This window comes from Serratia sp. NCCP-200, assembly GCF_059697885.1.
In genome coordinates this window covers 440,016-483,907 of sequence record NZ_BAAKUJ010000004.1, presented here as the reverse complement: position 1 = coordinate 483,907, position 43,892 = coordinate 440,016, and the positions used below count along the sequence as shown (strand labels likewise).

Genomic DNA, 43,892 nt, shown 5'->3' with positions numbered 1-43,892 from the left:
CCCACCTGACCCCATGCCGAACTCAGAAGTGAAACGCCGTAGCGCCGATGGTAGTGTGGGGTCTCCCCATGCGAGAGTAGGACACTGCCAGGCATCAAATTAGCGTGCTGATATGGCTCAGTTGGTAGAGCGCACCCTTGGTAAGGGTGAGGTCCCCAGTTCGACTCTGGGTATCAGCACCACTTTATTTAAGTGGTTTAGAAGTTCGGCAGAAAGAAAAGAATCAAAAGAATTTGCTTGGCGGCAATAGCGCGGTGGTCCCACCTGACCCCATGCCGAACTCAGAAGTGAAACGCCGTAGCGCCGATGGTAGTTTGGGGTCTCCCCATGCGAGAGTAGGACACTGCCAAGCATCAATTAAGCCGAGAGGCCATCCGCAAGGATGGCCTTTTTGCTTTTCTGCGGTTTGAAATTCCCCATGCTGGCTGACAGCCTGGCGATGAAACATTTTCACCTTCCCGTTGAATCCTCGACATGACGCTAAAAAAGCGTTATCTTCGGGCATCTAGAAGTCTAAACGTATAAACGGATGTGTGAGGGGTAAGCAATGCCGATTCGTGTTCCTGATGAGTTACCTGCGGTCAATTTCTTGCGTAATGAGAATGTGTTTGTTATGACATCCTCACGCGCAAAAACACAGGAAATCAGGCCGTTAAAGGTACTTATCCTCAACCTGATGCCGAAAAAGATCGAAACGGAAAACCAGTTTTTGCGTTTGCTTTCCAACTCGCCATTGCAGATCGATATTCAGCTACTGCGTATCGATAGCCGTGAATCGAAGAACACGCCTACGGAGCACCTGAATAATTTCTACTGTAACTTTGAAGATATCCAGAATGAGAACTTTGACGGGCTGATCGTCACTGGCGCTCCGCTGGGCCTGGTGGACTTCTGTGATGTTGCCTATTGGCCGCAGATCGAGCGAGTGATCGAGTGGGCCAAGGATCATGTGACTTCAACCCTGTTTGTCTGCTGGGCAGTGCAGGCCGCGCTAAACATCCTGTACGGCATTCCAAAGAAGACGCGTGAGGTGAAGCTCTCCGGAGTGTACCAGCATCGTACGCTGCACCAACATGCCTTGCTGACCCGAGGTTTTGATGAAACCTTCCTGGCTCCTCACTCCCGCTATGCTGATTTCCCAACCGAGATCCTGCGGCAGTACACCGATCTGGATATCCTGGCTGAATCAGAACTGGCTGGCGCCTATCTGTTCGCTACCAAGGATAAGCGCATGGCCTTTGTCACCGGGCATCCGGAATATGACACCCTGACGTTAGCGGGTGAGTATTGTCGTGATAACGATGCAGGCCTCAACCCGACCATACCGCTAAATTATTTCCCCGATGACAACCCCGAATTGCCCCCCGCAGCTTCATGGCGAAGCCATGGTCACCTGCTGTTTTCCAACTGGTTGAACTACTACGTTTACCAGATCACGCCGTTCGATCTGCGTCATATGAATCCTACCCTCGAGTGACATTTTTCTCTGCACCGGGTGGCTGAATCGAGGCCGCCCTGATTTACCCCGCCGTTTTCCCTGCCAAATCTGCAACGTTTTAGCATCGATAAATCATTTAAAAACAATACATTACCTGCACTCTTTGATCTAAATGGAACCGGTTTCCTGGTTTGCTATAAATGATAAATAATCTAATCAATTGATAATAAAAGGTTAATAAAATATTTATTAAAAAAATGGAAATCGTTTTTGATTTTTAATTTTTGTTGGTTATTCTAGGATCCTGCGGGATGACATCTGACCAGTTGGCGGTCTTTTTTTCACCCGATTTCCGACAACAATGCTTCGCCTGGCCTGCAATGGCGGCGTGGAATGATGGAAAGGATCAAGACAATGACGCAACAGATGGTAGGCACAGAATTAGCGTTTACACAGGCTTTCGGCTCTGCAGAGCGGCAGATACTGACGAATGAAGCGGTCGAGTTCCTGGCTGAACTGGTGGGGAAATTTACGCCGCAACGCAACAAACTGTTGGCGGCACGCGCCAGCTGGCAAGAGAAAATAGATCGCGGCGAGCTGCCTGGATTTATTTCGGAAACGGATTCCATTTGGCAGGGTGACTGGCAGATCCGCGGCGTTCCCGCTGACTTGCGCGACCGTCGGGTTGAGATTACCGGTCCGGTTGAACGCAAAATGGTGATCAATGCCCTCAATGCCAACGTCAAAGTGTTTATGGCCGACTTTGAAGACTCACTGGCACCCAGCTGGGACAAGGTTATCGATGGGCAGATCAACCTGCATGATGCGGTCAACGGCACCATCTCTTACACCAATGAAGCCGGCAAGATTTACCAGCTCAAACCCAACCCGGCGGTGTTGATTGCCCGCGTGCGTGGCCTGCATTTGCCGGAAAAACACGTGCAGTGGCAGGGGGAAGCGATCCCTGGCGGGTTGTTCGATTTTGCACTCTATTTCTTCCATAACTATCGTCAACTGCTGGCAAAAGGCAGTGGCCCGTATTTCTACCTGCCGAAAACCCAGTCCTGGCAGGAGGCTGCCTGGTGGAGCGAAGTCTTTAGCTTTACCGAGGATCGCTTCGAGTTGCCGCGCGGCACCATCAAGGCCACGGTATTGATTGAAACCCTGCCTGCGGTATTCCAGATGGACGAGATCCTGTATCACCTGCGCGATCATATCGTCGGGCTGAACTGTGGCCGTTGGGACTACATCTTCAGCTATATCAAAACGCTGAAGAACCATGGTGATCGGGTGTTGCCAGACCGTCAGTCCGTCACTATGACCCAGCCTTTCCTCAGTGCTTATTCACGCTTGCTGATCAAGACCTGCCACCGCCGCGGTGCTTTTGCGATGGGGGGGATGGCGGCATTTATCCCCAGCAAAGACGCCGAGCAAAACGCGGTGGTGTTAGGCAAGGTGCGCGCGGATAAAGAACTGGAAGCGACCAATGGCCATGACGGGACTTGGGTGGCACATCCAGGTTTGGCCGATACGGTGATGGAAGTGTTTAACCGCATCCTGGGGGAGCGGCAGAATCAACTAGAGGTGCTGCGTGAGAATGATGCACCAATCACGGCGGCGCAACTGCTGGAACCGTGTGACGGTGAGCGTACCGAAACCGGCATGCGCGCCAATATCCGCGTTGCGGTGCAATACATTGAAGCCTGGATCTCCGGCAATGGCTGCGTACCGATTTATGGCCTGATGGAAGATGCCGCCACCGCCGAGATTTCACGTACCTCAATTTGGCAGTGGATCCATCACGAGAAAAGCCTCAGCAATGGCCAACAGGTAACCAAGGCCCTGTTCCGCCAGATGCTGCAGGAAGAGATGCAGGTCGTTCGTAAAGAATTGGGTGAAGCGCGTTATCACGCAGGCCGTTTCGAGGAGGCGGCACAGCTGATGGAACGCATCACCACGCAAGATGAATTAATCGATTTCCTGACCTTACCCGGCTACGAATTACTGGCCTGAAACCGTTCCTGACCTTTAACCCTACAGTATTGAAAAGGATAAAAATATGACGACCTCTCGTACCCAACAGATCCAACAGCTGGAACAGGAATGGAAATCAGCACGCTGGGAGGGCATCACCCGCCCTTACAGTGCAGAAGACGTGATCAACCTGCGTGGCTCGGTCAATCCGGTTTGCACGTTGGCGCAAAACGGTGCGGCGAAACTCTGGGAATTGCTGCATGGCAAATCCCGCAAAGGGTACGTGAACAGCCTTGGGGCGCTGACCGGTGGCCAGGCGCTGCAACAGGCGAAAGCCGGCGTTGAAGCGATCTACCTGTCCGGTTGGCAAGTAGCGGCTGATGCCAATACCGCTGCCGCCATGTATCCCGATCAGTCACTGTACCCGGTCGACTCGGTCCCGACGGTGGTTGAGCGTATCAACAATACCTTCCGTCGGGCGGATCAGATCCAGTGGGCAAACCAGATTGAACCCGGCAGCAAAGGCTATACCGATTACTTCCTGCCGATCGTGGCGGATGCCGAAGCCGGATTTGGCGGCGTGCTAAACGCCTTTGAACTGATGAAGGCGATGATCGAAGCCGGTGCGGCAGGGGTACATTTTGAAGACCAACTGGCGGCGGTGAAGAAGTGTGGCCATATGGGCGGCAAGGTCTTGGTACCGACCCAGGAAGCTATCCAGAAGCTGGTTGCAGCGCGCTTGGCGGCTGACGTTCTCGGTGTCCCAACCCTGCTGATTGCCCGTACCGATGCCGATGCGGCGGATTTGTTGACCTCCGACTGCGATCCCTATGACAGCGCCTTTGTGTCCGGCGAACGCACCGCCGAAGGTTTCTACCGCACCCATGCCGGTATTGAGCAGGCCATCAGTCGTGGTTTGGCTTATGCCCCTTACGCCGATCTCGTGTGGTGCGAAACCTCAACGCCGGACCTGGAAGCTGCGCAACGCTTTGCCGATGCGATCCATGCCAAGTTCCCGGGCAAGCTGTTGGCCTATAACTGCTCACCGTCGTTCAACTGGAAGAAGAACCTGGACGATCAGACTATCGCCCGCTTCCAGGATGCACTGTCTGCCATGGGCTACAAATACCAGTTCATCACGCTGGCCGGTATCCACAGCATGTGGTTCAACATGTTCGATCTGGCACACGCTTACGCGCGTGGCGAAGGCATGAAGCACTATGTTGAAAAAGTGCAACAGCCTGAATTTGCCGCAGTCGAGCGCGGTTACACCTTTGCTTCGCATCAGCAGGAGGTGGGAACCGGCTACTTCGATAAGGTGACCACCATTATTCAGGGGGGCGCTTCCTCGGTAACGGCACTGACCGGTTCCACCGAAGAACAGCAGTTCTGATCCCCAAGGGGCCTGGCATGGCGCCAGGCTCTGGTTTCATTCCTGAATGGCAGAGGCAAAGATGGCGGAAAAACTGGAGCTGTTGATTGCACAGACGATCCTGCAGGGCTTTGATGCGCAATATGGCCGCTTTCTTGAAGTCACGGCCGGAGCGCAGCAGCGTTTTGAGCAGGCAGACTGGCCCGCCGTACAACAGGCGATGAAACGACGTATCCATCTTTACGATCACCACGTCGGTCTGGTGGTAGAGCAACTGAAATGCATCACCGGGCAGAAATATTACGATGAGGATTTCCCTAATAGGGTGAAGGCGGTTTATACCGAGCTGTTGCCCGACTACCCGCGTTTTGAGATTGCCGAAAGCTTCTTTAATTCGGTTTACTGTCGGCTGTTCAAACATCGGGATTTAACCCCGGACAAGCTGTTCGTTTTCAGCTCGCAGCCCGAACGGCGCTTTCGCGATATTCCCAGGCCGTTGGCACGTGATTTTACTCCCAATGGTGATTTGGCTGCCATGCTGCACAGCCTGTTGACCGACTTGCCGTTGCGCCTGCCGTGGGAAGACCTGCCACGTGATATTCGCTATATCACCCAAGCCTTACTACAGACCTTCAGCTCCCAACAGTTAGCTGGAGCGACGTTCCAAATCGGCAATGAGCTGTTCTACCGTAACAAGGCGGCCTGGTTGGTCGGTAAGCTGCGGGTGGCCGACGGGGTCTACCCGTTCCTGTTGCCGATCCACCACAGCGAGTCTGGCGCGTTGTTCATAGATACCTGCCTGACCAGCAAGGCCGAAGCCAGCATCGTGTTTGGCTTTGCCCGTTCCTACTTTATGGTGTATGCCCCGTTGCCAGCGGCGATGGTTGAGTGGCTGCGGGAGATCCTGCCGGGCAAGACCACCGCCGAACTGTATATGGCGATCGGCTGCCAGAAGCATGGTAAAACCGAATGCTACCGTGAATACCTGAATTTTATGGCGCAGTCGCAGGAGCAATTCATTATTGCGCCGGGCGTGAAAGGCATGGTGATGCTGGTGTTTACGCTGCCGTCGTTTGATCGGGTATTCAAAGTGATCAAAGACGAATTCGCGCCGCAGAAAGAGGTTACGCAGGCGCAGGTGATGGCCTGCTACCAACTGGTAAAAGAGCACGATCGCGTCGGGCGGATGGCCGATACCCAAGAATATGAGAATTTTGTGGTGGATAAGGCACGCATCAGCCCGCAACTGCTGGCGGAGTTGCAGCGCGAGGTGCCGGAAAAGCTGGAAGATCTCGGCGATCGGGTGGTCATCAAGCACTTGTATATGGAACGGCGGATGACGCCGTTAAATCTGTATCTTGAGCAGGCAGACGAACGGCAAATGCATGACGCCATTGAAGAATATGGTAATGCGATCAAACAGCTGGCTGCGGCCAATATCTTTCCTGGCGATATGCTGTTCAAAAACTTCGGCGTGACGCGCCATGGGCGCGTGGTGTTTTACGACTACGACGAGATTTGCTACATGACCGAGGTGAACTTCCGTAATATTCCACCGCCGCGCTACCCGGAAGATGAACTGGCCAGCGAACCCTGGTACAGCATTTCACCCAACGACGTTTTCCCCGAAGAGTTCCGCCATTTCCTGTGTGGCGACCGGCGTATCCGCAAGGTCTTTGAGGAGATGCACAGCGACCTGTTTGAAGCGGACTACTGGCGAGGGTTGCAGCAGCGCATTAAGGAGGGACACGTCGAGGATGTGTTTGCCTACCGTAAAAAGCGGCGTTTCAGCCAGCGGTTACCTTCGGGGTACGCGCAGGCTGGCTGATAGCAGGCCCAGCAGGCTGGGCCATGGTCAGGATTAAAACGTGATACAGCAGGCGCCCTGTTCGGCCCCGGAAAGCTGGCTGCGTAACGCGCCAAACAGTTCACGGCCACAGCCGTTCCTTTCGCCGCTCAGATCGGGTTGATAGGGAATGCGCTGGGCCAGCTCTGCTTCGGCGACCAGCAGTTGCAACTCGCCGGTGTGTCCATTCACCCGGATCATATCGCCGCTTTGTACTTTGGCCAGCATACCGCCGGTGTACGCCTCCGGGGTGACATGGATCGCCGAAGGAACCTTGCCGGAAGCGCCGGACAGGCGGCCATCGGTCACCAACGCCACCTTGAAGCCGCGATCCATCAATACCCCAAGCGGTGGCATCAGCTTATGCAGTTCAGGCATGCCATTGGCCTGTGGCCCCTGGAAACGCACGACCACCACGCAGTCCCGATCCAGTTTGCCTGCTTCGAAGGCGGGGACGATATCGTGCTGGCTTTCGAATACGACCGCCGGGGCTTCGATAATCTGATTTTCGGCAGGCACCGCCGACGTTTTCATCACCGCGCGGCCCAGATTACCGGCCAGCACCTTGGTACCGCCATGGTGCTCGAACGGTTTGGCTATGCTGACAATCACGTTAGCGTCCAACGAACTTGCGGCCCCGTCGCGCCAGGCCAACTGGCCATTGTCCAACCAAGGTTCCTGAGTGTAGCGCTCCAGGCCGAAACCGGCGACGGTATGCACATCCTGATGCAACAGGCCGTTGTTCAACAGCTCACGCACGACCAATTGCACACCGCCCGCCGCCTGGAACTGGTTGATATCCGCCGGGCCGTTGGGGTAGATGCGGCATAGCAGTGGCACTGCATCGGAAAGCTCAGAGAAGTCGTCCCAGTTGATGATGATGCCCGCTGCGCGAGCCATGGCTACCATATGCATCGTCAGGTTGGTGGAGCCCCCGGTGGCCAGGAGCGATACGATGCCGTTAACCACTACTTTTTCATCCACCAATTGGCCTATCGGTAGGTAATTACCGGCGGTTTCTGTCAGGCGGGTGACTTGGCGAGCGGCGGCATCATTGAGCGCATCGCGCAGCGGCGTGTCTGGGTGAATGAAAGAGGCACCGGGCAGATGCAGGCCCATCACCTCCATCACCATCTGATTGGTGTTGGCCGTGCCGTAGAAGGTGCAGGTGCCAACGCCATGATAAGAGGCGGCCTCGGCTTCCAGCAGCGCGTGGCGATCGGTTTTGCCCTCGGCATACAGCTGGCGCACGCGTACTTTCTCTTTATTTGGCAGGCCGCTGCTCATCGGCCCGGCAGGCACAAATACGGCAGGCAAATGGCCGAAGGACAAGGCGGACATTACCAGCCCTGGCACAATCTTGTCGCAGATACCCAGGAACAACGCGCCGTCGAACATGTTATGGGAGAGGCCGATGGCTGCGGACATGGCTATCACATCGCGGCTCATCAACGACAGCTCCATGCCGTCCTGACCTTGCGTCACGCCGTCGCACATTGCTGGCACACCACCTGCGACCTGGCCAACGGCGCCAACGCTGTGTAACGCCTGCTTTAGCCGCTGTGGATAGCTTTCATAAGGCTGGTGGGCAGAGAGCATATCGTTGTAAGCGGTGATGATGGCGATATCGCTGCGCACCATGTTTTTCAGGGCAGCTTTATCGTCGGGTTGGCAGGCGGCAAAGCCGTGGGCCAGGTTGCCACAGGCTAGCTGTGAGCGGTGTACCGTCTGCGTACGGGCTGAGCTAATACGTGCCAGATAGGCAGCTCGGCTCTCTTTTGAACGTTCAATGATGCGTTGTGTTACACGTGCCAGGGTGCTGTTAATCATACCATCCTCACAATGCAGCCCTAATGCGCGCGGCGAGGGCCAGTTATGTTGTTCAGAACATCTCGTTATGCACAGGCTTCTTGCGGCAGAAAGCTCTGGATATGTCGCACAGTGTCGGCAATCACCGCATCCAGTGGCTGATCGATATCTATGGCCTGGACGTCAATTTCATCTTGGCCCGGCTGCTCCAGCGTGGCGAACTGGGTCACCAGCATTTGGGGTTTGAAGAAATGCCCCTTGCGGGCAGCCAGCCGAGCCTCGATCACCGGGAAGTCGCCGTGCAGATAGATGAATGACAGATTGTCATTACCGGCACGCAGCCGATCGCGATAATGTTTTTTCAGTGCAGAGCAAACGATGATCGAGACCGCATTGGTACGCTGCATGGCGAAAGCCGCGTCGTTTAGGGCGGCCAACCATGGTGCGCGATCGTCGTCATTGAGCGGTTCGCCTGAGGCCATTTTCTGGATATTGCAGCGCGGATGGAGAAAGTCACCGTCCAGGAAGTTGGCGGATAGCCGTTGGGCTACGGCACTGGCGACGGCAGACTTGCCGCTGCCGGAAACGCCCATAATGACGTAAACACGATTCTGATTATTGATCATGGTTTGGTTCCCCCACCTGCGAGTCATAGTCTGCTGCGGCTATATTATTTAATGAATGATTGTTACCGGTAACATGTTATCGGTAACATTGTCGGAGGAAGCGCCAAAGGTTGCAATCGGCTTTCGGTGGCAAGATCGCTAATTGTGATCGAATTCATACTTTTCGCTGGAGGCGAAACAAAGTCTCTACAGCGCGATACAGAAAAATAACAGCGGGGATTTGCTCAGGGCTTAGGGCGCAATGCTGCGCCCGTCTAATCACCGTACGCCGCCGTACTCCAGGCTGATTTCTTTTGCCGCATGGATCACTAGCGCACCCAGTTCGGTAACGCGATCGTCGGTAATGCGTGATACCGGGCCGGAGATGGAGATGGCGGCAAAGGCTTCGCGGTGTTCATCAAAAATGCAGGCGGCCAGACAGCGTAGGCCCAGGGCATGCTCTTCATCGTCGAACGAGAACCCCTGCTTGCGGATCACCGCCAACCCTTCTTTCAGGTTATGTGGCGTGAGCGTGTGTGGGGTATAGGTGTGCATGCCTTTTTTATGCAGCAGCCGGGTTACCTCATCGTCCTGCATGCTGGCCAGAAAGGCTTTGCCTGCGCCAGAGGCGTGCATCGGCAGCTTGCCGCCAATCGGGGCTGACATGCGCATCAACGCGGTGCATTGTACCTGATCGATAATCACCGCCTGATCCTCGGCTTTGTCCATCACCGCCAGATTGACCGTTTCCCCCGACTCTTCCATCAGGCGGCGCAGCGTTGGGTGCACCATCGCCAGCAGGTTACGGCTTTGCAGGAAGCTGCTGCCCACCACAAACGCATGTGCTCCCATGGTCCACAGGCCAAGATCGCCCACCTGACGGACAAACCCCTGCTGTTGCATGGTCGTCAGCAGGCGATGGGTGGTGGAGTTGGGCAACCCGGCTTGCTGGGCCAGATCGGTCAGCGCTACGTTGCCCTGCGCTTCGGCAATATATTCCAATAGTTTCAGACCACGGGTCAGTGACTGGACCTGGCCGGTCGCCGTGCTGGTAGCGGGTGCGGCAGCGCGGGGTTTTTTACCGCGTTTGGCGGGAACGGGAGTGGCCATGATTCACCTTGTGCTTTCCGTATGATGGAATTCATTTTCGTTTTTTGAGTATGAATTGCAAGTTGCTTCTCCGCTCATCGGATCTGTTGGTCGGCGAACCTGAAAAACTCTCAATACCCGCTCGCACCTTTGCCGCCATAACCTGTGCTAGGATGTCAGACCCTCCATCTTTCAAGTTGCAGGATGCATGACGGGCGCAGCGTGCTGCGCCGCTACAACATTGGGATGTGGGGTAATAAGTCGTCGGGCGGATAATCGGGTGTGAAGGGGCTACAGTGACAAATCGAGTGGAACAACTGCGTCAGCAGCTATCGCAGCGTATTTTAGTGTTGGACGGCGGTATGGGCACCATGATCCAGAGCTATCGGCTGGAGGAGGCAGACTACCGCGGTGAGCGTTTTGCCGATTGGCAAAGCGATCTGAAAGGCAATAACGACCTGCTGGTGTTAAGCAAGCCGGAGGTGATCACTGCGATCCACAACGGTTACCTGGAGGCGGGGGCCGACATCCTCGAAACCAACACCTTCAACTCGACCACTATCGCGATGGCCGACTACCATATGGAGTCGCTGTCCGCCGAAATTAACTACCAGGCCGCTTTGCTGGCACGCGCTTGTGCTGATGAATGGACGGCACGCACCCCGGAAAAACCGCGCTACGTTGCTGGCGTACTGGGCCCAACCAACCGTACTGCCTCAATTTCCCCTGACGTTAACGATCCGGCCTTCCGTAATGTCTCTTTTGATCAGTTGGTAGAGGCCTACCGCGAATCAACCCGCGCGCTGGTGGAAGGGGGCGTCGATCTGATCATGATCGAAACCATCTTCGATACCCTGAATGCCAAAGCGGCGGCCTTTGCGGTCGAAACCGAATTTGAAGCGCTGGGCGTGACCTTACCGATCATGATTTCCGGCACCATCACCGACGCCTCTGGCCGCACCCTTTCCGGCCAGACTACGGAAGCGTTCTACAACTCGCTACGTCACGTTAAGCCGCTGACCTTTGGCCTGAACTGTGCGCTCGGCCCGGATGAGTTACGCCAATACGTGGCGGAATTGTCTCGCATCTCTGAAAGCTACGTCACTGCCCACCCTAACGCCGGTTTACCCAATGCCTTTGGTGAATACGATCTTGATGCCGAAGAGATGGCTAAACAGGTGGGCGAATGGGCGCATGCTGGTTTCCTCAATATCATTGGTGGCTGCTGTGGCACTACTCCGGCGCATATCGCCGCAATGGCTAAAGCGGTTGAGGGCGTACCGCCACGGCAGTTGCCAGAGTTACCGGTAGCTTGCCGCCTGTCCGGCCTGGAACCGCTGAATATTGATGCCAAATCGCTGTTCGTCAACGTGGGTGAGCGTACTAACGTTACCGGTTCGGCCCGATTCAAACGGTTGATTAAAGAAGAAAAGTATAACGAGGCATTGGCCGTGGCCCGCCAACAGGTGGAGAGCGGCGCCCAGATCATCGACATCAACATGGATGAAGGGATGCTCGACGCCGAAGCGGCGATGGTGCGTTTCCTCAGCCTGATCGCCGGTGAGCCGGATATCGCCCGCGTACCGATCATGATCGATTCCTCCAAATGGAGCGTGATCGAAAAGGGCCTGAAATGCATTCAGGGTAAAGGCATCGTCAACTCGATCTCGATGAAAGAGGGCGAAGAAGCCTTTATCCACCATGCCAAACTGGTGCGCCGCTACGGTGCCGCCGTGGTGGTGATGGCCTTCGATGAAGTTGGTCAGGCGGATACTCGCCAACGCAAATTTGAGATTTGCCGCCGTGCTTACCAGATCCTGACCGAACGCGTGGGTTTCCCGCCGGAAGATATCATTTTTGACCCGAACATTTTTGCCGTCGCTACCGGTATCGAAGAGCATAACAACTATGCCGTCGACTTTATCGAAGCCTGCGCCGACATCAAAACCCACCTGCCGCACGCGATGATCTCCGGCGGCGTGTCCAACGTCTCCTTCTCGTTCCGTGGCAACGATCCGGTGCGTGAAGCGATCCACGCGGTGTTTCTGTATCACGCCATTCGCAACGGCATGGATATGGGGATCGTCAACGCCGGGCAGTTGGCGATCTATGACGATCTCAGCACCGAACTGCGTGAAGCCGTTGAGGATGTGGTGCTCAACCGCCGTCAGGATGGCACCGAGCGCCTGCTGGAACTGGCGGAGAAATACCGGGGTAGCAAAGACAATGAAGTGGCGGTGCAGCAGGCCGAATGGCGCGGCTGGCCGGTAGTGAAGCGCCTGGAGTATTCGCTGGTCAAAGGCATTACCGAATTTATCGAGTTAGACACCGAAGAAGCGCGCCAGCAGGCGGATCGCCCGATCGAAGTGATCGAAGGGCCACTGATGGCTGGTATGAACGTGGTAGGTGACCTGTTCGGCGAGGGCAAAATGTTCCTGCCGCAGGTAGTGAAATCGGCCCGCGTGATGAAGCAGGCAGTGGCCTATCTCGAACCTTACATTGAGGCCAGCAAACAGAAAGGCACCACCGCCGGGAAAATTCTGCTGGCGACGGTGAAGGGCGACGTGCACGACATCGGCAAAAACATCGTCGGCGTGGTGCTGCAATGTAACAACTACGAAATTATCGATCTGGGCGTGATGGTGCCGACGGACAAGATCCTGAAAACCGCCCGCGAACAGAATGTGGATATTATCGGTCTGTCTGGCCTGATCACCCCGTCTCTGGACGAAATGGTGAACGTGGCAAAAGAGATGGAGCGCCAAGGCTTTACGCTGCCGCTGCTGATCGGCGGGGCGACCACCTCCAAGGCCCATACCGCGGTGAAGATTGAGCAGAACTACAGCGGCCCGACTACCTACGTGCAGAACGCCTCGCGTACCGTTGGTGTGGTTGCGGCACTGCTGTCAGACACCCAGCGGGACGAGTTTGTCGCCCGCACCCGCAAAGAGTACGAAACCGTGCGTATCCAGCACGGGCGTAAAAAGCCGCGTACGCCGCCGGTCAGCCTGCAACAGGCGCGGGATAACGCTATGGTGCTGGATTGGGAAAACTATCAGCCACCGGTTCCGAACAAACTTGGTGTGTTCCCGGTTGAGGCCAGCATTGACACGTTGCGTCATTATATCGACTGGACGCCGTTCTTTATGACCTGGTCGCTAGCGGGCAAGTATCCGCGCATTCTGGAAGATGAAGTGGTAGGGGAAGAGGCCAAACGCCTGTTCCAGGATGCCAACGAAATGCTGGATATGCTGGCCGCTAACGGTAGCCTCAACCCGCGAGGCGTCTATGGTCTGTTCCCGGCCAACCGCGTCGGGGATGATGTAGAAGTCTACCGGGATGAAAGCCGTGAAGAGGTGCTGGTGGTCAGCCGTCATCTGCGTCAGCAAACGGAAAAGACCGATTTCCCTAACTACTGTCTGGCCGACTTTGTGGCCCCGAAAAGCAGCGGCAAAGCCGACTATTTTGGCGCATTCGCAGTCACGGGCGGCTTGGAAGAGGATGCTTTGGCGGCGGCTTATGATGCCAAGCATGACGACTACAACAAGATCATGGTCAAAGCGTTATCCGATCGTTTGGCAGAGGCCTTTGCCGAATATCTCCACGAGCAGGTGCGCAAGCTGCACTGGGGCTTTGCCGCAGATGAAAACCTGAGTAACGAAGAGCTGATCCGTGAGAATTATCAAGGTATTCGCCCGGCCCCCGGCTATCCTGCTTGTCCAGAACATACCGAAAAAGCGGAGATCTGGCAGTTGCTGGACGTTAACCGCCATACCGGCATGGAACTGACCGAATCCTTCGCCATGTGGCCTGGGGCAGCGGTATCCGGCTGGTATTTCAGCCATCCGCAAAGCAAGTACTTTGCCGTGGCCCAGATCCAGCGCGATCAGGTCGAAGACTACGCGCAGCGTAAGGGGATGAAGATCGGTGACGTAGAGCGCTGGCTGGCCCCGAATCTGGGATACGATGCAGATTAATTTTCAGCCAGCAGGCTGAAAGAGACAGGGGAACAACGTGTCTATCGAAGAACTGTTAAAGCTGCACCCGGTGATCGCAGCGGTAAAAGATAATGAGAGCCTGCAGATCGCGGTCAAGTCGAACTGCCAGATCATCTCGGTGCTGTACGGCAATATCTGTAATATTGGGCGCATCGTGCAGCAGGTGAAGGAGGCTGGCAAATACGCTTTTGTGCATGTTGATTTGCTGGAAGGCAGCTCCAACAAGGAGATCGTGATTAATTTCCTGAAAATCGTCACGGCGGCGGATGGCATTATCAGCACCAAGGCCTCGATGGTGAAGGCGGCGCGTCAGCAAGGCTTCTACACCATTCACCGGCTGTTTATCATGGACTCGATTTCCTTCCACAATATCGACAAGCAGGTGGCGCAATCGACGCCGGACTGCATCGAAATCCTGCCGGGTTGCATGCCTAAGGTGCTCGGTTGGGTGGCAGAAAAGATCGACTTGCCGATTATTGCCGGTGGCTTGGTGTGTGATGAGGATGATGCGCAAACCGCGCTGAATGCCGGGGCCATCGCTGTTGCCACCACCAATCACGACGTATGGAAGTTGAAATTGTAATGATAAGGGCACCGAAGGCCGGTGCCCCTGCCTGTTAGTCGACCAACGGACTGAGTGCCTGTAGCAGCGGGTCCAGATGTTGGTTTACCCGTTGATACACCTGCTGATTCAACTGATTGTAGAACCGATGATTAGCCATATTCGGTGTAAAACTGTCCCCCATTCGTACCAGCTTCTGCGCGGCCTGTTCGTAATCGCTAAAGACGTTCACCGCCATCCCGGCGTTGATGGCACAGCCCACCGCTGCCGAACCTTTCATCATGTTACGGCTGGTGGGGATGCCAAACACGTCGGCAAAGATCTGCATAAACAGATCGCTGTTGGCCCCGCCGCCGGAAATAATCAGGTGCTTGAACGGGGTTTTCAGCTCCAGCGCCATCTTGTCCATATGGTTTTTCATGGTGAAGGCGATGCCCTCCAGCACCGAACGGTACATATGGGCACGGGTATGGCGGCCATCGAAGCCAATCATGGCCCCTTTACGGAATTCCGCTTCTGACGGTGGTGCCCAGTCGTGTACGGTGATCAGGCCTTCACAACCCGCAGGAACGCGCTCTGCTTCCTGATTCAGTAACTCCTCAATGCTGATTCCGGCATCATGGGCATCCGACAGTGCGGCCGCGCCAAACTGATCGCGGAACCAACTGATGGTCCACATACCACGGCGCACGCCCATGCACTCATACAGGTAACGCCCTGGGATAGAAGCTTGGAACGGCCAGAAGTTTTGCGCGTCCTTCACGTTGGCATGGCCGTGTACCATGGCACCGATATAGGTACCGAGGGAAATCAGCGCGACGCCTTCATCCAGTGAACCGGCACCCAGTGCTTCCACCGCTTTGTCATGTGCGGTAGCCACCACCGGAATACCTGCGGGGATGCCAAGCTGCTGCGCTACCTGCTGGGTGATGTGGCCGAGGATTTCACCGGGTTTCACCACGTCCAGTACCATGTCGCGCGTCAGGTTGCAGCTTTGCCAGGCGGCGGGATCGGTGCTCCAATCGAGGCTGTCGTTGTCCATCGGCCACCAACCGATGTAGTTGGCACAGGTGTCTTTGAACTCACCGGTCAGGCGATGGGTGATGTAACCCGAGGTGGTCGTCACATAACGTACGCACTGATAGGCATCGATATATTCGTAAGGTTTGTTCAGGCGCTTATCCATCCAGTTGATTACCGGATAGGCCAGCTCACCATTGTCCTTCAGCAGCACCCGGCAACAGCGGACGATGCAAATGCCCATCGCCAGAATGTCCTGCGGCTTGCCACCACGTTCGCCAAAACGCTGCATGGCGCGGCGGAAAGCCACCTTAAGTGAATCCCATAGATCGTCGTCCGGGTGTTCTGCCAGCAGCGGGGCTGGGATATCCATCTTGCGTAACTGCTGTTTCCCTTCGCAAATTGCGTTGCCGTCCAGATCAAAAATCACCACTTTGGCGCTCTGGGTGCCCACGTCCACACCCATCAGGTACTTGCTCTTCATGTCGCAACTCCTTGAGATAATTATTCGGTGACCGGCTGTGTTGTTGTGTTTTTGGCGCCGGCGCGCTTGATGTTGTTAAACAGCAGGAAGGTGAACACCACGACCAGGCAGGTTGCCCCTAACCCCATCAGCCACATATTGTGATAAGCCTCGGCGGCGGGCAGCGTGTCCTGCCAATGGCCGATAACCGGGTAAACAAACACGTCGGGCAGGAAGCCGATCACCGAGCAGATCCCCACGGTGGTGCCCATAATGTATTTTGGCGTTCTGGCTTCGCCGATACAGGCAAAGTACAGCCCACGTGACGCGTAGCAGGTGAAGGCCAGCAACAGGATCAGGCCAATCTCCACGGCGACCGAGGTCGGGTTCTGGTTGGTGATCAGCAAGACGGCTAGGGTGGCCAGGCTGACTAACGCCAGTAACTGAATAGCTCGCGTGGGTGATTTCAGCCGGGTGTAAGTGGTGATGATCCCACCGAGTGGCCCGCACATGGCCCGGAAGATTTTGTTGATCACAATCCCCATATAGCTGGCGGCGACCAGGGTCATACCGTACATTTCGGTCAGGTAGTTGGTGGAGTAGCTGAGGATGGCGTAGATGGTATAGACGCCAAAGATAATCATGCTGCAATACCAGGTGGTGCTGATTTTGAGCACCGAGAGAATATCCCCCAGGCTGAATTTATGCGGTTTTTCGCTCTCGTCACTGGTGACAAAGCCGTCTGTAACAAAGAACCAGCAGAGAATGCCCAACAGGATATATACGCCGCTGTAGATCAGGATCACCGCCTTCAGGCTGTTGGGGTTTTCCGGCGCGAACAGCGAGAAGATCCACATGGTGAATACGGCCAGGGCCATCACACCCACGCCGCGTAGCCCCTCCATCCAACCCATGATTTTGCCCTGCTCTTCATGGTTGCCGAGCAGCGAGGCCGCCTTGATCGAAACCGACCACAACAGCAGGATAGTGGTGATCGCGAAGGCGACCTGGATCAGGATCATCACCCAGAACGGTGGATAGACTGCCATCAGCAACCCCAGCAGGCCAGTGGCGATCATCGCGAAAGTCATCATCTTTCTATGAGAGAACTTATCGGCAACGATCCCGCTAGGGGCATACAGAATAATCGCGGTGATGCCGAAAGTACTCATAATCAAGCCGATCTCGGTATTGGAGAACCCCATAAACTTGGCCATCGGGATTTGGTAAATATAACGCAGATAGGCGAGATCGAAACTTACTCCGCCGCTGATACTTATTATTGCCAGCGTTAACCAACGGTGGGAATTATTTTTTTCCATGGTGAAGTTCCGCATAAATACACCCATTAATGGTTAATGTTTGGAGTGACTCCCTTCTTTTAACCGTTATTGGGTACATCGCGTTAAACAAAAAAAGAGAAAAGCAAGCTTCCCGCAGTGCAGGAAGTTACTTTTCTCTTCGTCTCTTTCAGTAACTGCGGTAATAAATAGCACGGCAACCTATAATTCATCTGTGAGAGTTATCACAAAACCGAAGTAGGGAACATTAGACGGGATCTGATTGCATAGTAATTCACCGAGTTAGTGCGAAATAAATAAGTTTTAATATCAATCCGACCTGGCAAGAAATGAAACTGTGATAGGCATCACGGAATAGCCTTGACCCTATGTGTTACTTTTTTTGCCAGTTACTAGAGATGAAGAGAAAAGTAACTTCTCTGCCAAGCGCAGGGAGGTTGCTTTTCTCTTTTTTTTGCGTTTTTTCCAGACCAAGGGGCAAAATCATGTCAATAAACGCGTTAAATGAGTTCTCGTTAGATTTCTTCTCGCTAAAAGGCAAAACCGCCATCGTCACCGGTGGCAACAGCGGTCTGGGGCAGGCATTTGCCATGGCGTTGGCCAAAGCCGGTGCCAACCTGTTCATCCCAAGCTTTATCATGGATAAGGGCGAAACCCGCGAAATGATTGAGCGGCAAGGGGTGAAGGTTGAGTTTATGCAGGTGGACATTACTGAGAAAGGCGCGCCTGCCAGAGTGATTGCCCAGTGTCTGGAGACCTTCGGTTCGGTGGATATCTTGGTGAACAACGCCGGTATCTGTAAGCTGAATAAGGTACTGGATTTCGGCCGCGAAGACTGGGATCCGATGATCGATATTAACCTGACCGCAGCCTTTGAATTGAGCTATGAAGCAGCAAAAATCATGATCCCGAAAAAACAGGGGAAAATCATTAATATCTGTTCCCTGTTCTCTTATTTGGGCGGCCAATGGTCACCGGCGTACTCGGCCACTAAACATGCGTTGGCCGGTTTTACCAAGGCCTATTGCGATGAATTAGGGCAATACAATATTCAGGTTAATGGTATTGCGCCAGGCTATTATGCGACAGATATTACGATCGAAACGCGTAAAAACCCAGAAACCAATAAGCGCGTTCTTGACCATATTCCGGCTAATCGTTGGGGTGAAACGCAGGATCTGATGGGCGCGATGGTATTTTTAGCCAGTCGAGCCTCTGATTATGTTAATGGTCATTTGTTAGTTGTCGATGGCGGTTATTTGGTTCGCTAAATTAATGGGTGGTTCCTTTTAATTTTACTTAAGCCGATTTTATCTATTATTAATTTAGGAAGGGTTATTTATGTCTCTGTCCCGTGAAGAAATTGTCGTTCAGTTAAAAGAACTTGTTGGCCCAGAGCGGGTGATTACCGACGAAAAAGTGCTGCAGAAAAACAGCGTAGACCGTTTCCGCAAATATGCCGATATTCATGGCGTGTTTACCCAGCCGCTGCCTGCCGCCGTGGTGAAATTGGCCGACACCCAGCAGGTGTCCGATGTGCTGGCGTTCATGAATAAGCACGGCATTACTGGCGTACCGCGCACCGGGGCTTCGGCCACCGAGGGCGGGTTGGAAACGGTAGTGAAGAATTCCGTGGTGCTGGATGGCTCGGGAATGAATAAGGTCATCAACATTGATATCCGTAATATGCAGGCCACGGCGCAGTGCGGCGTACCGCTGGAAGTGCTGGAAAATCAATTGCGTGCCCAGGGTTATACGACCGGCCACTCTCCGCAATCCAAGCCGTTGGCCCAGATGGGAGGCCTGGTGGCAACACGTAGTATCGGTCAGTTCTCTACGCTGTACGGCGCGATTGAAGACATGGTGGTTGGGCTGGAAGCGGTGTTCCCGAACGGCAACATCACCCGCATTAAAAACGTACCGCGCCGTGCCGCTGGCCCGGATATCCGCCACGTGATTATCGGTAACGAAGGGGCGCTGTGTTTTATCACCGAAGTGACGGTGAAAATCTTCAAATACATGCCGGAAAACAACCTGTTCTACGGTTACATCCTCGATAACATGGCAACCGGTTTCGACATCCTGCGGGAAGTGATGGTCGAAGGCTATCGCCCTTCCATTGCCCGCTTGTATGACGCAGAAGACGGGACCCAGCATTTTACCCACTTTGCCGAAGGCAAATGCGTGCTGATCTTTATGGCCGAAGGAGCCAAAGGGATCGCGCAGGCGACCGGCGCGGGGATTGATGAGATCGTTAAACGCTATCCGGAATGTCAAAAGGTCGACAGCAAGTTGATTGAAACCTGGTTCAACAATCTGAACTGGGGCCCGGAAAAAGTGGCGGCAGAACGTGTACAGATCATGAAGACCAACAATATGGGCTTCACCACCGAGGTTTCCGGCGACTGGGGCTGCATCAATGCGATTTACGAGAATGTGATCCGCCGCATCCGCGATGAGTTCCCACATGCCGGTGATATCACTATGCTGGGCGGCCACTCGTCACACAGCTATATCAACGGCACCAACATGTACTTCGTGTACGACTACAACGTGGTGGACTGCAAGCCGGAAGAAGAGATCGACAAGTATCACAATCCACTGAATAAAATCATCGTGGAGGAGACCATCAAGCAGGGTGGTTCGATGGTGCATCACCATGGTATAGGTAAGCACCGTGTGCACTGGACCAAGGATGAACACGGCAGTGCCTACTATATCCTCAAGGCGCTGAAAGAGGTGTACGACCCGAATGGCATCATGAATACCGGCACCATTTATCCGATTGAAAAATAACAATCCTGTCTGGCCCGGCTTGCCGGGCCTTTTGCGCTGGAATAGGGGGTAACGATGACAACACGGCTGCCTCGGCAAGTGCGCATGGATGATATTCCGCTCAACGCTTTTCACTACAAAATGGCGGGGCTGACCTTTGGCGCTCACCTCACCGATGGCTATGTACTGGGCGTGATAGGCTTTGCGCTGGCCCAGCTCAAGCCGCAGATGGGGTTGACGCCGTTTTGGGAAGGAATGATTGGCAGCTCGGCGCTGATTGGCCTGTTCCTGGGCAGCCTGGTATTGGGTTGGGTTTCCGACCATATTGGCCGTCAGAAAATTTTCAGCTTCAGTTTTGTCATCATTACGTTGGCTTCCGTGATGCAATTTTTCGCCACTACGCCGGAACAGCTGTTCTGGCTACGGGTATTGGTCGGGATCGGGCTAGGGGGCGATTACGCCGTAGGCCATACCATGCTGGCCGAGTTTGCTCCGCGTAAACATCGCGGCATCCTGCTGGGATCCTTTAGCGTGATCTGGACGTTAGGCTACGTCGCCGCTGGCTTTGCTGGCCATTTCCTTGCCGATCTGGGGCCGGAGTCTTGGCGCTGGCTGTTGGCTTCCAGCGCCGTGCCTGCGTTGATGATTATGCTTTTACGCATCGGTACGCCAGAGTCGCCACGCTGGCTGATGCGCAAAGGGAGGATCGCCGAGGCTCATCTGGTAGTGCTGCGCTGTTTTGGCCCGCAGGTGATCCTCAATGACGAAATCCCGGTAGAAACCGCACGCCATATGCACACCTTATTTTCACCGCGTTACTGGCGGCGTACCGCGTTCAACAGCCTGTTCTTTGTCTGCCTGGTGATCCCTTATTTCGCCATTTATACCTTCCTCCCCTCGATCCTGACCACCCTGGGGCAGAGCCAAAGCTTTGCTACCGATTTGCTGCTTAATGGCTTGCTGATGGTGGGTGCGGTGATGGGAATTGCCCTTACCCAATGGTTGCCGCGCCGTCGCTTCCTGATCGGCGCGTTCTGGATCCTGGCTGTCAGCCTGGGGACATTGGCCTTTGTGCCTCCGGGTCAGGGAGCCATGTTAATGCTGTTTGCTCTGTTTACGCTGACGATTTCGGCGGTCAGTAACCTGGTCGGGGTATTCCCGGCGGAAAGCTTCCCGACCGATATTCGTTCACTGGGGGTCGGTTTTGCCACCTCGATGAGCCGGCTTGGCTCGGCCATCGGCACCGCTTTGCTACCGGTGTCGATGCTTTCACTGGGTCTGCAAGGCACCATGCTGATCCTGACTGGCGTATTGGTGCTGGGGGCGGTGGTCTCGATCATGTGGGCGCCGGAAACCAAGGATATGACGCTGGTGGGCGCCTCCTCGGTAAAGCCGTTAATCGCCCACTGACAGGAGAAACGGATGAATCTGCTGTTGGCGATTAAGGTCGCACCGGATCTGGGCATGTTGGCAAAAAGCGATTGGCAACCCGATGGGCGGTTGCAGATTGATACCCACTTTGCCCGACGTCTATTAAGCGGCTATGACGAAAGTGCGGCGGAAATGGCGCTGATGCTGCGTGATGAGAGGGAACTTAATCTGAGCGTCGTGACGGTGGCCGATGCTATGGCCGAACCGGCGCTGAAGCAACTGATGGCGCTGGAATACCAGCAAGCTGTACGCATTGAACCTCCTGCAGAGTGGGATCTACGTTTTAACCCTGCAACGGTTGCCGCCCTGATCGCGGCCTATCAGCAGCATATGGGATCCCAACAGGTGATCATCATGGGCGCGCAAAGCCTGGAAGGGCAAAATAGCCAAACGCCCTTGCTGTTGGCTGAGCGCCTTGGCTGGCCCTGTATCACCGGCGTTTGCCAATTAGCTGCGGCAGAAGAAGCGGGGGCCTTAAGGGTTACTCGGCAAACAGCTTATGGGCAGGAGGTGATGACAGTGATGCCTCCTTTGGTGCTGGTCGTGGGGAACTCGCAACAGGCGAGTGCATTACGTGTTCCTACGTTGCAGCAGAAGCTGGCGGCGGGTAAACGGCAGATCCAACGTCTGTCACCTGCCGAGCTGGCGATGACCGAACAGCTTGCCGGTGATGTGCGGCTGTGTGGTTTAAGCTATCTGGAGCATCGTCGCGCCGGGATAGTGATTGAGGGGGACAGCGTGGAGCAGAAAGTGCAGCGGTTGTGCCGGGATTATCTCGGTGAAAGGTGGCCATGATGACTATTGCACTGATATTGGATGCAGATGCCCCTAACTTTGCTACGCAGGCCAGTCAGATTAATCAGTTCTTGCGGCTGAGCGAGCTTACTGCAGAGAGCCTGGAGCTGTGGTTATTCAGCAACGGGGTACCGCAGAGTCTGCCACGCCTGGACGGTGAGGTAGTAGAAATACGTTGGGTTAGCGCTCCCCGGCTGGCAGAGACGCGATTAGCGGTATTGGAGCAGATGCGGCAAGCTTTCACACCCCGATTACTGCTGTTTGCTGGAGATGAAGGCGGCGAGTTGGCCACGAGACTGGCCTGCCGGAGTGGTGGTTCTGCCTGCTGTGCGGTAGAACGGGCGCACATTAACGGCAGCGAATGCCGGGTAACCAAAGCCGTCTATGGCAACCATCTCACCGCCGAGCTGGCGATGATGCGGGAGCCTTGGTGCCTGGGCGTGGCCCGCAGCGGAGCGGTAAGCATGGAAATAGTGCCAGGCCCGGTGGCAGCCGAACGCTTTGAGCCAGCCAATATACCTGATGCCGAGTGGATACTGGCTTCGGCGTGTTCACCACAGCCCGCAGCGTCACCGCTGAGCCAGGCGCGCTTCGTGCTGGCCATCGGGGAAGGGGTTGGCAGTGCCGGGCAGGTTGCCCATATGCAGCAGTTAGCTACCCGCATAGGTGCGGAGCTGGCAGCCAGCAGACCAGTAGTAATGAACGCCTGGTGCGAGATGGATCGCTTGCTGGGCATGTCCGGTGCCATCATTGCCCCTGAGGTGTGCATTGCTGCCGGGATTTCCGGTGCTCCGGCGTTCGCCATCGGTATTCGCCATAGCAAGCTGATTGTGGCGATCAACCAGGATCCACAGGCGGCTATTTTTGCCCAGGCAGACGTAGGGATTGTGGGGGACATGCACGAGGTGCTAGAGGCTCTGGCCCAGGCCCTTTAACCGAAGCGGAACTCAATCCCGTTGCCTGCCTGCGGATAGCGCCAACGGGTAATGGTTTCTTCCCCACACAGCAGGCGGCAGGTGCCGCATTCCAGGCACCCCTGTACGTCGAAACGCAGGCTGCCGTCCGGCTGGAACTGGTACAGCCCGGCGGGGCAGGCGATCACCAAACGCATCAGCATCGTCCGATCCTGTGCATCGGCCAGGATGATGTGTGGATTGGCGTGATCCCCCTGATAATGGTTATGGCTGAGATCGGGCTGGTTCATAGGCTGCGCATTCCATTGACGGTATCTTTCAGTAATTGCTTCAGGCCGATGCGGCTCGCGTGGCGCCATAGTAGCTTGCGCAACGGCGTAGGGGCATTTCCATTGACCTCAAACATCTCTTGCAGCACGTCGGCAGCCAACTGCGGGTAACGGCTAAACCAATGGGGCGACTGCAACATCATCTCCGGCAGACGCCGATACTGCTGGATCAGCGCCCAGAGCGAACTTTGCTGTAACCGCAGGGGGTAATGCTGCAACTCTTGCCCGGCAATCAAGGTTTCCGCTGCCGCCTGTGCCGATAGCATCGCCAGATCCATACCCCGCACGGTATGCCCGGTATTAATACATAACCTCGCGGCATCGCCGACCAGTAGATAGCCAGGACCAAACAGCGGTGGCATGCTTTCCACCCCGCCTTCGGGGATCAGATGGGCGCTGTATTCCCGTAACTCGGTATTTTTCAGCAATGGCCGCACGGCAGGGTGTTGTTTGAACTGTTGCAACATCTGCGGCAGGGCGATTTTATTCTCAGTGAGGCTGGAAAGATTACATACTACGCCGAGCGACAGGCTATCGCGGTTGGTGTACAGGAAACCACCGCCGACTTTCCCCTGCGTGGGCTGGCCAGCGAACAGCCAGGCGCAACCTTGGTTATCCTCCAGTGCGAAACGATCTTCCAACCGCTCGCGCGGCAGTGCCAACACCTCTTTCACGCCGATCGCCATCGTTGCTGCTGGTGGCTTTGGCTGCAATCCGGCATGCTCACCAAGCAGCGTATTGGCCCCTTCTGCCAGGATCACCGTATTGGCGTATAACGCTTCACCCGCCGCCATAACGCCGACCACCCGGCCTTGCTGCACGATCAGCTCATCGACCAAGGCACCGGTCAGGCATTGTGCCCCGGCGGCTTCCGCCTGTGCCATCAGCCAGGGATCGAAACGGGCGCGCAGCAGGCTGTAGGAACAGGGCAAGGTATGGCGATAATCTAGCGTCACCGCGCTATTGCCGCTCACCATTGAGAGCCTTTCCTGGGTGATATGGCGTTCCAGAGGGGCGGTAGCGGCAAAATTTGGCAGCAGATTGGCCAAGACATGGGTGTATAACCTGCCACCGCTAACGTTTTTACTGCCCGCCTGAGTACCCCGTTCCAGTAACAAAGTATTGATGCCCGCGCGTGCCAACAACAGCGCCGCGGTGCAGCCCGCAACGCCGCCGCCAACAATAATGGCTGCAAAACCAGGATGTTCCATCAGCTCTGTTTACCAAGGGGTGAAGTGTGACGATTAGAATAACACTCGTGTGCCAGAGTTCATTGATATTGCACAGTTTTTGCGCGCTCGTGGCCGATTTTCGCCCGAGAGCAGCCAAATTAGGCTACAATTGGAAACTGTTATATTCCGGGTAGTTGCATGATTTCACTGTCGCATTGATTGATAATGCATGGTGCGCTCTCCCTCTAGAGTATTCCTTCTTGATAGCAATAAGCGATTTGCCGCTGTCCTGCTTAACTGGCGTCTGGCAGGCGGGATAGCCTGTGGTGCCTGCCGGGCGTCAATGGAGCGAGCCTTCCGTGTTGACCCTTCTTAATCTGCTTTCCGCCATTGCCATGCTGGTGTGGGGAACCCATATCGTCCGGACCGGCATCATGCGGGTCTATGGCGCCAATTTGCGCCAGGTTCTGAGCAGCAGCATAGAGAAAAAGCCGCTGGCCTTTGTGGCAGGTATCGGTGTAACCGCGTTGGTGCAAAGCAGCAATGCGACGGCGTTGCTGGTTTCTTCTTTTGTGGCTCAAGGGCTGGTGGGCCTCGGGCCTGCGCTGGTGATTATGCTGGGGGCCGATGTTGGCACGGCGATCATGGCGCGGGTGCTGACGTTCAATCTCTCCTGGCTTTCGCCGCTGCTGATTTTTGTCGGCGTGATTTTATTCCTCAGCCGCAAACAAACCCGCGTAGGCCAGATGGGGCGAGTCGCCATTGGCCTCGGTCTGATTGTATTGGCGCTGGAACTGATTGTGGCCGCCGCTACGCCAATCACTCAGGGCTATGGTGTTAAAGTGATCTTCTCGTCGCTGACCGGCGATGTGATGCTCGATGCGCTGATCGGTGCCTTGTTTGCCATTATCAGCTATTCCAGCCTGGCTGCCGTGTTGTTGACCGCGACGTTGACCGCCTCGGGAGTGATTTCTCTACAGGTGGCGCTGTGCCTGGTGATTGGTGCCAACCTGGGCAGCGGCCTGTTGGTGATGTTAAACACCAGCGGCCAGAATGCCGCAGGCCGTCGCGTGGCGTTGGGGAGCCTGTTGTTCAAACTGTTGGGCAGTGCACTAGTGCTGCCGTTTGTTTCCCTGATTGCGCACGGTATTGAGCGGCTGCCTGGTAATGCAGAGGAGCTGGTGATCTATTTCCACATGTTCTACAACCTGGTGCGTTGTCTGTTACAGGTACCGTTGTCAGGGCCGATGGCGCGCCTGTGCGAAACGTGGATTGTCGATGCTCCGACAGAGGATCCCCGTTTGCGGCCACGCCACCTCGACGTCAGCGCACTGGATACGCCAAGTTTGGCACTGGCCAATGCGGCGCGGGAAACCCTGCGGATGGGGGATGTGATAGAGCATATGATGATCCTGCACCATGAGGTATTGCATGGTAAGCGCATCCAGGCCAAAGAAGTTCGTCGTCTGGACGATGACGTTCACGTGTTGTACACCGCGATCAAACTTTACCTGGCGCAGATCCAGAAGGAAGACCTGGGAGAGGCGGATTCGCGCCGTTGGGCGGAGATCATCGAAATGGCCCTCAACCTGGAGCAGGCTGGCGATATTATCGAACGTATGGCTAGTGATGTGGCGGATCAATCGCATGGTGCGCGCAGTTCGTTCTCCGCTGAAGGTCTGGCCGAACTGGACCAATTGCATGAAAAGTTGACCGACAATCTGCGCCTTAGCCTGTCGGTGTTTCTCTCCGGTGATATCACCAGCGCCAAGCGGTTACGCCGCTCCAAGCATCGTTTCCGCATTCTGGATCGTCGCTATGCCCATGCGCACGTCGATCGCCTGCATCAGCAAAACGTGCAAAGTATCGAAACCAGCTCGCTGCATCTGGCGCTATTGGGGGATATGAAACGGCTTAACTCTCTGTTCTGCGCGGTGGCCTATAACGCGCTGGATCAAGATGAGAAAGACGACGACCGTGATTGGGAGGAAAATCCTAGAACGCCGTAACAGGATGAGGGAAAATTTTTGCGTGGGGCGCTACAAGCAGCGCCCCTTGTGAACCTATTTGCTATTAATCCTGTTTCTTGATCGGGCGGCCAGACCAGTAACCTGCCAGCAGTGAACCGGACAGGTTGTGCCATACCGAGAACAACGCACCCGGCAGCGCGGCCAGCGGTGAGAAGTAAATCTTGCCCAGCGTTGCCGCCAGCCCGGAGTTTTGCATACCGACTTCAATAGCCAGCGTACGGCAGGTAGATTCGTCGAATCCGAGCATTTTTCCTCCCCAGTAACCGCCAAGCAGCCCGATGCCGTTATGCAGGATCACCGCGATGATCACCACAAAGCCTACCGAGGCAATATGGCTCTGGCTACCCGCGACCACCGCGCTGATGATAGCCACAATACACACCATCGACAGGGCTGGCAGATAGGGCTCAACCCGCTTGACGGTTTTGGTAAAGCTGTGGTGGACGATCAGGCCCAGCCCAATCGGGATCACCACGATCTGCAGAATGCTGAATAACATCCCCATGATATCCACGCTGATTTCGGCATCGACATACAGGCGCGTCAGCAGCGGGGTGGCAAAAACGCCCACCAGAGTCGAAACGGCTGAAATGGTCACCGATAGGGCGACATCGCCTTTCGCCAGATAGATCATCACGTTGGAGGCGGTGCCGCTGGCTACGCTGCCAACGAGTACCATACCGGCGGAGAGATCCGGCGGCATACGGAACAGCATCGCCAGCAGCCAGGCGGCCAGCGGCATAATCAGGTAATGCAGGAAGATCCCCGCCGCTACCGGGCCGGGGCGCGACAGCACGCGCTTGAAGTCATCCAGGCGCAGGGTGACGCCCATGGCAAACATGATCAGCATCAGCAGCGTACTGACGTAAGGGCTGATACCGGTAAAGGTCGACGGGGTGTAATAGGCCGCAATGGACAGCAGCACGGCCCATAACGGGAATAAGCGTGTGATTTTTGCCAGCATGAGAGAGGTTATCCTTTGCCAATATTGAACGGGTGTGGTGGTGTGTGTTGTTGTGGGCCCAGTTTGCTGAGCCTCTGTAGATTCAGTTAAGGCCAATCAATCTCCCCTCACCCCGACCCTCTCCCGATATGGCGTCCAGGGATGCCTGTTGTACTGTGGTGGGGAGAGGGGGCGAGTTCGGAGCTACAGGTAGGTGCAGATATTAACCTGTGGCACGTTCAGTCCCCTCTCCCTGTGGGAGAGGGTTAGGGTGAGGGGCTTACTCAAACAGATTGTGATGCAGCGTTTGTACCACGCGCTCCGCATCATCACCCGGAACCAGGAAGCACAGGTTATAGCTGCTGGCTCCGTAACAGATCATGCGGATATTGAACGGATCCAGTACGCCGAACACCTCTTTACCGACGCCGCAGGCCTGTGACAGCTTATTGCCGATCAGGGCGACCAGCGCCAGATTTTCTTCCACTTCTACCCGACACAGCGAGGATAATTCGGTGAGTAGGGAGGTGGTTAACAGACTGCCGCCGGTGGTGGTGGAACCGGTGGTATCCATGGTTAATGCCACGCTGACTTCGGAAGTGGTGATCAGATCGACCGAGATATTATGCCGGGCCAGAATGTTGAACACTTCGGCCAGGAAGCCGCGTGCATGCAACATGTTCAGGCTGTGCAGCGTCAGTAGGGTTTGCTTGCGACGTAAGGCCAGCGCGCGGAACAGCGGCGGGTTTTCCGTGGTATTGCACACCAGCGTGCCACCTGCGGCAGGATCTTTGCTTGAGCCGACGAAGACCGGGATGTTGCTGCGCACGGCAGGCAGCAGAGTGGCCGGATGCAGCACTTTGGCACCGAAGGTGGCCATTTCCGCCGCCTCTTCAAAGGCAATTTTATCGATACGTTTGGCGGAAGGCACCACGCGTGGGTCGGTGGTATAAATACCCGGAACATCAGTCCAGATATCCACGCGGCTGACGTTTAACGCTTCACCCAGTAGGGCCGCAGTAAAGTCACTGCCACCACGGCCCAGCGTAGTGGTGCGGCCTTTGGGTTCGCAGCCGATAAAGCCCTGGGTGATCACCAACGCATGTTGCAGGCGCGGCTTCAACAGGGTTTGAGCCAACTCGGTCAGCGTGGCGCTATCGGGCACGGCGCGGCCAAAATGGTCGTCGGTACGCATCACTTTACGTACATCGAACCATTCTGCCTGTACCTTACGGTGGCGCAGAATTTCTACAAACAGCAGGGTAGACATCAGCTCGCCATGGCTGACCAGTTCATCGGTCAGTGCGGCAGAAGTGGCCAGCGCAGCGGCTTCCGACAGCGTGGTGATATTTTCCAGCATGCGGTCGATTTCTTCGCGGATCACCATCGGGTTATCGAGGCGATCGAGAATGGCGTATTGAATGCGGCGGATTTCGGCCAACTGCTCGTTGCGCTTGTCGGCGTCGCAACCCTCAGCCAGGGCTACCAACAGGTTGGTGATACCTGCAGAGGCGGACAAAACCACCAAGCGAACGTCAGGATTAGAAAGTACCACGTCGGCGCTGCGGTTCATCGCCTCGAAATCGGCCACGCTGGTGCCGCCGAATTTGGCTACTACGGTTGCGTTTTGGGGTGCTGCTTGAGTCATGTAAAACCTCGTGTCAGGGACGCCATTCAAATTGGCATTTAATTTCCATAAGCCTTGGCACAAGGGAAGAGCGGTAAACAGGGAGCAGGCGTAGAGGTTGAGGCTACGATACACCCAGAAGCGCCCCACCTTGCTGACTGCACATTCAGAGCAGCCCATGGTGACAACTCAGGGGATTCAGCCCCTGTAGCCGACGTGATGATTGCCGTAAGCATCTCGCCTCGGCGTCGCTCCCCCTCCTGTGCCGTCATCGGATAATGGCTCCTCTGACACTCTACCTGGGCGACGCGCCTCTTCTGGCTTGCACAATGGATATGCAAGTAGGCTGTTAGGAATAACGGGTTTATTGGCTACTGTCAACGGGTAGACGCTGAGGGATTTTCATCTGCGCTCTGGAGGACGCTGAGCGACCGAATATTGCGGACTGCGCATGAAGAGAAAAGCATGATGAGAAGGACGTTTCAGCGTCGTGATAACAGGCTGTTAGGTGAAATATCAGCAGATTGTTGTGGAAAGGTAAAAATGGAGTGCGGCGGCCTGAGAGTTAACGCCTATCGCAAGAAAAGAGATCATAATCACAGTCGAACAGGCTACAATCGGTCCATCACCTCCTATTCATTCTCAAGCATAAGAGCGCCGCTATGAAAAATATCAATCCTAGTCAAACCGCTGCTTGGCAAGCCCTGCAGCAACATTTCGAACAAATCAAAGACGTCCAGATCCGTGACCTGTTTGCTCAGGATAGTGAGCGTTTCTCCAAGTTCTCTGCCACTTTCAACGATCAGATGCTGGTGGATTACTCCAAAAACCGCATCACCGCAGAAACCCTGGAGAAGCTGCAGGCACTGGCGAAAGAAACCGATCTGCAAAGTGCGATCAAATCGATGTTCTCCGGTGAGAAAATCAACCGTACGGAAGATCGCGCCGTGCTGCATGTTGCCCTGCGTAACCGCAGTAACACGCCAATTATTGTTGATGGCAAGGACGTGATGCCAGAAGTCAATGCGGTGCTGGCGAAGATGAAACAGTTCTGCGACCGTGTCATCGGTGGTGACTGGAAAGGTTACACTGGCAAACCGATTACCGACGTGGTCAACATCGGCATCGGCGGCTCAGACCTCGGCCCTTATATGGCAACCGAAGCGCTGCGCCCGTATAAAAACCACCTGAACATGCACTTTGTTTCTAACGTAGACGGCACCCATATTGCCGAAACGCTAAAACCGTTGGATCCGGCGACTACGCTGTTCCTGGTGGCGTCTAAAACCTTCACGACCCAGGAAACCATGACCAACGCCCTCAGCGCGCGCGACTGGTTCCTGAGCACCGCTGGCGATCAGCAGCACGTCGCGAAACACTTCGCCGCGCTGTCTACCAATGGTAAAGCAGTAGCCGAGTTTGGTATCGACACTGACAATATGTTCGAATTCTGGGACTGGGTGGGTGGCCGTTACTCTCTGTGGTCGGCAATCGGCCTGTCTATCGCGCTGTCTCTGGGCTTTGAAAACTTCGAGCAGCTGCTGAGCGGCGCGCATGAGATGGACAAACACTTTGCCCAGACGCCTGCTGAGCAAAACCTGCCGGTGCTGTTGGCGCTGATCGGTATCTGGTACAACAATTTCTTCGGCGCAGAAACCGAAGCGATCCTGCCGTACGACCAGTATATGCACCGTTTTGCCGCTTATTTCCAACAGGGCAACATGGAGTCAAACGGCAAATACGTTGACCGTAACGGCAACCCGGTAGATTACCAGACCGGCCCGATTATCTGGGGTGAACCAGGCACCAATGGCCAACATGCGTTCTATCAACTGATCCATCAGGGGACCAAACTGGTGCCTTGTGACTTTATCGCTCCGGCCATCAGCCATAATCCACTGAGCGACCACCACGCGAAACTGCTGTCGAACTTCTTCGCACAGACGGAAGCGCTGGCGTTTGGGAAGTCACTGGACGCGGTTGAGGAAGAGTTCGCCGCACAGGGTAAAACGCCGGAAGAGGTTAAGCACGTTGCCCCATTCAAAGTGTTTGAAGGCAACCGCCCAACCAACTCCATCCTGCTGCGTGAGATCACCCCGTTCAGCCTGGGTAGCCTGATCGCCCTGTATGAGCACAAGATCTTCACCCAAGGCGCGATCCTCAACATCTTCACCTTCGACCAATGGGGCGTAGAGCTGGGTAAACAGCTGGCTAACCGTATTCTGCCGGAACTGGCGGGTAAAGAAGCGGTGACCAGCCACGACACCTCAACCAACGGCTTGATCAATCGCTTTAAAGCCTGGCGTTAAGTTGCTCTGAATTGCAGCCAATAAAAAACCCGCCATCGGCGGGTTTTTTGACATCTGCAGGGATTACAGATTGATCGGTACTGCCAGGCTGACACCGGCACCCACGTCATCGGCGGTGCTATTGTTGTTATCGGTGTACCACAGGCTGGTATCAAACTTCACCTGGTGAGCGAAGTTATAGCCCCAACCCAACTGAATGCCTTTCAGCGTGTCGGATTTCGGGAATGCCTGGTTAATGCTCTGGTTCAGCGGGTTCACCTTGGCGTACACCAGGCGAGTGCTCCAGCGTTGACCATCGTCCAGCACCAGCTCTACACGTCCAGACAGCATCTGACCGTCACCACCCATCGCGTGGCCCAGCGGGTAACCCTGCTGGTAGTAGCCGTCTTTATAGTTATGATGTGTATAAACATAACCCTTACGGCTCATATCGGCGCGAGTATCAGCCCCTTCGATATACCAGTTGATAACGGTTGGGCCCCACTCTGGGTGACCTTCCAGGCCGAGCAGGTAGGTGTTTTGTGATGGCAGGTAGCCGGCCTCATCTTCCCCCACCAACTGGCCATACAGGCTGACCGGCATACCGATCAATGGCTGCATTTTCAGCTTGAAGTCGAAACCGGCAAGCTGGTTGCCCGGATCGTTACCTTGGCCGGAGTCGTCGTTATCGCGGCCAGCAAAGGCGTCCCAGAATGAACTGAAGGACTGCGGACGACCATCGCCACCCCACTGCATAATGCGTGAGGCACCCAGTTCCAGGAAGTCGGTTGGCATCATGGTCAGACGGCCACCGATCAGTTTGGTGTTAGGTACTGCGGTATATTGTGACAGTTGACCTGCGGTGATCTGATATTGCCAACGACCAATCCAGGACAGCCAAGGCGTTTCAAACGGAGATTGATCGGCACGTTGCAGCATAAAGCCAGCCACTGGGCGTGCCGCGTCGGAACGGATCAGGCTGCCGTCATAGCCAGGGCCCCACCATTGAGAGACTTCACCGAATGACAGCCACTGGTTCCACACTTTGATGGCACCGTATGAGCCGTTCAGGTTGAATTTGGAACCATCAGAGACGCGCTGATCGCCTTCCACGGCACCTTGCAGGCGCACGTCCCAGAACTCACCGTTGGCACCGGCGCCAATGGTCAGGCTGCTGTCGGCATAGTGACTCTGGCCGAAGCCCTGCGGCGTGCCCGGTTTGTCGGTAGAGGTATAACCGGTGACGGTAATATTGGCTTTTAAGTCACCCACCCGGCGCTGTACGCGGTCAATGACGGTTTTTTCTGTGTTGGTCACCGGTTTGGCTTGCGCCAGCACCGAGTTGATCTCTTCCTGACTTAGCGGCCAGGTAGACAGGCTGACGTTAATCACACCGCGATCGGATAACCAGGCGAGGTCATTGCGCAGATCGTTATCAGGAGTCACCAGTCCGCCGGCGTAGCTGGCAAACGAACAGGTGAAAAGGCCTGCCGCGACCAGTGCGTGGAGTTTAGCTCGCATGAAAGTTCCTTTCTAGATTACGGGAATTTGGAGGCATAATGCCTGAGACTACGCCCATGATAGAGGACATTTCAATTTGCTACAAATATATACAAGCGTAATCACTTAATATAACTGATTGAAAATAGGGTAATTCGCCTGAAGATAAGCCATCAGGGCAACTTTAGGAAAAAGCCCATTAGGCATTTTCTGCATTAATAACTGGCCGAACGACGGGAGAAGTCATGGCAAAAACATCACGATCATTGATGATCGCCAAAGGATTACAGCGGGTACTGAACGTAGGGTTGCTGCTGTTGGCGGCGATTCTGGTAGTTTTTTTGGTCAAAGAAACCTTTCATTTGGCGAAAGTATTATTCGTCAGCAATGAGGAGTCTTCTTCGTATCAGCTGATTGAAGGGATTGTGATTTATTTCCTCTACTTCGAATTTATCGCCTTGATTGTTAAATACTTTGAGTCGGGCTATCACTTCCCGCTACGCTACTTTATCTATATTGGCATTACCGCGATTATTCGTTTGATCATCGTTGATCATGAGAACCCTTTCGACACGCTGGTTTATTCCGGCGCCATATTATTACTGGTAGTGACCTTGTATCTGGCCAACACCGATCGGCTGAAGCGGGAGTAGAAATAAAAATGGCGGCCCAGCGAAGGCCGCCAAAGACACAGTTCATAGAGAGAAGCAAAGTACATCAAACGTATTGCAGTGGCATAAATTAACCTTTCACCCCTCCCGCTGTCAGGCCACCGACCAACCAGCGCTGTGCCAGCAGGAATACGGCGGTGATCGGAATGGCGGACAGCACAGCGGCGGCGGCAAAGTCACCCCACAGATAGTTCTGCGGATTGAGGTATTGCTGCATGCCGACGGCCAGCGTGTAGCTGTTCACGTCACGTAACAACAGTGAAGCCACTGGCACCTCGGTGATCGCCGCGATAAACGACAGAATAAACACCACCGCCAGGATCGGAACTGAAAGGGGCAGCAGCACCAGGCGGAACGCTTGCCAAGGCGTGGCTCCGTCCAGGGCGGCGGCTTCTTCCAACGAGTTATCGATGGTTTCGAAGTAGCCTTTTATGGTCCAGACGTGCAGCGCAATACCGCCCATATAGGCGAATATCACACCGCCATGGGTATTGAGGCCGATAAACGGAATGTACTGCCCCAGGCGATCGAACAGGGCGTACAGCGCAACCAAAGACAGCACCGCCGGGAACATCTGGAAGATCAGCATGCTTTTCAGCAGGGTGCTTTTGCCACGAAAACGCATACGGGCAAAGGCGTAGGCACAGGTGGTAGAGAGCGTCACTATTCCCACGGCGGTGATTGCCGCGACCTTAACCGAGTTCCACAGCCATAACAGCACTGGGAAAGGCGGTGGAGTGATACTGCCATCCGCCTGGGTGACGCTCATCCCCAGCGCCAGCCGCCAGTGGTCCCAGGAGATCTGATCCGGGATCAGACTGCCGGTGGCAAAGTTACCAGAGCGTAGCGAAATCGCCACTACCATCAGCAACGGGAACATGATCAGGGCAATAAAGCTCAGCATCAGAATATGGGTGATCCACAGGCGTACGCGCTGGGATTTGGGTTGCACCATGGCCATTGTCGTTCTCCCTTAGTCAAAGTTCATCTTGCTGGCTTTCAGGTTCAGGATCGCCAGTGCGCCAACCAACAGGAAAATCAGCGTGGCAATGGCCGCCGCCAGCCCGAAGTCCTGACCCCCACCGCCTTCAAACGCTATGCGATAGGTGTAGCTCACCAACAGATCGGTATAGCCGGCCGGTGTGGTGGTGCCGATCATGTCTGGCCCGCCGCGGGTCAGCAGTTGGATCAGCACGAAGTTGTTAAAGTTGAAGGCAAAGCTGGCAATCATCAGCGGCGTCAACGGCTTGATCAGCAATGGCAGGGTGATACGGAAGAAATTCTGCATCGGGCTGGCGCCGTCCATTGCCGAAGCTTCATACAGATCGTCGGGAATGGCTTTCAGCAGGCCCATACACAGGATCATCATGTACGGATAACCCAGCCAGGTATTGACGACCAGGATCATGCTTTTGGCGGTGAGCGGATCGGTAAACCAGGCCGGTTTAATGCCGAACAGCGCGTTGAGCATCAGGTTGATTTCACCGAAGCTCTGGTTAAATAACCCTTTGAAAATCAGAATGGAAATAAACGAAGGCACCGCGTAAGGCAGGATCAGCAACACCCGATACACCGCTTTGCCTTTCAGCGCCTCCCACTGCACCACGCAGGCCAGCACCATGCCTACGGCCACGGTGAGGATCACGGTCATCACCGAGAAAATAATGGTCCAGACAAAGATGGAGATAAACGGCTTCTGGATGCCTTCATCGTTGAGCACCCGTAAGAAGTTTTTCCAGCCGATGGTGACGGTATAACCCGGGCTGAGGGTGTCGGTGGCCCAATTACCCTCGGCATTGATGGCCTGATAGAAACCGATATCCGGGTTAGGGCGATACTGTACCTGGGTCTGGTTATCGGTCAGCGTGCCGTCTTTGCCTAGTGAGTATAACGGGCTGGTGCCGGAGAACTGGCGCAAGGAACTCATGCGCAGCTCGCCACCTTCCGGCAGGATGGCGACAAGCTGGCTCAGCGTCTGGCGATTCTGGGTGATCACGCGCAGCGTAGCACGCTCACCGGCAGGCTCTGTGCTTTCGACCGCCAATTTCAATGTTTGTGGCTCGGTGGCGTTGAGGCTGAACGGTTCGGAAATCAGTAACTGACCGCTGTCCGGATGAGTTAATTGCAGACGCCACTGTTGGTTTTCTGCCGGATACAGCCCAAAGGTGAAGGTTTTACCGGTCTGGAACTGGCGTTGCATCAATACCGACTGAGCGCGTTCAAAGGTCAGTTGGTTGGTGCTGCTGTAGTTGGTAAAGGCGATAGCGATGGTACAGATCAGCGGGAACAGGACGAACAGCCCCATCCCGGCGACGCCTGGATAGACATAGCGCCAGGCATAGGCACGGCGGTTGGCGAACACGTAGAGCCCGGCACTGACCAACACCAGCGTCAGGATGGCGAACAGATATTCTCCCTGTGCATACATCACCACAATCAGATAGCAGGTCACCAGGCTGAACAGGCCGACAATCAGCCATTTCAGTAGGTCACTTTGCCACCACTTCGATTTTTTTCGCGCGGGTGTTCCGGCGTGAGCAAGTTGCATAGGGCTTTCCTTTCAGGTGTTACCGCGAGAGGCCAACGGCCTCTCACACAGCAGGGCAAAGGCGGGCATCACAGCCCGCCAATGGCCAGGGTATTACTTGGTGATACGGGAATGAGCATCTTCCAGTGCGGCTTTCACCGTCTGGCGGCCAGTGATGGCGTTGATCACGGCGCTACGCATCGCATACCAGAAGGTACTCATCTGCGGGATGTTTGGCATGATTTCGCCGTTTTGCGAGTTCTGCATGGTGGCGGCTATCTTCGGATCTTTTGCCAACTGTTCCTGGAACGATTTCAGCGCCACGGCACCCAACGGTTTGTCTTTGTTAACGTCAGCCAGGCCCTGATCGGTGATCAGGTAGTTCTCCAGGAACTCGGTCGCCAGTTCTTTGTTCGGGCTGGCGGCGTTGATGCCCGCGGTCAGTACGCCAACGAACGGCTTGGACGGCTTGCCCTGGAAGGTTGGCAGCAGCGTGACGCCATAGTTGATTTTGCTTTGCTCGATGTTGGTCCAGGCCCAAGGCCCGTTGATGGTCATCGCCGTCTGGCCCTTGTTGAAAGCGGCTTCGGCAATCGAGTAGTCGGTATCGGCGTTGATGTGCTTGTTCTTTACCAGATCGACGATAAACTGCAGGCCAGCCTGTGAACCGGCGTTGGCTACGCCCACGTCTTTGATGTTGTATTTGCCATCTTCAAACTTGAAGGCATAACCGCCATTGGCGGCAATGACTGGCCAGGTGAAGTAGGGTTCTTGCAGGTTCCACATGATGGCGCTTTTGCCTTTGGCGCGCAGCTCTTTATCCAGCGCCGGGATCTCTTCCCAGGTTTTTGGCGCCTCTTTAATCAGGTCTTTGTTATAAATCAGCGACAGGGCTTCTACCGCGATCGGGTAACCGATCAGCTTGCCGTCAAAGCGTACCGCATCCCAGGTGAACGGATAGATTTTTTCCTGGAAGGCTTTGGAAGGGTGGATTTCTGCCAACAGGCCCGATTGCGCGTAGCCCCCGAAACGGTCGTGAGCCCAGAAGATGATGTCCGGACCGTCACCGGTAGCGGCAACCTGCGGGAACTTCTCTTCCAGTTTGTCCGGGTGTTCGATGGTCACTTTGATACCGGTGTCTTTCTCAAACTTTTTACCCACTTCGGCCAGGCCGTTATAGCCTTTATCGCCGTTGATCCAGATAACCAGTTTGCCTTCTTCTATTTTGGCGAAAGCGGAGGAGGAGAGCACCAGCGTCGTTAATGCTGAAAGCGCCAGGGTGCGTACGGTTGTTGTCATTGTGCGATTCATAAATCCAATCCTTCTGTAGGGACTGCGGTAAGGAGAGCGGTTACGCGCTAATAGTGGGTCACAACCCGCGGTGTTCTCATCCTCCCCCCGTCTACGCCCCATGCCTGAGTAGTGTGATCCAGCTAGCAAACCGCCCTATTCTGTGGTGTCGGACACGAAAAGACAGGGCTATTTTTGCAAGGAAGATCACAGATTTGCCTTATGGCGGGAACTTTCGCCGCGCATCGTCCTTCTCTCATCCTCCCATCTCCTCCCCCATGAAAAATCCTGTTACGGATGATTACCCCTTCTTGCCGTTACCCCACTATTGGCAACATTGATTTTTACCGCCTAACGCTGCAGGAACCCGGACCTATGTCACCAGTGCGTACCGCCACTCACCCCACGCTGTACCGGATCCATCCGGTCAGTTTCCGCGATGGAAACGGCGATGGTGTGGGCGACATGCACGGCATGATGGCGGCGCTGCCCTATCTGAAATCACTGGCGGTGGACGGGCTGTTATTGCCGCAGGCGTTATCGCCAGAGGCTGGAGCGGAAGTGGCCGGGCACGGGCTGGCACTTTGGCACAGTGAAGGCACTCAGCGTATCTGCCGCAGTGCCGCTCCCGAACAGCACTATGCCCGCAGCGCGTTGGCGCTGGAAGTGGTGCCGTTCAGCTGCGAAAAGCTGGTGGAGGTATTGCATACCCATCGTCACCAGCTGGGCGAAAAAGTCTGGAGCACCGGCGAAATCGATCAGCCGCGGGTGGTCAGCCATTGGGGGCAAGGCGATCTGCGTTCTGCACAGGCTTTCCTGACCCTGCTGGCATTACTGCCCGCACCTATCTGCTTGTATCAGGGCGAAGAGCTGGGCTTGCCACACGCGGCGGATCTGCAAGAACCGCAGGGGGCACAAACCCCGATGCCTTGGCATGAAGCGCCGGAGCAGGTCACCGCAGGAGAGATCCACTGGTACCAACAGGTGGCGATAGAACACCGTGCGCTGGCCATCAGCCGCCAGCAACACGACCACCATTCAACCTTACGTTACTGCCAGGCTCTGTTGGCTCTGCGTCAGCACCCGGTGATCCAATGTGGTGTTCTGAACCAGATCAGCCAGGAAAATGGCGTTATTCGCTTACTTATTACCCATCAGGATCAATGCCTTGAAGCGCTGATCAACCTACAGCCTTATACTCAGCCGGCCGCACCGGCTGAGGCGACCAAGCCTATGGCATGGCAGTACGGTGCGCAGCAAGAGGGTCATCAATGGGTCTTGGCGGGCTTCGGTTCCGCCATCTTTACACGAAATGTTAACTGCGAAAGCAGGGGAGTTACGCATGGCTAGCGTCACACTGCGCAGCGTTTATAAGGCCTTCGGCGAGGTCGTGATTTCCAAAGACGTCAATCTGACTATCGATGACGGCGAGTTTGTGGTGTTTGTCGGGCCATCCGGCTGCGGTAAATCAACGTTGCTGCGCATGATCGCCGGGCTTGAGGATATTACCTCTGGCGATCTGTTCATCGGTGAAAAACGGATGAATGAGGTACCGCCTTCCGAGCGCGGTATCGGCATGGTGTTCCAGTCTTACGCGCTGTACCCGCATCTGTCCGTGGCCGACAACATGTCGTTTGGCCTGAAGCTGGCTGGGGCTAAAAAAGCGGAAATCAATCAGCGGGTTAATCAGGTGTCCGAAGTGCTGCAATTAGCGCATTTGCTGGACCGACGTCCAAAAGCCCTGTCCGGTGGGCAGCGTCAGCGTGTGGCGATTGGCCGTACGCTGGTGGCTGAACCCGATGTGTTCCTGCTGGACGAACCGCTTTCCAACCTGGATGCCGCACTGCGGGTGCAGATGCGCATTGAGATCTCACGTCTGCACAAGCGGCTGCAGCGCACCATGATTTACGTCACTCATGACCAGGTCGAAGCGATGACGCTGGCCGACAAAATCGTGGTGTTGGACGCCGGGCGTGTGGCCCAGATCGGCAAGCCGTTGGAACTCTATCACTACCCGGCCAACCGCTTTGTCGCGGGCTTTATCGGCTCGCCAAAAATGAATTTCCTGCCGGTGAAAGTGACCGGTGTGGAAGCGCTGCGGGTACAGATCGAACTGCCGATGCCCAATCGCCAATTGGTATGGCTGCCGGTTGAGGGGGAGGGCATTGAGGTTGGGGCCAACCTGTCGTTGGGTATCCGCCCAGAACATCTGTTACCGAGTTCCGAGTCTGAAGTGACATTGATGGGTGAAGTACAGGTGGTGGAGCAGCTCGGCAACGAGACGCAAATCCATATCCAAATTCCGGCAATTCGTCAAAACCTGGTTTACCGCCAGAACGACGTGGTGCTGGTAGAAGAAGGTGCAACATTCGCCATCGGCCTGCCGCCACACCGTTGCCACCTGTTCCGCGAGGACGGGACGGCGTGTAAACGGCTGCATCAGGAACCGGGTGTTTAAAGCATCAAGGTCTGTATAACAGGAGAATAATGATGACTACTCTGCGCAAACTTCCTCTGACTCTGGCTGTCGCCGCCGGTGTCTTATCCTCATCAGCGATGGCGGTGGATTTCCACGGCTACGCACGTTCCGGTATTGGTTGGACCGGGAGCGGCGGTGAGCAACAGTGTTTCCAGACCACCGGTGCCAGCAGTAAGTACCGTCTGGGTAACGAATGTGAAACCTATGCGGAACTGAAACTGGGCCAGGAAGTGTGGAAAGAGGGCGACAAGAGCTTCTACTTCGACACCAACGTGGCCTATTCCGTGTCGCAACAGTCTGACTGGGAATCGACCAATCCGGCCTTCCGTGAAGTGAACGTGCAGGGTAAAAACCTGATCGACGCGTTGCCTGGTGCCAACATGTGGGCCGGTAAGCGCTTCTATCAACGTCATGACGTCCATATGATCGACTTCTACTACTGGGACATCTCAGGTCCTGGTGCCGGTCTGGAAAATATCGACCTGGGCTTCGGCAAGCTGTCTGCCGCCGTGACCCGTAACACCGAATCCGGTGGTTCCTTAGGCTATATCGACAATCAACGTGACGAGCGTCCAACCGTCAACGATACCTACGACCTGCGTTTGGCTGGCCTTGAGCTGAACCCAGGCGGTACGTTGGAACTGGGTGTGGATTATGGCCGTGCCAATACACAAGACGGTTACCACCTGGTCGACGGGGCAAGCAAAGACGGTTGGATGTTTACTGCGGAACATACCCAGAGCATCCTGGGCGGCTACAACAAATTCACGGTGCAGTACGCTACCGATTCCATGACTGCGCAGAACAACGGCCGCAGCCAGGGTGCTGCCATTGATAACAACGGCAAGATGATCCGCGTGCTGGATCACGGTGCCATCGACTTCAACGATGATTGGGCAATGATGTACGTTGCCATGTATCAGGACGTTAACCGCGACAATGACAACGGCACCACCTGGTACACCGTGGGCGTGCGCCCAATGTACAAATGGACGCCAATCATGAGCACCTTGATGGAAGTCGGCTACGACAACGTGAAGTCTCAACGTACTGGCGATCGCAACGGCCAATACAAAGTCACCCTGGCACAACAGTGGCAAGCGGGTAACAGCATCTGGTCACGTCCGGCGATCCGTGTCTTCGCGACCTACGCCAACTGGGATGAGAAGTGGGGCTACGCAAACAACGATTCCGGTGCGGGCTACAACGCAGGTACGGCTTATAACGATACCAGCATGCATACCTTCAGCCGTGGTAAAGACAGCGAAGTCACCTTCGGTGCCCAGATGGAAATCTGGTGGTAATACTGGCTTGACGGGAGGGCGCCTGTACGCCCTCCCTCTTACCGTTTAACCGGCAGTAGTGCGCTTGCCTGCCCGCTGCCGGGATACACGCTCAAAGCGAGAGGGTATAACAATGAAAAAAAATCTACTGTCACTCTGCCTATCTCTGGCGTTGACCGTCGGCGCACCGCTGGCGACCTATGCCGATACTCCGGCCAACGTTTCCGTCGCACCGGCCATCAGTGCCGCCACCCTGCAAAGTTTACCTTGGCAGCCGTTGGTACCGCCGGTGACCCAGGATGTCCAACTCAATAATGTCAGCCCACAGATCAATCAGGGCCAGATCCAGGGAGCCGTTGCTGCATTTGCGCTGCCGGCCGATCGGGGATCGCTGGAAATCCAACTGAGCAGTCTGGCCAATAAAAACTCAATCTATGCCCCAAGCGTATTGGTGCTGGATGAACATATGCGCCCGGCGGCCTATTATCCGAGCAGCTATTTCGCTTACCAGCCACCGGGCGTGATGTCTGCCGATCGGCTGGAGGGCACGTTGAAACTGACCCCTGCGCTGGGGCAAAAACAGATCTATCTGTTGGTGTACACCACCCAGCAGGATCTGGCTAAAACCACCATCCTGACCAACCCGGCCAAAGCCTACGCCCAAGGGGTGGGTAACGCAGTACCGGACATCCCGGATCCGATCGCCAGCCACAGCACCAGCGGCACGTTAAAGCTGAAGGTGACGGCAGAACAAGGGGCCAGCAACATCATGATTGGCATGCTGCAATCGGCTCCGGCAACGCCACCGGTCGTGGTGGGTGCCACCGCTCCGGCAGTTGCGGCTCCAGCACCGGTTGCCAGCGCACCGGCAGAGCCGATGCTCAATGACACCGAGGCTTACTTCAATAACGGCATCAAACAGGCAGTCAAGGCGGGGGATATCGATAAGGCGCTGAAACTGATGAATGAGGCTGAAAAACTGGGTTCCACCACCGCTCGTGAAACGTTTATTGGCAGCGTGAAAGGCAAGGGGTAATCCCCCACGCTACCGATGCTGGCTTGATGATTGGTGCGTTTCGGCGCACCTTTTTTCATCTGCCCACCCGCGTTTCCCCACTGATACCGAGCAGAGGGGGACTGCGTGGTGCCAACAGTACGAACTCTCTTGCGTTATGACATCTTCCACTACGACAGCCTGCCGTTTTACCCCCGGATAATGGGGGATGCGTTACGTCACGAATCTGCCTGCCGCTTTTGCATTTCTGCGTTACAATGGATTTCTGTTAACAGTTTGTATGGCTTGGCGCGGCACGCAGCCTCCGGCCTGGAGTAGCATAATGTCTGACATTAGGGATCCCATCCTGCCGCCTATTGAGTGGCTGTCTGAACATTCCTCAATACCTGCCGCCGTTAGCGATTGGCTGATGGAGTTAGGTTCCATGACCCGCCGTTTTGAGCGCCACTGTGGCCGCGTGCAGGTAGAACCACAGCGTGAATGCTTCATCACTCGTGACCAGCTTGCCGAAGAGGCGGTTCATCTGCCACACAGCGAGCGCTATTGGCTGCGTGAAATCGTCTTACTGGGTGACGGGCAGCCTTGGCTGCTGGGGCGTACGGTGATCCCGCAGGAAACCCTGGCCGGGCCGGATCTGGCGCTGGTCGATCTGGGGACGTTGCCACTGGGCCGTTATCTGTTCAGCAGTGAAAGCCTGACTCGTGATTATATCCATGTTGGCCAGCAGAAGGATCTGTGGGCACGGCGTTCTCGTCTCCGTCTGGCGGGAAAACCATTGTTACTGACGGAACTGTTTCTACCGGCCTCTCCACTGTATGCGGTGGAAAAGGGCACTCCGGCATAATTAGGGGAGAAAGAACTTTGGAAGGGAGCGTGATTCAAAGCAAATGGCAGGCCTATTGCCATCTGATGCGCATCGATAAGCCGATTGGCACGCTATTGTTGCTGTGGCCCACCCTGTGGGCATTGTGGTTGGCAGGGGGGGGAGTTCCTTCGCCGTCGGTATTGCTGGTGTTTGTGCTTGGCGTTTTCCTGATGCGTGCTGCGGGTTGCGTGGTGAATGACTATGCCGATCGCGCTTTCGATGGGCATGTGAAACGCACCGCTGGCCGCCCGATGCCGAGCGGCCGCGTCAGCGAAAAAGAGGCCAAGATCCTGTTTGTCTCGTTGGTGCTGGTTTCCTTTGCGCTGGTGCTGACGTTGAACGCCATGACCATCTGGCTGTCGCTGGCGGCTCTGGCACTGGCCTGGGTTTACCCGTTTATGAAGCGGGTGACCAATCTGCCTCAGGTGGTGCTGGGGGCAGCGTTTGGCTGGTCGATCCCGATGGCCTATGCCGCTGTCAG

At 55.4% G+C, this 43,892-nt stretch carries 33 protein-coding genes, 1 tRNA gene, 2 rRNA genes and 1 riboswitch (1 of these 37 only partly in view); of the genes, 23 read left to right on the top strand and 13 right to left on the bottom strand.

Annotated features, from left to right (window positions below):
- The 7 genes from rrf (AC6HVW_RS16645) to aceK form a co-directional block, all read left to right on the top strand.
- Positions 1-93, top strand: a 5S ribosomal RNA gene (gene rrf / locus AC6HVW_RS16645); the annotation flags it as partial.
- A 13-nt stretch (positions 94-106) separates the two neighbouring features.
- Positions 107-182, top strand: a tRNA-Thr gene (locus AC6HVW_RS16640).
- Positions 183-236: 54 nt separating this feature from the next.
- Positions 237-352: ribosomal RNA gene (gene rrf, locus AC6HVW_RS16635) — 5S ribosomal RNA — on the top strand.
- Between the two features lie 195 nt (positions 353-547).
- Positions 548-1,477, top strand: a complete 930-nt coding sequence (gene metA / locus AC6HVW_RS16630) for a homoserine O-acetyltransferase MetA (protein ID WP_071681653.1) — start codon at positions 548-550, stop codon at positions 1,475-1,477.
- A 375-nt stretch (positions 1,478-1,852) separates the two neighbouring features.
- Positions 1,853-3,451, top strand: coding sequence for a malate synthase A (aceB, locus tag AC6HVW_RS16625; protein WP_186486647.1), 1,599 nt, complete (start codon positions 1,853-1,855; stop codon positions 3,449-3,451).
- A gap of 46 nt (positions 3,452-3,497) precedes the next feature.
- Complete coding sequence (aceA, locus tag AC6HVW_RS16620; RefSeq protein WP_021180852.1) at positions 3,498-4,805, top strand: isocitrate lyase; 1,308 nt, start codon at positions 3,498-3,500, stop codon at positions 4,803-4,805.
- A 61-nt stretch (positions 4,806-4,866) separates the two neighbouring features.
- On the top strand, positions 4,867-6,612 hold the full coding sequence (aceK, locus tag AC6HVW_RS16615; RefSeq protein WP_071681649.1) for a bifunctional isocitrate dehydrogenase kinase/phosphatase: 1,746 nt from the start codon (positions 4,867-4,869) through the stop codon (positions 6,610-6,612).
- Positions 6,613-6,645: 33 nt separating this feature from the next.
- On the opposite strand, the gene edd is transcribed toward aceK, so the two are convergent.
- The 3 genes from edd to iclR form a co-directional block, all read right to left on the bottom strand.
- Entirely contained in the window at positions 6,646-8,460 is a 1,815-nt protein-coding gene (gene edd / locus AC6HVW_RS16610; protein WP_071681647.1) for a phosphogluconate dehydratase, read from the bottom strand.
- A 65-nt stretch (positions 8,461-8,525) separates the two neighbouring features.
- Positions 8,526-9,065 (bottom strand): gluconokinase, encoded by a 540-nt coding sequence (gntK, locus tag AC6HVW_RS16605; protein WP_071681645.1) that lies wholly within the window; start codon positions 9,063-9,065, stop codon positions 8,526-8,528.
- 258 nt (positions 9,066-9,323) lie between these two features.
- Complete coding sequence (iclR, locus tag AC6HVW_RS16600; RefSeq protein ID WP_024484007.1) at positions 9,324-10,154, bottom strand: glyoxylate bypass operon transcriptional repressor IclR; 831 nt, start codon at positions 10,152-10,154, stop codon at positions 9,324-9,326.
- A 275-nt stretch (positions 10,155-10,429) separates the two neighbouring features.
- On the opposite strand from iclR, the gene metH reads away from it, so the two are divergent.
- Positions 10,430-14,110, top strand: coding sequence for a methionine synthase (gene metH, locus AC6HVW_RS16595; protein WP_186486646.1), 3,681 nt, complete (start codon positions 10,430-10,432; stop codon positions 14,108-14,110).
- A 37-nt stretch (positions 14,111-14,147) separates the two neighbouring features.
- Positions 14,148-14,714 carry a glycerol-3-phosphate responsive antiterminator gene (locus tag AC6HVW_RS16590; RefSeq protein WP_071681639.1) on the top strand — a complete coding sequence of 189 codons (567 nt, stop codon included), beginning with the start codon at positions 14,148-14,150 and terminating at the stop codon, positions 14,712-14,714.
- Positions 14,715-14,748: 34 nt separating this feature from the next.
- Here AC6HVW_RS16590 and AC6HVW_RS16585 read toward each other — a convergent pair whose 3' ends face one another.
- Positions 14,749-16,197, bottom strand: coding sequence for an FGGY-family carbohydrate kinase (locus AC6HVW_RS16585; RefSeq protein WP_186486645.1), 1,449 nt, complete (start codon positions 16,195-16,197; stop codon positions 14,749-14,751).
- A 20-nt stretch (positions 16,198-16,217) separates the two neighbouring features.
- Positions 16,218-17,498 carry an MFS transporter gene (locus AC6HVW_RS16580; RefSeq protein WP_186486644.1) on the bottom strand — a complete coding sequence of 427 codons (1,281 nt, stop codon included), beginning with the start codon at positions 17,496-17,498 and terminating at the stop codon, positions 16,218-16,220.
- Positions 17,499-17,962: 464 nt separating this feature from the next.
- Between AC6HVW_RS16580 and AC6HVW_RS16575 the strand changes: the two genes are divergently transcribed.
- The 5 genes from AC6HVW_RS16575 to AC6HVW_RS16555 all read left to right on the top strand — a co-directional run bounded on the left by AC6HVW_RS16575 (position 17,963) and on the right by AC6HVW_RS16555 (position 23,413).
- Positions 17,963-18,748, top strand: a complete 786-nt coding sequence (locus AC6HVW_RS16575) for an SDR family oxidoreductase (protein WP_071681636.1) — start codon at positions 17,963-17,965, stop codon at positions 18,746-18,748.
- A gap of 70 nt (positions 18,749-18,818) precedes the next feature.
- Entirely contained in the window at positions 18,819-20,273 is a 1,455-nt protein-coding gene (locus AC6HVW_RS16570) for an FAD-binding oxidoreductase (protein WP_071681634.1), read from the top strand.
- Positions 20,274-20,327: 54 nt separating this feature from the next.
- Entirely contained in the window at positions 20,328-21,662 is a 1,335-nt protein-coding gene (locus tag AC6HVW_RS16565) for an MFS transporter (protein WP_071681632.1), read from the top strand.
- A 12-nt stretch (positions 21,663-21,674) separates the two neighbouring features.
- Positions 21,675-22,478, top strand: coding sequence for an electron transfer flavoprotein subunit beta/FixA family protein (locus AC6HVW_RS16560; RefSeq protein WP_071681631.1), 804 nt, complete (start codon positions 21,675-21,677; stop codon positions 22,476-22,478).
- Positions 22,475-23,413, top strand: a complete 939-nt coding sequence (locus tag AC6HVW_RS16555) for an electron transfer flavoprotein subunit alpha/FixB family protein (protein WP_081367020.1) — start codon at positions 22,475-22,477, stop codon at positions 23,411-23,413. The genes AC6HVW_RS16560 and AC6HVW_RS16555 overlap by 4 nt, the downstream gene beginning before the upstream one ends.
- Here AC6HVW_RS16555 and AC6HVW_RS16550 read toward each other — a convergent pair.
- Together AC6HVW_RS16550 and AC6HVW_RS16545 are read right to left on the bottom strand one after the other, a co-directional pair.
- The gene (locus AC6HVW_RS16550) at positions 23,410-23,682 is read right to left on the bottom strand and encodes a ferredoxin family protein (protein ID WP_059199039.1); all 273 of its coding nucleotides are present in this window, start codon (positions 23,680-23,682) and stop codon (positions 23,410-23,412) included. The genes AC6HVW_RS16555 and AC6HVW_RS16550 overlap by 4 nt on opposite strands.
- Positions 23,679-24,932, bottom strand: coding sequence for an FAD-dependent oxidoreductase (locus AC6HVW_RS16545; RefSeq protein ID WP_071681627.1), 1,254 nt, complete (start codon positions 24,930-24,932; stop codon positions 23,679-23,681). The genes AC6HVW_RS16550 and AC6HVW_RS16545 overlap by 4 nt, the downstream gene beginning before the upstream one ends.
- A gap of 320 nt (positions 24,933-25,252) precedes the next feature.
- On the opposite strand from AC6HVW_RS16545, the gene AC6HVW_RS16540 reads away from it, so the two are divergent.
- Positions 25,253-26,902, top strand: coding sequence for a Na/Pi cotransporter family protein (locus tag AC6HVW_RS16540; RefSeq protein ID WP_071681625.1), 1,650 nt, complete (start codon positions 25,253-25,255; stop codon positions 26,900-26,902).
- Positions 26,903-26,966: 64 nt separating this feature from the next.
- Here AC6HVW_RS16540 and panS read toward each other — a convergent pair whose 3' ends face one another.
- Together panS and lysC are read right to left on the bottom strand one after the other, a co-directional pair.
- On the bottom strand, positions 26,967-27,887 hold the full coding sequence (gene panS / locus AC6HVW_RS16535) for a ketopantoate/pantoate/pantothenate transporter PanS (protein ID WP_071681623.1): 921 nt from the start codon (positions 27,885-27,887) through the stop codon (positions 26,967-26,969).
- Between the two features lie 259 nt (positions 27,888-28,146).
- On the bottom strand, positions 28,147-29,514 hold the full coding sequence (gene lysC, locus AC6HVW_RS16530; protein ID WP_071681621.1) for a lysine-sensitive aspartokinase 3: 1,368 nt from the start codon (positions 29,512-29,514) through the stop codon (positions 28,147-28,149).
- Between the two features lie 110 nt (positions 29,515-29,624).
- Positions 29,625-29,818, bottom strand: a riboswitch (Lysine riboswitch).
- 337 nt (positions 29,819-30,155) lie between these two features.
- Between lysC and pgi the strand changes: the two genes are divergently transcribed.
- The gene (gene pgi / locus AC6HVW_RS16525) at positions 30,156-31,802 is read left to right on the top strand and encodes a glucose-6-phosphate isomerase (RefSeq protein ID WP_071681619.1); all 1,647 of its coding nucleotides are present in this window, start codon (positions 30,156-30,158) and stop codon (positions 31,800-31,802) included.
- A gap of 63 nt (positions 31,803-31,865) precedes the next feature.
- Here pgi and AC6HVW_RS16520 read toward each other — a convergent pair whose 3' ends face one another.
- Complete coding sequence (locus AC6HVW_RS16520) at positions 31,866-33,302, bottom strand: capsule assembly Wzi family protein (protein ID WP_497569554.1); 1,437 nt, start codon at positions 33,300-33,302, stop codon at positions 31,866-31,868.
- 224 nt (positions 33,303-33,526) lie between these two features.
- Here AC6HVW_RS16520 and psiE point away from each other — a divergent pair, with 224 nt between their 5' ends.
- Complete coding sequence (gene psiE, locus AC6HVW_RS16515) at positions 33,527-33,934, top strand: phosphate-starvation-inducible protein PsiE (RefSeq protein WP_021180827.1); 408 nt, start codon at positions 33,527-33,529, stop codon at positions 33,932-33,934.
- Between the two features lie 88 nt (positions 33,935-34,022).
- Here psiE and malG read toward each other — a convergent pair whose 3' ends face one another.
- From malG to malE, 3 genes are all read right to left on the bottom strand, one after another.
- Positions 34,023-34,913, bottom strand: a complete 891-nt coding sequence (gene malG / locus AC6HVW_RS16510; RefSeq protein ID WP_021180826.1) for a maltose ABC transporter permease MalG — start codon at positions 34,911-34,913, stop codon at positions 34,023-34,025.
- 12 nt (positions 34,914-34,925) lie between these two features.
- Positions 34,926-36,500: a maltose ABC transporter permease MalF gene (gene malF, locus AC6HVW_RS16505; RefSeq protein ID WP_071681615.1), complete on the bottom strand. Its 1,575-nt coding sequence runs from the start codon at positions 36,498-36,500 to the stop codon at positions 34,926-34,928.
- 93 nt (positions 36,501-36,593) lie between these two features.
- Positions 36,594-37,790: a maltose/maltodextrin ABC transporter substrate-binding protein MalE gene (gene malE / locus AC6HVW_RS16500; protein WP_071681613.1), complete on the bottom strand. Its 1,197-nt coding sequence runs from the start codon at positions 37,788-37,790 to the stop codon at positions 36,594-36,596.
- Positions 37,791-38,144: 354 nt separating this feature from the next.
- Between malE and AC6HVW_RS16495 the strand changes: the two genes are divergently transcribed.
- The 6 genes from AC6HVW_RS16495 to ubiA all read left to right on the top strand — a co-directional run.
- Complete coding sequence (locus AC6HVW_RS16495) at positions 38,145-39,119, top strand: alpha-amylase family glycosyl hydrolase (protein ID WP_071681611.1); 975 nt, start codon at positions 38,145-38,147, stop codon at positions 39,117-39,119.
- A complete protein-coding gene (malK, locus tag AC6HVW_RS16490) occupies positions 39,112-40,227 on the top strand; it encodes a maltose/maltodextrin ABC transporter ATP-binding protein MalK (protein WP_059199032.1) in 1,116 nt (371 codons plus the stop codon). Before AC6HVW_RS16495 ends, malK begins: the two co-directional genes overlap by 8 nt.
- Positions 40,228-40,256: 29 nt before the next feature.
- Positions 40,257-41,552: a maltoporin gene (locus AC6HVW_RS16485; RefSeq protein ID WP_021180821.1), complete on the top strand. Its 1,296-nt coding sequence runs from the start codon at positions 40,257-40,259 to the stop codon at positions 41,550-41,552.
- A gap of 112 nt (positions 41,553-41,664) precedes the next feature.
- Positions 41,665-42,567, top strand: coding sequence for a maltose operon protein MalM (malM, locus tag AC6HVW_RS16480; RefSeq protein WP_071681609.1), 903 nt, complete (start codon positions 41,665-41,667; stop codon positions 42,565-42,567).
- Between the two features lie 301 nt (positions 42,568-42,868).
- Complete coding sequence (ubiC, locus tag AC6HVW_RS16475) at positions 42,869-43,390, top strand: chorismate lyase (RefSeq protein WP_071681607.1); 522 nt, start codon at positions 42,869-42,871, stop codon at positions 43,388-43,390.
- Between the two features lie 17 nt (positions 43,391-43,407).
- A protein-coding gene (gene ubiA, locus AC6HVW_RS16470; protein ID WP_186486641.1) for a 4-hydroxybenzoate octaprenyltransferase crosses the window boundary here: on the top strand, positions 43,408-43,892 show its 5' portion. Its footprint extends 382 nt past the window's final position; only the first 485 of its 867 coding nucleotides appear in the window; it begins with the start codon at positions 43,408-43,410; its stop codon lies off the right edge, out of view.

What these genes read in the sequence shown, in the direction of transcription:
- metA (WP_071681653.1), top strand. Translation starts at nt 548, where the DNA reads ATGCCGATTCGTGTTCCTGATGAGTTACCTGCGGTCAATTTCTTGCGT.
- aceB (WP_186486647.1), top strand. Translation starts at nt 1,853, where the DNA reads ATGACGCAACAGATGGTAGGCACAGAATTAGCGTTTACACAGGCTTTC.
- aceA (WP_021180852.1), top strand. Translation starts at nt 3,498, where the DNA reads ATGACGACCTCTCGTACCCAACAGATCCAACAGCTGGAACAGGAATGG.
- aceK (WP_071681649.1), top strand. Translation starts at nt 4,867, where the DNA reads ATGGCGGAAAAACTGGAGCTGTTGATTGCACAGACGATCCTGCAGGGC.
- edd (WP_071681647.1), bottom strand. Translation starts at nt 8,460, where the DNA reads ATGATTAACAGCACCCTGGCACGTGTAACACAACGCATCATTGAACGT.
- gntK (WP_071681645.1), bottom strand. Translation starts at nt 9,065, where the DNA reads ATGATCAATAATCAGAATCGTGTTTACGTCATTATGGGCGTTTCCGGC.
- iclR (WP_024484007.1), bottom strand. Translation starts at nt 10,154, where the DNA reads ATGGCCACTCCCGTTCCCGCCAAACGCGGTAAAAAACCCCGCGCTGCC.
- AC6HVW_RS16585 (WP_186486645.1), bottom strand. Translation starts at nt 16,197, where the DNA reads ATGAAGAGCAAGTACCTGATGGGTGTGGACGTGGGCACCCAGAGCGCC.
- AC6HVW_RS16580 (WP_186486644.1), bottom strand. Translation starts at nt 17,498, where the DNA reads ATGGAAAAAAATAATTCCCACCGTTGGTTAACGCTGGCAATAATAAGT.
- AC6HVW_RS16575 (WP_071681636.1), top strand. Translation starts at nt 17,963, where the DNA reads ATGTCAATAAACGCGTTAAATGAGTTCTCGTTAGATTTCTTCTCGCTA.
- AC6HVW_RS16570 (WP_071681634.1), top strand. Translation starts at nt 18,819, where the DNA reads ATGTCTCTGTCCCGTGAAGAAATTGTCGTTCAGTTAAAAGAACTTGTT.
- AC6HVW_RS16565 (WP_071681632.1), top strand. Translation starts at nt 20,328, where the DNA reads ATGACAACACGGCTGCCTCGGCAAGTGCGCATGGATGATATTCCGCTC.
- AC6HVW_RS16560 (WP_071681631.1), top strand. Translation starts at nt 21,675, where the DNA reads ATGAATCTGCTGTTGGCGATTAAGGTCGCACCGGATCTGGGCATGTTG.
- AC6HVW_RS16555 (WP_081367020.1), top strand. Translation starts at nt 22,475, where the DNA reads ATGATGACTATTGCACTGATATTGGATGCAGATGCCCCTAACTTTGCT.
- AC6HVW_RS16550 (WP_059199039.1), bottom strand. Translation starts at nt 23,682, where the DNA reads ATGAACCAGCCCGATCTCAGCCATAACCATTATCAGGGGGATCACGCC.
- AC6HVW_RS16545 (WP_071681627.1), bottom strand. Translation starts at nt 24,932, where the DNA reads ATGGAACATCCTGGTTTTGCAGCCATTATTGTTGGCGGCGGCGTTGCG.
- panS (WP_071681623.1), bottom strand. Translation starts at nt 27,887, where the DNA reads ATGCTGGCAAAAATCACACGCTTATTCCCGTTATGGGCCGTGCTGCTG.
- lysC (WP_071681621.1), bottom strand. Translation starts at nt 29,514, where the DNA reads ATGACTCAAGCAGCACCCCAAAACGCAACCGTAGTAGCCAAATTCGGC.
- pgi (WP_071681619.1), top strand. Translation starts at nt 30,156, where the DNA reads ATGAAAAATATCAATCCTAGTCAAACCGCTGCTTGGCAAGCCCTGCAG.
- AC6HVW_RS16520 (WP_497569554.1), bottom strand. Translation starts at nt 33,302, where the DNA reads ATGCGAGCTAAACTCCACGCACTGGTCGCGGCAGGCCTTTTCACCTGT.
- psiE (WP_021180827.1), top strand. Translation starts at nt 33,527, where the DNA reads ATGGCAAAAACATCACGATCATTGATGATCGCCAAAGGATTACAGCGG.
- malG (WP_021180826.1), bottom strand. Translation starts at nt 34,913, where the DNA reads ATGGCCATGGTGCAACCCAAATCCCAGCGCGTACGCCTGTGGATCACC.
- malF (WP_071681615.1), bottom strand. Translation starts at nt 36,500, where the DNA reads ATGCAACTTGCTCACGCCGGAACACCCGCGCGAAAAAAATCGAAGTGG.
- malE (WP_071681613.1), bottom strand. Translation starts at nt 37,790, where the DNA reads ATGAATCGCACAATGACAACAACCGTACGCACCCTGGCGCTTTCAGCA.
- AC6HVW_RS16495 (WP_071681611.1), top strand. Translation starts at nt 38,145, where the DNA reads ATGTCACCAGTGCGTACCGCCACTCACCCCACGCTGTACCGGATCCAT.
- malK (WP_059199032.1), top strand. Translation starts at nt 39,112, where the DNA reads ATGGCTAGCGTCACACTGCGCAGCGTTTATAAGGCCTTCGGCGAGGTC.
- AC6HVW_RS16485 (WP_021180821.1), top strand. Translation starts at nt 40,257, where the DNA reads ATGATGACTACTCTGCGCAAACTTCCTCTGACTCTGGCTGTCGCCGCC.
- malM (WP_071681609.1), top strand. Translation starts at nt 41,665, where the DNA reads ATGAAAAAAAATCTACTGTCACTCTGCCTATCTCTGGCGTTGACCGTC.
- ubiC (WP_071681607.1), top strand. Translation starts at nt 42,869, where the DNA reads ATGTCTGACATTAGGGATCCCATCCTGCCGCCTATTGAGTGGCTGTCT.